The organism is Pseudomonas simiae (assembly GCF_000934565.1).
GTDB lineage: Bacteria > Pseudomonadota > Gammaproteobacteria > Pseudomonadales > Pseudomonadaceae > Aquipseudomonas > Aquipseudomonas simiae.
This window is the reverse complement of record NZ_CP010896.1, coordinates 2,644,656-2,702,326: the sequence shown is the minus strand read 5'-3', so window position 1 is coordinate 2,702,326 and position 57,671 is coordinate 2,644,656. Positions and strand designations below refer to the sequence as shown.

46 protein-coding genes and 2 pseudogenes (1 of these 48 only partly in view) are annotated in these 57,671 nt (G+C 60.1%); 33 read left to right on the top strand and 15 right to left on the bottom strand.

The window, feature by feature from the left end:
* From PF1751_RS12155 to PF1751_RS12110, 10 genes and pseudogenes are all read left to right on the top strand, one after another.
* Positions 1 to 6,045, top strand: the 3' portion of a protein-coding gene (locus PF1751_RS12155) for a hypothetical protein (RefSeq protein WP_226994545.1). It extends 357 nt beyond the left edge of the window; 6,045 of the gene's 6,402 nt are visible here — the last part of the coding sequence; its start codon lies off the left edge, out of view; its stop codon occupies positions 6,043 to 6,045.
* Between the two features lie 271 nt (positions 6,046 to 6,316).
* Entirely contained in the window at positions 6,317 to 7,639 is a 1,323-nt protein-coding gene (locus PF1751_RS12150; RefSeq protein ID WP_044287060.1) for an ABC transporter substrate-binding protein, read from the top strand.
* Positions 7,640 to 7,816: 177 nt separating this feature from the next.
* Entirely contained in the window at positions 7,817 to 8,710 is an 894-nt protein-coding gene (locus tag PF1751_RS12145) for a carbohydrate ABC transporter permease (protein WP_029529156.1), read from the top strand.
* A 10-nt stretch (positions 8,711 to 8,720) separates the two neighbouring features.
* Positions 8,721 to 9,551 (top strand): carbohydrate ABC transporter permease, encoded by an 831-nt coding sequence (locus PF1751_RS12140; RefSeq protein ID WP_010210759.1) that lies wholly within the window; start codon positions 8,721 to 8,723, stop codon positions 9,549 to 9,551.
* A 22-nt stretch (positions 9,552 to 9,573) separates the two neighbouring features.
* Entirely contained in the window at positions 9,574 to 10,677 is a 1,104-nt protein-coding gene (locus PF1751_RS12135) for an ABC transporter ATP-binding protein (protein WP_010210760.1), read from the top strand.
* Between the two features lie 18 nt (positions 10,678 to 10,695).
* On the top strand, positions 10,696 to 12,177 hold the full coding sequence (locus PF1751_RS12130) for a mannitol dehydrogenase family protein (RefSeq protein WP_038453210.1): 1,482 nt from the start codon (positions 10,696 to 10,698) through the stop codon (positions 12,175 to 12,177).
* A 141-nt stretch (positions 12,178 to 12,318) separates the two neighbouring features.
* Positions 12,319 to 13,800, top strand: coding sequence for a xylulokinase (gene xylB, locus PF1751_RS12125; RefSeq protein WP_044287059.1), 1,482 nt, complete (start codon positions 12,319 to 12,321; stop codon positions 13,798 to 13,800).
* Between the two features lie 12 nt (positions 13,801 to 13,812).
* A complete protein-coding gene (locus PF1751_RS12120; protein ID WP_010210764.1) occupies positions 13,813 to 14,751 on the top strand; it encodes a carbohydrate kinase family protein in 939 nt (312 codons plus the stop codon).
* A 143-nt stretch (positions 14,752 to 14,894) separates the two neighbouring features.
* Positions 14,895 to 15,131, top strand: a pseudogene (locus PF1751_RS28320) (hypothetical protein); the annotation flags it as partial.
* 169 nt (positions 15,132 to 15,300) lie between these two features.
* Positions 15,301 to 15,570, top strand: a complete 270-nt coding sequence (locus tag PF1751_RS12110) for a DUF2790 domain-containing protein (RefSeq protein ID WP_010210772.1) — start codon at positions 15,301 to 15,303, stop codon at positions 15,568 to 15,570.
* A gap of 107 nt (positions 15,571 to 15,677) precedes the next feature.
* Here PF1751_RS12110 and PF1751_RS12105 read toward each other — a convergent pair whose 3' ends face one another.
* Positions 15,678 to 15,947 (bottom strand): DUF1652 domain-containing protein, encoded by a 270-nt coding sequence (locus PF1751_RS12105; protein WP_044287058.1) that lies wholly within the window; start codon positions 15,945 to 15,947, stop codon positions 15,678 to 15,680.
* 234 nt (positions 15,948 to 16,181) lie between these two features.
* A complete protein-coding gene (gene ilvA, locus PF1751_RS12100; RefSeq protein ID WP_010210775.1) occupies positions 16,182 to 17,204 on the bottom strand; it encodes a threonine ammonia-lyase, biosynthetic in 1,023 nt (340 codons plus the stop codon).
* A gap of 273 nt (positions 17,205 to 17,477) precedes the next feature.
* Between ilvA and PF1751_RS12095 the strand changes: the two genes are divergently transcribed.
* Both PF1751_RS12095 and map read left to right on the top strand, forming a co-directional pair.
* A complete protein-coding gene (locus PF1751_RS12095; RefSeq protein WP_010210776.1) occupies positions 17,478 to 17,678 on the top strand; it encodes a ParD-like family protein in 201 nt (66 codons plus the stop codon).
* The gene (gene map, locus PF1751_RS12090; RefSeq protein ID WP_010210778.1) at positions 17,678 to 18,427 is read left to right on the top strand and encodes a type I methionyl aminopeptidase; all 750 of its coding nucleotides are present in this window, start codon (positions 17,678 to 17,680) and stop codon (positions 18,425 to 18,427) included. The genes PF1751_RS12095 and map overlap by 1 nt, the downstream gene beginning before the upstream one ends.
* A gap of 551 nt (positions 18,428 to 18,978) precedes the next feature.
* Here map and PF1751_RS12085 read toward each other — a convergent pair.
* Positions 18,979 to 19,917 carry a magnesium transporter CorA family protein gene (locus PF1751_RS12085; protein WP_010210779.1) on the bottom strand — a complete coding sequence of 313 codons (939 nt, stop codon included), beginning with the start codon at positions 19,915 to 19,917 and terminating at the stop codon, positions 18,979 to 18,981.
* 7 nt (positions 19,918 to 19,924) lie between these two features.
* Positions 19,925 to 21,511 (bottom strand): RimK family protein, encoded by a 1,587-nt coding sequence (locus PF1751_RS12080; protein WP_042571568.1) that lies wholly within the window; start codon positions 21,509 to 21,511, stop codon positions 19,925 to 19,927.
* 94 nt (positions 21,512 to 21,605) lie between these two features.
* Between PF1751_RS12080 and PF1751_RS12075 the strand changes: the two genes are divergently transcribed.
* On the top strand, positions 21,606 to 22,706 hold the full coding sequence (locus tag PF1751_RS12075; RefSeq protein ID WP_044287057.1) for a GNAT family N-acetyltransferase/peptidase C39 family protein: 1,101 nt from the start codon (positions 21,606 to 21,608) through the stop codon (positions 22,704 to 22,706).
* Here PF1751_RS12075 and sfnG read toward each other — a convergent pair.
* Entirely contained in the window at positions 22,690 to 23,775 is a 1,086-nt protein-coding gene (gene sfnG, locus PF1751_RS12070; protein WP_021491776.1) for a dimethylsulfone monooxygenase SfnG, read from the bottom strand. The genes PF1751_RS12075 and sfnG overlap by 17 nt on opposite strands.
* A gap of 253 nt (positions 23,776 to 24,028) precedes the next feature.
* Between sfnG and PF1751_RS12065 the strand changes: the two genes are divergently transcribed.
* Positions 24,029 to 25,267 carry an acyl-CoA dehydrogenase family protein gene (locus tag PF1751_RS12065; RefSeq protein WP_044287056.1) on the top strand — a complete coding sequence of 413 codons (1,239 nt, stop codon included), beginning with the start codon at positions 24,029 to 24,031 and terminating at the stop codon, positions 25,265 to 25,267.
* A gap of 189 nt (positions 25,268 to 25,456) precedes the next feature.
* On the opposite strand, the gene PF1751_RS12060 is transcribed toward PF1751_RS12065, so the two are convergent.
* Both PF1751_RS12060 and PF1751_RS12055 read right to left on the bottom strand, forming a co-directional pair.
* Entirely contained in the window at positions 25,457 to 26,242 is a 786-nt protein-coding gene (locus PF1751_RS12060; RefSeq protein ID WP_010210788.1) for a sulfite exporter TauE/SafE family protein, read from the bottom strand.
* Between the two features lie 91 nt (positions 26,243 to 26,333).
* Complete coding sequence (locus tag PF1751_RS12055) at positions 26,334 to 27,104, bottom strand: class I SAM-dependent methyltransferase (RefSeq protein WP_044287055.1); 771 nt, start codon at positions 27,102 to 27,104, stop codon at positions 26,334 to 26,336.
* Between the two features lie 138 nt (positions 27,105 to 27,242).
* Here PF1751_RS12055 and PF1751_RS12050 point away from each other — a divergent pair, with 138 nt between their 5' ends.
* Positions 27,243 to 27,764, top strand: a complete 522-nt coding sequence (locus tag PF1751_RS12050; protein WP_010210793.1) for a DUF3455 domain-containing protein — start codon at positions 27,243 to 27,245, stop codon at positions 27,762 to 27,764.
* A gap of 40 nt (positions 27,765 to 27,804) precedes the next feature.
* Here PF1751_RS12050 and PF1751_RS29860 read toward each other — a convergent pair.
* A pseudogene (locus PF1751_RS29860) lies at positions 27,805 to 27,891 on the bottom strand (outer membrane lipoprotein carrier protein LolA); the annotation flags it as partial.
* Between the two features lie 43 nt (positions 27,892 to 27,934).
* Here PF1751_RS29860 and PF1751_RS12045 point away from each other — a divergent pair.
* Both PF1751_RS12045 and PF1751_RS12040 read left to right on the top strand, forming a co-directional pair.
* Complete coding sequence (locus PF1751_RS12045; protein ID WP_010210797.1) at positions 27,935 to 28,450, top strand: sigma-70 family RNA polymerase sigma factor; 516 nt, start codon at positions 27,935 to 27,937, stop codon at positions 28,448 to 28,450.
* Complete coding sequence (locus tag PF1751_RS12040) at positions 28,447 to 29,115, top strand: anti-sigma factor (protein ID WP_044287054.1); 669 nt, start codon at positions 28,447 to 28,449, stop codon at positions 29,113 to 29,115. The genes PF1751_RS12045 and PF1751_RS12040 overlap by 4 nt, the downstream gene beginning before the upstream one ends.
* On the opposite strand, the gene PF1751_RS12035 is transcribed toward PF1751_RS12040, so the two are convergent.
* Complete coding sequence (locus tag PF1751_RS12035; RefSeq protein WP_010210799.1) at positions 29,116 to 30,417, bottom strand: ATP-binding protein; 1,302 nt, start codon at positions 30,415 to 30,417, stop codon at positions 29,116 to 29,118.
* Positions 30,418 to 30,420: 3 nt separating this feature from the next.
* Positions 30,421 to 31,122, bottom strand: a complete 702-nt coding sequence (locus PF1751_RS12030; protein ID WP_010210801.1) for a response regulator — start codon at positions 31,120 to 31,122, stop codon at positions 30,421 to 30,423.
* Between the two features lie 287 nt (positions 31,123 to 31,409).
* On the opposite strand from PF1751_RS12030, the gene PF1751_RS12025 reads away from it, so the two are divergent.
* The 8 genes from PF1751_RS12025 to PF1751_RS11990 all read left to right on the top strand — a co-directional run bounded on the left by PF1751_RS12025 (position 31,410) and on the right by PF1751_RS11990 (position 41,903).
* Positions 31,410 to 32,552: an efflux RND transporter periplasmic adaptor subunit gene (locus PF1751_RS12025; protein ID WP_021491781.1), complete on the top strand. Its 1,143-nt coding sequence runs from the start codon at positions 31,410 to 31,412 to the stop codon at positions 32,550 to 32,552.
* A 6-nt stretch (positions 32,553 to 32,558) separates the two neighbouring features.
* Complete coding sequence (locus PF1751_RS12020) at positions 32,559 to 35,651, top strand: efflux RND transporter permease subunit (RefSeq protein ID WP_021491782.1); 3,093 nt, start codon at positions 32,559 to 32,561, stop codon at positions 35,649 to 35,651.
* A gap of 151 nt (positions 35,652 to 35,802) precedes the next feature.
* On the top strand, positions 35,803 to 36,444 hold the full coding sequence (locus PF1751_RS12015; RefSeq protein ID WP_010210806.1) for a DUF1345 domain-containing protein: 642 nt from the start codon (positions 35,803 to 35,805) through the stop codon (positions 36,442 to 36,444).
* 272 nt (positions 36,445 to 36,716) lie between these two features.
* The gene (locus PF1751_RS12010) at positions 36,717 to 37,748 is read left to right on the top strand and encodes a LacI family DNA-binding transcriptional regulator (protein WP_085989256.1); all 1,032 of its coding nucleotides are present in this window, start codon (positions 36,717 to 36,719) and stop codon (positions 37,746 to 37,748) included.
* Between the two features lie 126 nt (positions 37,749 to 37,874).
* Entirely contained in the window at positions 37,875 to 38,657 is a 783-nt protein-coding gene (locus tag PF1751_RS12005; RefSeq protein WP_042571572.1) for a sugar phosphate isomerase/epimerase family protein, read from the top strand.
* Positions 38,650 to 39,591: a sugar kinase gene (locus PF1751_RS12000; protein WP_042571573.1), complete on the top strand. Its 942-nt coding sequence runs from the start codon at positions 38,650 to 38,652 to the stop codon at positions 39,589 to 39,591. The genes PF1751_RS12005 and PF1751_RS12000 overlap by 8 nt, the downstream gene beginning before the upstream one ends.
* Positions 39,592 to 39,636: 45 nt before the next feature.
* Positions 39,637 to 40,929: an MFS transporter gene (locus PF1751_RS11995; protein ID WP_010210812.1), complete on the top strand. Its 1,293-nt coding sequence runs from the start codon at positions 39,637 to 39,639 to the stop codon at positions 40,927 to 40,929.
* Positions 40,926 to 41,903: a 2-hydroxyacid dehydrogenase gene (locus PF1751_RS11990; RefSeq protein WP_021491786.1), complete on the top strand. Its 978-nt coding sequence runs from the start codon at positions 40,926 to 40,928 to the stop codon at positions 41,901 to 41,903. The genes PF1751_RS11995 and PF1751_RS11990 overlap by 4 nt, the downstream gene beginning before the upstream one ends.
* Before the next feature lie 131 nt (positions 41,904 to 42,034).
* On the opposite strand, the gene PF1751_RS11985 is transcribed toward PF1751_RS11990, so the two are convergent.
* Positions 42,035 to 43,660, bottom strand: coding sequence for a methyl-accepting chemotaxis protein (locus PF1751_RS11985; protein WP_010210815.1), 1,626 nt, complete (start codon positions 43,658 to 43,660; stop codon positions 42,035 to 42,037).
* A gap of 235 nt (positions 43,661 to 43,895) precedes the next feature.
* On the opposite strand from PF1751_RS11985, the gene PF1751_RS11980 reads away from it, so the two are divergent.
* Positions 43,896 to 45,323 (top strand): nucleobase:cation symporter-2 family protein, encoded by a 1,428-nt coding sequence (locus PF1751_RS11980; RefSeq protein ID WP_010210816.1) that lies wholly within the window; start codon positions 43,896 to 43,898, stop codon positions 45,321 to 45,323.
* A 12-nt stretch (positions 45,324 to 45,335) separates the two neighbouring features.
* Positions 45,336 to 45,797 carry an LEA/WHy family protein gene (locus PF1751_RS11975; protein WP_010210817.1) on the top strand — a complete coding sequence of 154 codons (462 nt, stop codon included), beginning with the start codon at positions 45,336 to 45,338 and terminating at the stop codon, positions 45,795 to 45,797.
* Between the two features lie 39 nt (positions 45,798 to 45,836).
* Here the strand turns inward: PF1751_RS11975 and PF1751_RS11970 are convergent, their stop codons facing one another.
* The gene (locus PF1751_RS11970) at positions 45,837 to 46,763 is read right to left on the bottom strand and encodes a carbon-nitrogen hydrolase family protein (protein WP_044287053.1); all 927 of its coding nucleotides are present in this window, start codon (positions 46,761 to 46,763) and stop codon (positions 45,837 to 45,839) included.
* A gap of 81 nt (positions 46,764 to 46,844) precedes the next feature.
* Between PF1751_RS11970 and PF1751_RS11965 the strand changes: the two genes are divergently transcribed.
* Positions 46,845 to 47,738: a LysR family transcriptional regulator gene (locus tag PF1751_RS11965; RefSeq protein WP_021491789.1), complete on the top strand. Its 894-nt coding sequence runs from the start codon at positions 46,845 to 46,847 to the stop codon at positions 47,736 to 47,738.
* Here PF1751_RS11965 and PF1751_RS11960 read toward each other — a convergent pair.
* Positions 47,731 to 47,985, bottom strand: a complete 255-nt coding sequence (locus tag PF1751_RS11960) for a hypothetical protein (protein ID WP_003190904.1) — start codon at positions 47,983 to 47,985, stop codon at positions 47,731 to 47,733. The genes PF1751_RS11965 and PF1751_RS11960 overlap by 8 nt on opposite strands.
* Positions 47,986 to 48,148: 163 nt before the next feature.
* On the opposite strand from PF1751_RS11960, the gene PF1751_RS11955 reads away from it, so the two are divergent.
* The gene (locus PF1751_RS11955) at positions 48,149 to 48,469 is read left to right on the top strand and encodes an ElaB/YgaM/YqjD family protein (protein WP_003217958.1); all 321 of its coding nucleotides are present in this window, start codon (positions 48,149 to 48,151) and stop codon (positions 48,467 to 48,469) included.
* A 33-nt stretch (positions 48,470 to 48,502) separates the two neighbouring features.
* Here the strand turns inward: PF1751_RS11955 and PF1751_RS11950 are convergent, their stop codons facing one another.
* The gene (locus PF1751_RS11950) at positions 48,503 to 49,540 is read right to left on the bottom strand and encodes an Ldh family oxidoreductase (RefSeq protein ID WP_042571576.1); all 1,038 of its coding nucleotides are present in this window, start codon (positions 49,538 to 49,540) and stop codon (positions 48,503 to 48,505) included.
* 210 nt (positions 49,541 to 49,750) lie between these two features.
* Between PF1751_RS11950 and PF1751_RS11945 the strand changes: the two genes are divergently transcribed.
* Positions 49,751 to 54,868, top strand: a complete 5,118-nt coding sequence (locus PF1751_RS11945) for a dermonecrotic toxin domain-containing protein (RefSeq protein ID WP_044287052.1) — start codon at positions 49,751 to 49,753, stop codon at positions 54,866 to 54,868.
* Between the two features lie 55 nt (positions 54,869 to 54,923).
* On the opposite strand, the gene PF1751_RS11940 is transcribed toward PF1751_RS11945, so the two are convergent.
* Entirely contained in the window at positions 54,924 to 55,193 is a 270-nt protein-coding gene (locus PF1751_RS11940; protein WP_010210833.1) for a PepSY domain-containing protein, read from the bottom strand.
* Between the two features lie 142 nt (positions 55,194 to 55,335).
* Here PF1751_RS11940 and PF1751_RS11935 point away from each other — a divergent pair, with 142 nt between their 5' ends.
* The 3 genes from PF1751_RS11935 to PF1751_RS11925 all read left to right on the top strand — a co-directional run bounded on the left by PF1751_RS11935 (position 55,336) and on the right by PF1751_RS11925 (position 57,661).
* Positions 55,336 to 56,331 carry a FecR family protein gene (locus PF1751_RS11935; RefSeq protein WP_044287051.1) on the top strand — a complete coding sequence of 332 codons (996 nt, stop codon included), beginning with the start codon at positions 55,336 to 55,338 and terminating at the stop codon, positions 56,329 to 56,331.
* Between the two features lie 329 nt (positions 56,332 to 56,660).
* Positions 56,661 to 57,110, top strand: coding sequence for a hypothetical protein (locus tag PF1751_RS11930; RefSeq protein ID WP_021491793.1), 450 nt, complete (start codon positions 56,661 to 56,663; stop codon positions 57,108 to 57,110).
* Complete coding sequence (locus PF1751_RS11925; RefSeq protein ID WP_044287050.1) at positions 57,110 to 57,661, top strand: hypothetical protein; 552 nt, start codon at positions 57,110 to 57,112, stop codon at positions 57,659 to 57,661. Before PF1751_RS11930 ends, PF1751_RS11925 begins: the two co-directional genes overlap by 1 nt.
* Positions 57,662 to 57,671: the final 10 nt, after the last annotated feature.

Below are 57,671 nucleotides of genomic sequence, written 5' to 3'. Positions count from 1 at the left end.
AAAACCTACACCCAACTGATTGACGACATACTCCAAAGCCCGGCGCGTGCCATGCCCAACAACGGCATTGGTTTTTCTCGAGTTCGCCGAGAACTGCAAAACGCCCACCCTGCGCAAAACGCGGGTAACACCTCGATCCAGCAGTTCGCCAATGCTCTGGTTGAAGACAGCGACAGCCAACTGGCGATTAATTTTGCCAATTATTTGATCCGCATTCGGGTGGATGCAATCCCATACAACCCTGCTCGTGCAGTCCCAATTGCTGTACCGCCCAGCTCAACGTTCGGCCTCGCCTGGAACGAACTGGCTGACGCGCTCGACGCGGAGCCTTTCAAAACCTTTGCCCAAACCAAAGGCATTGATATTTCCAGTCTTGTCATTAAGGCCAATGGAGACCTGACCGGCCAGAGGAACAATCAAACCTTCAGCTTCTCTTTGGCACAAAATCCTGAATGGGCCGCCGCTTCATCTGCGGTTTTGACTGCGGCAAGAAAAATGCGCGGGGACATCACGTTCCACGACCGCGAGCATGCACCCGCGGAGGATGTCGCAAGCTTTTATCTGGAGCGCGCGCCCCGCTACAACAGCGACGACACGCTGATAGCGATCGACTGGCTGATGAAAGAGAGAAACTTCCATTCGATAAGTAACACCGATACCTACTACGCGGCTCAATACGCCCCAGTCCAACAGCGCCAAAGAGAGGCAAAACAACAGGTCGCAAACCTGCCACCGCCTCAGTTGAACCGACTACTGGCCGGTTTCGAGCCCGCATCGGTGGCACAAAAGATCAAGGACGCCGATCAGACCCTGGCCCGCCTGAGCAGCCAAGCGATGGGCAAGTTGTTTGGGATCAAGATTGAAGAACTGCCCGAATATTCGACCTTCAACCTGGTACGTAACAACCTTAAGGATGTGCTGAACGGCGTTGCTTTTACAGCGTTCGCACAGGAAAAAAATCTTGAAGTGTCGAGCGTCCGGATCAATGCGGCGGACGGGGCCTTAAAAGGCACAGTCAATGGCGTCGAAACCACATTCGTGTTGAACGACCTCTCCGGTTGGTCCGAGGTCTGGCCGCAAGTACAACTGGCGGTAGAACGTATGGCGACAGGCTCAGGCGATTACGTCTTCTACCCGAGTGCACACTCTGCAGAGGTTTCAGAGGTGCTGCGTTTTTACGCGGAAGAAGGACCGCCTCAAAATGACGCTCCTAACCCTGGCTGGGCGCGAAGAGCGCGCGAAGGGAGTCTGCGCAGAAGTGCCGAAATCACCCAAGTCGACGGCTTCAAGGCATTGGTGGGTACACCCACTGACGATGCCCGCTCGCTCAGCGTGCGCGAGGTGCAGCAGGCCGTCATCTCACAGCTCACTGGGAAGCCAATGAACCTTTCGCCGCTTGAAACCCTGGCGGCGGCAGCCAAGGTCAATGTGCCACAGAGCGACCCCGCACCGCCCGTAAACGCGGCACCAGACCTCGACACCCCAGAAGACATCCTGGCACGCGCCGAAGGCGAACTGGTCGGCACTGCGCATCGCGTGATGCTTGAGCTCAAGAGCGACCCGACGCCCCCTGCCTCAAAAAAGTTTGAGCCGGTCCCGGCCAACAGCCTGTTCGGACAATGGCGCGCTTACTTGGACAAAGCCCTGAAAAGCAGCGGCTTTACCGAGTGGGCCGCGAAACAGGGCATCGACCTAAGTACCTTGCGCTTTGACCCAACGGACCGCGCACTGATCGGTAAGGTCAACGGCGTTGAGCAACGCTTTACAGCCACTGATTTTACGAAAAGATACCCGGAACAGCATTTTGACGTACTCACCCCAGTGTTGACCGCTGCCGAGGCATTCACCGCACATGGAAAACCGATCACGCTGGCTCAGGCCAACGACAGCAGCGCATCCTTTGAATGGTTGGCCAATTTTTATTCCATCAGTACCGACTACGACAGCGAGGCGTTCACACGCCATACGGAGCTGATGGGCCGAACATTGGCATTTCCAACGCCACCTGAAAACCCAGGGAAAATCGTGAGCTGGTTGAACCAGCGCAAAATCGCGTTAGGCGACAGCAATGACAGGCATGCGCTGATTCATCAGCTTAAATTCGGGAATGTTGATAACGACGCCACAACCCGCTTTACGGTGGATCCGGACTCTAGCCACCAGCCCAAGGGCACCACGACACTCCAGAAGTTTCTGTCAGACCACGGCTGGTATGGCGCCACGTCGGCCGCACAGGTCGATAATTTGTTACAGGCGTTGCAAACCCAGATCCCGCAGGCACCTGCCCTGGGCAACCAATGGGGCTTCTTGTCCACTGACTTACCGTTGAGCGCTGAGCAACGTAGCGCGGTGGGTGAGTTCGTCAAAACGTCTATTGGAAACCACAGCACCCTTCTCAGCTTCTTGAGTTCCGGGGTTTCCAACCTGAGCAGCGACCCTGATCAGGCACTGCAACAACTTCTCTCCAGTGACATCGCCCTGGAGCTCGCCACACACTTGCAAACCGCAATGAAGGGCGCTGCTACCCCAACCAGCCTAAAGCAATGGCTATTGACCGCGCTTGTGCTAGCGCTTGATCCAACGGCCGGCACCCAGCGCAATCGCGTTGCAGGTTTCGACTTCATGTGGCCTGCGAACTGGGGCTTAGGCGCTGGCAAGCTCAGTGAGCTTTTAAGCCAACATTTGGCTGATACCCAACAGGTCCCGACCCACCTTCGTCCGGCAGTCACCCGCCTATTGATGTCCGGTGCAGCGCCACATTTGCTGGTCAAAGACCTACCGTCGACGTTGAAGCTTGGTTCCCCAGAATGGGTCAACTTTTCAAGTGCGGTAAATCGAATCGAACTGATAGCCGCCGGTGCCAGCGCGAACATGACTTACCAGCAAGTCATGGACTTTCATAACATCAAGCCCATTTCAGCAGAGGAAAACCGCCTGCAGGCCGTCGCCCAACTGAACCCAGTGATTGATTGGGCCGTCATCAATAACCATCTTGGGAAAAACAACAACGACGAATATAGCCTCGAGCAGCTGAACGACAGCCAGGAAAAACTCAATATTCAGCTCAATGAGACCTCGCAAGCCAAACGTTACCTGCGAACCGTCGCCCCCCCAAGCAGAAGGGCCATGGCCCTGGCGGCATTGAAAGAAAAGTTTGGCGCAAGCATCGATTTTGAGAGGCCGGTTCTATGGGAAAAGGTGGCGGGCGGGATCTTTTCCGGTATTAACGCAAGCATCGTCGAGGTCTATGAGGCTGGCCGCCTGGGTGAAAGTTGGAGTACACAACAACCAGGCCTGAACGTCGAAGACCTGCGCAAAAAAGCACACGAGTTGCCAGATATCAACGCGCAATTCGACAACGCCATCCAGGAAGACTTCACCCCGCGCAGGCGCCATACGATTTCCCTGTTCAAAGACATGCTCAGCAAGTTGCCGTTGGAGGAGCGCAATAGCCTTAACTTTGGAACGGTGGAACTTCTGCAAGTGGAAGGGACCGCCAGTGGCATCATCATCACGTCCGTCTACGAAGGCGTGAGGCGGGATTTCGCGGTCTATCCGGCAACCGGGCAAATAGTCAGAATTCCCGACATTGATCCATCAACGCCGCTAGACAAAAAAGTCAGCGTGGCTCTCGACATGGATGCGCTCAAAAACGGCACGGAGCCCAAACAGGGCGTCACCTGCGATGTTGTATTAAGGGAAAGCGAACAATTTATCCTCAACGAGACCACAGACGGTGACAAACGCCCTGAGTTACGTGAAAGGCGCTTCCTTGAACGCAGTGCAAGTGACGCATCTTCCGTTTACGACAGCAACAGAATGGAGGACCTCGCCAAGGTGCTGGTTGACACGGTCTACCTGCGCAAAAGTACGTTTGTCGGTAGCCACCGTGGATTGCACAATGCAGTTGAACATGGCGTAGAACCCAGCGACTTCTTCAAAGGCCTCTTACGCGCCATTCCAGGCAGCAGCAGCCTTGAAGATCTTTATCACGGTGAATACGCCAAAGCAGCAGGTGACCTGCTCGTTGATATCGCGCTCTATGTGGCTACCGAAGGCGCTGGGAAAATATGGACGCTAGCAAAAACAGGTGCTGCGTGGGCGACGGCCAAGGTCTCTGCCAAGTTTGTCGAAAAGTTTGGCGCAGATGAAGCCGAGGACATTGCTCTCAAGGATATAACTGCCGCCAGCACCTCGAATTCGATCAACACATTGAGCCGAATGCAGGAAAGCCACCTTGCAGTGCAAACGGCAGATATGGCCGAGGGCAGGGTCATACGCTCCGGCACCCACAACCAAGTCAAGGTCAGCACGGTATTCCAAGACGGTAATTGGTACGCCTACGACGCCAGGACACAGGCGGCTTATGGCCCCGCCCTGGAAGGGTTTATCTCGGATACATCAGCCCCCCTGCATAAAGAGACTTTCTCCAGTGGCACTCAAGCCCTGGTCACTGAAAAGCCCCTGGCCGCCGATGCGTACACCCTCCCCCGCGCCAAGGGCTTCGACCTGGTCAATGAGGGCAAGGTATACCGTTACGACGCCAAAAATCCCAATGTGCTCACGGACTTGGAGTCGGCCGACCACTTTAGGCCCTTGGATAATTTCGAGGCGATCTGTGAGGCACCGTCCGTCGGCGGCAGAGCCAAACGCGGCACCAATGACACCTGCTTCTCCAAAATCGTTGAGAACACGCCCAACGAATTGACCCAGGAGTTGCAAGCGCTCGAGCATGTTCGCTTGTTCCCCTCGCCGTCGAAATTTCTGAGAAAGGATCAATTTGTCGTCTTCGAACGACGCCGCTACAAAGTAATTGATAGCGAGACAGGGCCACACCTTCACCCGACCCTGAACAACCAGCCCATCACCTACAAATCGCTGATTACCGGCAGCATCAAACAGGATCCACAGTTTGGCTTTTACGTTGGCCAAACCAACGAAGCACTGAACCAGGAAACGCGTGTTATCAAGCTCAACAGCATCAGCGATATAAGTGACGACAAGCGCGAAGTTCGTGCGGTCATTGTTAACGGTCGAACGCCTGGGGACTCCCAAAAATACCTGGTGATCGAGGCGGACACCGCACAGTTTTATTACGCAAAGCTGAATACAGCGTCATCCGGCGAACTCAAATTCTTTAAAACCACACCCAACGACATATCGCTCGTCAATGGTTATCGGAATAAATTCAGCATCCGCCAAGGCGTGTCCAGAACACCACTGGATGCCGAATTCATCGCCCTGCCCAAACTGGACTCGGCGCTGGCAGAACTCAAGCGGTCGGGTTACCAGAAAAAAGATGTCGATGAGTTAGGGGCCTTCGTTAAAAACATGACGAAGGAGCAACAGCGCGAGGTGCTCTATCAATTGCAACGTAGCGAAGCGATTGGCAAGACGAATATCGCCCTGAAGCCAAATCGAGTAACCGCTTTGACAACTCCCGCGAACTACTCGACTTTAACAGCCGAGCAGCAGAACAAATTCCTGGCGCAGCAGGTAAAAGACACGGTGACCCGTTCCATGACGGCCACCGGGCTAGGCCCAGGCAATAAGATACGCTCAGCATCGGATATTGCGCGCGCAGACGCCGCCAACCAGACCGTCGAATGGTTGCGTCGAAGCATTCCCAGCAGTGCGCGGAATCGCTCTGACATAATTTTGAAAGCCGGCGCCGGCAATTGCGGAGAAATGGCCCTGCTGTCGAGGGACATCATCAAAAAGAGCGGTGGCAATGCCTACGAATGGAAAGCCTCAGACGCTCATGCATTTACCGTGGTAGGCGGCCCGTCCGCGATACCTGCAGGAACAGTCGACTTCTCGGAACCGGAATGGGCGGATGCCTGGATTGTCGACCCGTGGGCCGGTATTGCCAGCCCCGCTCGGGAGTACACGCAAAAACTGAAAGAGGTCATGACTCAGTGGGAGCGTGATGGCATAAAAATAGTCGAGGGCAACAAGCCTATAAGCCCACTGGAAAAGAACTGGATGGATGCCCTTATCGTGAAACCGAAGACCCCCTATCCTCACGGCTATATCAACCCCTGACCCCTCGCCGGGCGAAAAGTGCACGCAATCCGATAGCAGCGCTTTTTGCCCAGGCCCGCCGGGCCTATGCCTTCGCCTGAACAATCACTGAAACGTTTTACCCAAGCCCGAGGGAAGTGCAAAAAAGTATCAGTACCAGTGTTCCCAAGGATTTGTCACATCGTCTTGAGAAGGCTGTAATCAACGCACACTCTTCCTGACAACCCGTAGGAAGACACAACAACAATAACTGTCCTTCTGTAGCCCCCTGGGCGCGGAAATGGAGTGCGCGATGAAGTTCACAGCAAAAGCACTGCTTGCCTCTACCTGCATGATGACCTGCATGACCCTCAGCGCCGTCAGCTTTGGCGCGCAGACCCTGACCATTGCCACCGTCAACAACAGCGACATGATCCGCATGCAAAAGCTCTCGAAAACCTTCGAGGCCGAGCACCCGGAGATCAAGCTGAACTGGGTGGTGCTCGAAGAAAACGTGCTGCGTCAGCGCCTCACCACCGACATCGCCACCCAGGGCGGGCAGTTCGATGTGTTGACCATCGGCATGTACGAAGCTGCACTCTGGGGCGCCAAGGGCTGGCTGGAGCCGATGAAGGATCTGCCGGCGTCCTACGACCTCGATGATGTGTTCCCTTCGGTGCGTGACGGTTTGTCCGTCAAGGGCTCGCTGTATGCCCTGCCGTTCTACGCCGAAAGCTCGATCACCTACTACCGCACCGACCTGTTCAAGGACGCCGGGCTGACCATGCCTGAGCATCCGACCTGGACGCAGATCGGCGAATTCGCCAGCAAACTCACCGACAAGACCAAAGAGCAATACGGCCTGTGCCTGCGCGGCAAAGCCGGTTGGGGCGAGAACATGGCGCTGATCACCACCCTGGCCAACGGCTACGGTGCGCGCTGGTTTGACGAGAAGTGGCAACCGGAATTCAACGGTCCTGAATGGAAAGACGCGCTGAACTTCTACGTCGACAATATGAAGAAATCCGGCCCGCCGGGTGCTTCCAGCAACGGTTTCAATGAAAACCTGGCGCTGTTCAACAGCGGCAAGTGCGCGATCTGGGTCGATGCCAGCGTGGCCGGCTCATTCGTCACCGACAAGACCCAAAGCAAAGTGGCTGACCATGTCGGCTTTACCTTTGCCCCCCACGAGAAGACCGACAAAGGCACTTCGTGGCTGTACTCCTGGAGCCTGGCCATTCCGACCAGCTCCAAGGCCAAGGATGCCGCCAAGGTGTTCACCAGTTGGGCAACCTCCAAGGAATATGGCGAGCTGGTGGCCAAGACCGACGGCATTGCCAACGTACCGCCAGGCACGCGCAAATCCACCTACAGCGACGAGTACATGAAGGCCGCGCCGTTTGCCAAGGTGACCCTCGAATCGCTGAAAGTCGCAGACCCGACCAAGCCGACACTCAAGCCGGTGCCGTATATCGGTATCCAGTTGGTGACCATTCCTGAGTTCCAGGCGATTGGTACCCAGGTCGGCAAGTTCTTCTCGGGCGCACTGACCGGTCAGCAGACGGTGGATGCAGCATTGACCGCCGCACAGACCACCACCGAGCGTGAAATGAAGCGGGCGGGTTATCCCAAATAGTCCAGGCTCACCACCATAAATGTGGGAGCAGGGCTTTTGTGGGAGCTGGCCTGCCTGCGATGCAGACAACTCGGTCTGTCAGTTACACCGAGATGATGCCATCGCAGGCAAGCCAGCTCCCACATTTGATCGCGCTCCGACTCTGGTTCTGCATGTAATCGACTGGCTTTGATCACCATGAATACAACCACACCCAAAAACCGCCTGGCCAACCCCGGCTGGTTCCTCGTCAGCCCCTCGGTGGCCTTGCTGCTGCTGTGGATGATCGTGCCGCTGGGCATGACCCTGTACTTTTCGTTGATCCGCTACAACCTGCTCTATCCCGGCGAAAACGAGTTCGTGGGGCTGGAAAACTTCACCTATTTCATCACCGATTCGGGGTTCCTGCCCGGCGCCACCAATACCTTACTGCTGGTGGGCAGCGTGCTGCTGATCAGCGTGGTGTTTGGCGTGTTGATCAGTGCCCTGCTGGAGGCCAGTGAGTTCCTCGGCCGCGGCCTGGTGCGGGTATTGCTGATTTCGCCGTTCTTCATCATGCCCACCGTCGGTGCGTTGATCTGGAAGAACCTGATTTTCCACCCGGTCTCGGGGATTCTCGCCGCCGTCTGGAAGTTCTTCGGCGCCGAGCCGGTGGACTGGCTGGCGCACTACCCATTGCTGTCGATCATCATCATTGTGTCGTGGCAGTGGCTCCCCTTCGCGATCCTGTTGTTGATGACCGCCATGCAGTCCCTCGACCAGGAACAAAAGGAAGCCGCGCGCCTGGACGGTGCCGGCGCCATCGCGATCTTCTGGCACCTGACCCTGCCGCACCTGGCCCGCCCGATTGCCGTGGTGGTGATGATCGAGACGATCTTCCTGCTCTCGGTGTTCGCTGAAATCTTCACCACCACCAACGGCGGCCCCGGCTACGCCTCGACCAACCTCGCCTACCTGATCTACAACCAGGCGCTGGTGCAGTTCGACGTGGGCATGGCTTCGGCCGGCGGCTTGATTGCCGTGGTCATCGCCAATATCGCGGCGATCATCCTGGTGCGGATGATCGGCAAAAACCTGACTGACAAGCCTTGAGGGCCGCGCCATGACGCTTCAACAATCCCGCCGCCTGCAAAGCCTGTTGCTCGGCACCCTGGCCTGGGCCATCGCGATCCTGATTTTCTTCCCGATCTTCTGGATGGTGCTGACCAGCTTCAAGACCGAAATCGACGCGTTCGCCACGCCGCCGCAGTTCATCTTCACGCCGACGCTGGAGAATTACCTGCACATCAACGAGCGCAGCAACTACTTCAGCTATGCGTGGAACTCGGTGCTGATTTCCTTCAGTGCCACCGCGTTGTGCCTACTGATCTCGGTGCCGGCCGCCTACTCCATGGCGTTCTACGAGACCCAGCGCACCAAAGGCACGTTGCTGTGGATGCTGTCCACCAAGATGCTGCCGCCGGTGGGCGTGCTGATGCCGATCTACCTGCTGGCCAAGAGCTTTGGCCTGCTCGACACGCGTATTGCGCTGATCATTATCTACACCTTGATCAACCTGCCGATTGTGGTGTGGATGGTTTACACCTACTTCAAGGACATTCCCAAGGACATCCTCGAAGCCGCCCGCCTGGATGGCGCGACCCTGTGGCAAGAGATGGTCCGCGTACTGTTGCCGATTGCCAAAGGCGGCCTGGCGTCCACCGTATTGCTGTCGCTGATCCTGTGCTGGAACGAGGCGTTCTGGTCGCTGAACCTGACCTCCTCCAGCGCCGCGCCGTTGACCGCATTGATCGCCTCCTACTCCAGCCCCGAAGGCTTGTTCTGGGCCAAATTGTCCGCCGTCTCGACCCTGGCCTGCGCGCCGATCCTGATCTTTGGCTGGATCAGCCAGAAACAGCTGGTGCGCGGTTTGTCCTTTGGCGCCGTTAAATAATAATTCCTAGCGGAGGCTCATCATGGCCAACCTGAAAATCAAGAATCTACAAAAAGGCTTCGAAGGCTTCTCGATCATCAAAGGCATCGACCTGGAAGTGAACGACAAGGAATTCGTGGTGTTCGTCGGCCCGTCGGGCTGCGGTAAATCCACCCTGCTGCGCCTGATCGCCGGCCTGGAAGAAGTCAGCGAAGGCACCATCGAACTGGATGGCCGCGACATCACTGAAGTGACCCCGGCCAAGCGTGACCTGGCGATGGTGTTCCAGACCTACGCGCTGTACCCGCACATGAGCGTGCGCAAGAACATGTCGTTTGCCCTGGACCTGGCCGGTGTCGACAAGAAGCTGGTGGAGAGCAAGGTCAGCGAGGCGGCACGCATCCTGGAACTGGGACCGTTGCTGGAGCGCAAGCCCAAGCAGTTGTCCGGTGGCCAGCGCCAGCGTGTGGCCATCGGTCGCGCGATTGTGCGTAACCCAAAGATCTTCCTGTTCGACGAACCGCTGTCCAACCTCGACGCCGCCCTGCGCGTACAGATGCGCCTGGAACTGGCGCGCCTGCATAAAGAGCTGCAAGCGACCATGATCTACGTGACCCACGATCAGGTTGAAGCCATGACCCTGGCCGACAAGGTGGTGGTGCTGAACAGTGGCCGTATCGAGCAAGTCGGCTCGCCGCTGGAGTTGTACCACCAGCCAGCCAACCTGTTTGTGGCGGGTTTCCTCGGCACGCCGAAGATGGGTTTCCTCAAGGGCAAAGTCACCCGTGTTGAAAGCCAAAGCTGCGAAGTGCAGTTGGACGCTGGCACGTTGATCAACCTGCCGCTGAGTGGCGCCACCTTGAGCGTGGGCAGTGCAGTGACCCTGGGCATTCGTCCGGAACATCTGGAAATTGCCTCCCCGGGCCAAACCACCCTGACCGTCACCGCCGACGTCGGCGAACGCCTGGGCAGCGACACCTTCTGCCATGTCATCACCGCCAATGGCGAACCGCTGACCATGCGGATTCGCGGCGACATGGCCAGCCAGTACGGCGAGACGCTGCACCTGCACCTGGACCCGGCGCACTGCCATCTGTTCGACACCGACGGTGTTGCCGTGGCCCGCCCACTGCGCGCTGCCGCCTGATTTCGCGAGACTTTGCTGATGAAACTGAATAAACAGAACCTCGCCCAGTTGGCACTGCAAGTGAAGCTGCCCACCTATGAGATCGCCAGTACCACGCAGGGCATCGCCCATATCGGCGTCGGTGGCTTCCATCGCGCACATCAGGCGTATTACACCGACGCCCTGATGAACACCGGCGTTGGCCTGGACTGGAGCATCTGCGGCGTCGGCCTGCGGGCCGAAGACCGCAAGGCCCGCGACGACCTGGCCGGCCAGGACTACCTGTTCACCCTGTATGAACTGGGCGATACCGACGACACCGAAGTGCGTGTGATCGGCTCGATCAGCGACATGCTGCTGGCCGAAGATGGCGCCCAGGCGTTGATCGACAAGCTGGCTGACCCGGCAATCCGTATCGTCTCGCTGACCATCACCGAAGGCGGCTACTGCATCGACGACAGCAACGGTGAGTTCATGGCCCACCTGCCGCAGATCCAGCATGATTTGGCGCACCCGAGCGCACCGAAAACCGTGTTCGGCTTTATCTGTGCCGCGTTGACCAAACGCCGCGCCGCCGGCACTCCGGCATTTACCGTGATGTCCTGCGATAACCTGCCGCACAACGGCGCCGTGACGCGCAAGGCGCTGCTGGCCTTCGCCGCCCTGCACAATGCCGAACTGCACGACTGGATCAAGGCCAACGTGAGTTTCCCGAATGCCATGGTCGACCGCATCACGCCGATGACCAGCACCGCGCACCGCCTGCAATTGCATGATGATCACGGCATCGACGATGCCTGGCCGGTGGTGTGCGAACCCTTTGTGCAATGGGTGCTGGAGGACAAGTTCGTCAACGGTCGCCCGGCCTGGGAAACGGTCGGCGTGCAGTTCACCGATGACGTCACCCCCTATGAAGAAATGAAGATCGGCCTGCTCAACGGCAGCCACCTGGCGCTGACCTACCTGGGGTTTCTCAAGGGTTATCGGTTTGTGCACGAGACAATGAACGATCCGGTGTTTGTCGCCTACATGCGCGCCTACATGGACCTGGACGTCACGCCTAACCTGGCACCGGTGCCGGGCATCGACCTGACGGACTACAAGCAGACGCTGGTGGATCGCTTCTCCAACCAGGCGATTGCCGATCAGTTGGAGCGCGTGTGTTCGGATGGCTCGTCGAAGTTTCCCAAGTTCACCGTACCGACCATTAACCGGTTGATCGCCGATGGCCGCGAGACTGAGCGCGCCGCGCTGGTGGTGGCGGCCTGGGCGTTGTATTTGAAAGGTGTGGATGAAAACGGGGTGAGCTACAAGATCCCGGATCCGCGGGCTGAGTTTTGCCAGGGGCTGGTGAGTGATGACGCGCTGATCAGCCAACGCCTGTTGGCGGTGGAAGAGATTTTTGGTACGGCTATTCCCAACTCGCCTGGGTTTGTGGCAGCTTTCGAGCGCTGCTTTGTCAGCTTGCGTGACAACGGCGTCACCGCAACACTGCAACATCTACTGAAGAAACCGAATTAAATAGGTGGGAGCTGGCTTGCCTGCGATAACGATCTATCAGTCACATCATGGCTAACTGGACCACCGCCATCGCAGGCAAGCCAGCTCCCACCGTTGATAGGGTTTCCACTTCAAAAAAACAATACTGCTGAGCAAATCCTCATGACCCAGCAAAACCTGTTTCTCGGCATCGACTGCGGCACCCAAGGCACCAAGGCCATCGTCCTCGACGCTTCCAGCGGCAAGGTACTCGGCCTGGGCGCTGCGGCGCACACGCTGATCAGCGGCGCCAATGGCCGTCGCGAGCAGCACACCCAGGAATGGCTGGACGCCTTTACCGAAGCCACCCACCGCGCCCTGCAACAGGCGGGCGTGGATGGCCAGGACATCCTCGGCATCGGCGTTTCCGGCCAGCAACATGGTTTGGTGCTGCTGGATGACCAGGGCCGCGTACTGCGCCCGGCCAAGCTGTGGTGCGATACCGAGACTGCGCCGGAAAACGAGCGACTCTTGCAGCACCTGGGCGGCGAAAGCGGCTCTCTGGAACGCCTCGGTGTGGCGATTGCCCCGGGCTACACAGTGTCCAAGCTGCTGTGGACCCGCGAACAGCACCCGGACATTTTTGCGCGTATCGCGCATATCCTGCTGCCCCACGACTACCTCAATTACTGGCTCACCGGTCGCGCCGTCGCGGAATACGGCGATGCGTCAGGCACCGGCTACTTCAACGTGCGCACCCGTGAATGGGATGTGGCGCTGCTCAAGCACATCGACCCGAGTGGGCGCCTTGAAAACGCCTTGCCGCAACTGATCGAGGCCGATCAAAGCGTCGGCACGATTCTTCCGGCAATTGCCGAACGCCTGGGCATCAACCCCAATGCCATCGTTTCCAGTGGTGGTGGTGACAACATGATGGGCGCCATCGGCACTGGCAACATTGCGCCTGGCGTGATCACCATGAGCTTGGGTTCATCGGGCACTGTGTATGCGTTTGCCGACCAGCCGAGCGTAAGCCCGCAGGCGTCGGTCGCCACGTTCTGCTCATCCAGCGGTGGCTGGCTGCCGCTGATCTGCACCATGAACCTGACCAACGCCACCGGGGTGATCCGCGAACTCTTCGATCTGGACCTGACCGCGTTCAATGCCTTGGTCGAGCAAGCGCCGATTGGCGCGGACGGCGTCAGCATGCTGCCGTTTCTCAACGGCGAACGCGTGCCCGCCCTGCCCCACGCCACCGGCAGCCTGCACGGCCTGACCATGACTAACCTGACCCGCGCCAACCTGTGTCGCGCGGTGGTCGAAGGCACGACCTTCGGCCTGCGCTACGGCCTGGATTTGCTGCGTCAGACAGGGTTGCAAAGCCAGAGCATCCGTTTGATCGGTGGCGGCTCGAAAAGCCCGGTCTGGCGGCAGATGGTCGCCGATATCATGAACACCGAAGTGGTCTGCACCGAACAAAGTGAAGCCGCCGCGCTGGGCGCCGCGATTCAGGCGGCCTGGAGCCAGTCCGGCGAGTCACTGGCCAGCCTGTGCGACAAATGCGTGAGCGTCGACCCGGCCAGCCGCACGCTGCCGGTAGCGGCCAGTGTCAGCGCATATCAACAAGCCTACGAGCGCTACCAGCAGCTTGTGGCAACCCTATAAGAGCGAACGACTATGTATCTGGTGTGTGGTGAAGCGCTGTTTGATTTTTTCAGCGAGGAAGATGCCAGCGGGCAGGCGTCCAAGGTCAATTACAAGGCGATTGCCGGCGGTTCGCCGTTCAACGTCGCGGTAGGCTTGCGCCGCCTGGGTATCGAGGCGGGCTTGTTCGGCGGTTTGTCCACTGACTTCCTTGGTCGCCGCTTACTGCAGGTGCTCAAGGATGAGGGCGTGAGCGAGCAGTTCCTGGTGGAATTCGCCGCGCCGACCACCTTGTCGATGGTCGCCGTGGGCGCCAATGGCTCACCGCAGTACAACTTCCGTGGTGAAGGCTGCGCCGACCGACTGCTGGAAGTCGCCCATCTGCCTGAGCTGGGTGATGACATTCGCGGCCTGCATATCGGCTCGTTCTCCCTGGTGGTGCAACCCATCGGCGACACCCTGCTGAGCCTGGTCAAGCGCGAAAGCGGCAAGCGCCTGATCAGCCTCGACCCCAACGTGCGCCTCAACCCGCAGCCGGATATCCAGCTGTGGCGCGACCGCGTGGCAGAGCTGGTCAAGCATGCCGACCTGATCAAGGTCAGCGACGAAGACCTGCACCTGCTCTACCCCGAACAGTCCCCTGAAAGCGTGTTGCAGGGTTGGCTGCAGCACCGTTGCCAGTTGGTGTTCCTGACCCAAGGCGGCGATGGCGCCAGTGTGTTCAGTCGCCAGCACGGCCACTGGTCACAACCGGCCGTCAAGGTGGTGATGGCCGATACGGTGGGGGCCGGCGATACCTTCCAGGCCGCGTTGATTGCCTGGTTGACCGAGCAACAATTTGACTCGATTGACGGCCTGCAGCAGCTCAGCCGCGACCAGATCGACGCCATGCTGGGCTTTGCGATTCGCGCCGCGGCATTGACCTGCACCAAGACCGGTCCAGACCTGCCTTACCGCCGCCAGGTGAGTTGAACCCAGCAGCAACATGAGCAATGTGCCACCACGCAGGCCACGTATTCCGTGGCCTGCGCGCGTTTATACACACATTGCCAAGCGGGAAAACTGTGCTAAACCCAAAACAGGAGCAGTAATTACAACAAATGCAGGAAAGACCCATGCAAAAAAGCAACGGTTTATCAACCCGCGCCGTTTTAGCTGTCGGCCTTCTCTCACTGCAGTACACCACACCACAACAGTCCTACGCTGCCTGCGCACTCACTCCCGGCCCGGGCAACGACACCTTCATCTGCGACAGCGGCAGCAGTGCCGGCCTGACCGATCTCCTGGGCAATAACAGCCTGACGCTGCCCGCAGGTGGCACCGGCACCATCAACGGTAAGCGTCTACTTGGCGGCAGACTACAACACCCACCTGGACAGCAACGCGATGGAGGGGGTCAGCGGCACCGCCGGCGTGCGCATGAGCTGGTGAAGATGAAGGTTTTGTCAGCCAGGCAAACATTAATCGATGGTTAATCCCGCAAGTCGAGAGTGACGCTGTACCCACTTGCGGAGAACCACCATGAAACTGCGCACATTGATGCTCGGTGCCACCTTTTCACTGGCGGCTGTGTCAGGCCTGGCCCAGGCCGACGATCAAACAGCCGCCGTGAAACCCGTGCCTTACCACTATGGCCTGCCGATGAACATCGACAAGGTCCTGGCCATGAACGAAGCCCAGACCGACGAATGCAAAGTCATCAAGGCCGATATCAAGTTTCTGGACAAGGCAGGCAAGGTGGAAGACGTGAGCTATCGGAAGATGTCCGATGCCTGCGATTTCCAGAATTGAAGCGAACCACCGTAGGACCGAGCTTGCTCACGAAGCACTTAAAACGCCACTGAGTAGTAGGCTACCCGCGTTATCGTTGCCGATTTTCGCGAGCAAGCTCGCCCCGGCTAATAGTAGACGCGCCCTCCCACTCGTTGCAGTGTAGGTGCGTGGGTGTGCTTGAGGTCTTCGCGCAACCCGGTGATCAGGTTGCAAATGGCTCGACTGCTGTCGAGTTTGTCTGCATCGATTCCTTTGACTTCCAAATCCACCCGGTCGCGGTCACGGTCATCGTAGACCTTGATCGTCAGCGAGGCATCTTCGGCTTTGGTGCATTCGCACCGTCTGGGCAGGAAACTTCCTTCAATAATGCTGCGAAGTTCTAATTCCGAAAGCATGGTCAACCTCTCCTTTTCTGAGACTGCCAACAGATTGTTATGAATCTGGCGGACGCTCGCCCGCCGCGTCTTGCCGGCCCTGGAAGACGCTTGTAACACCCAAGCGTACTCGGCTAAGTCAGCGCTCGTTGTAACTTTTCCTCATAAGCACTGTGCCTGGTTATAGAGGTTGAACAGCGTCAATGGGATCGTCGTCGAACGGCTACGATTAAACGTTTAACCCTGGACTTAAGGTCAAACGACACTTTGCGCAGCGACCCTTTCGGCAACATGTCGCAAACTATCGAAGTTGATGTTCGCTCCGGAATTGATCGCCACCAGCGTCTGCCCGCGCAGGTTGTGAGTGGCGACGTATTGGCGAATGCCCGCCACCGCCAACGCCCCGGAAGGCTCGGTGATAGAGCGCGTGTCGTCGTAGATCAACTTGATTGCGCTGCACAACGCGTCATTGCTGACGGTGATGACTTCATCCACCCAGTCCCGGCAGATCTCGAACCCGTGGGCGCCGACCTGGGCCACCGCCGTACCGTCGGCAAACCCGTCAACGCTGGGCAGCACCACGCGCTCACCGGCACGCAACGCCGCCAACAGGCAACTGGAGCCCTCGGGTTCGACGCCGATGATGCGCACGTCCGGGCGCAGGTATTTGACGTAGGCGGCGACGCCGGCGATCAGGCCACCACCGCCCACCGGCACGAAGATCGCGTCCAGCGGCCCCTGCTGTTGGCGCAGGATCTCCATAGCCACGGTGCCTTGGCCGGCGATCACGTCTGGGTCGTCGAAGGGCGACACGAAGGTGCACCCGGACGACTCGGCCAACTGCAGCGCATAGGCCAGGGCAAAAGGAAAACTCGCGCCGTGCAGCACGGCTTGCGCACCGCGTGAACGTACGCCCAACACCTTGAGTTCCGGGGTACTGGCGGGCATCACGATACGCGCCTTGATCCCCAACTCCCGCGCTGCCAGGGCCACACCCTGGGCATGGTTACCCGCCGACGCGGTGACCACGCCACGGGCCCTTTGCTCAGGCGTGAGCTGCACCAGCTTGTTATAGGCGCCGCGGATCTTGAATGAAAAGGTGGGCTGCAAGTCTTCGCGCTTGAGCAACACCTGGTTGCCCAGCAATGCCGACAAGGCCGGGGCCGCTTGCAAGGGCGTACGCACCGCCAGGTCGTACACCGGGGCAGCAAGAATCTTCTTCACGTAATGCTCAAGCAGTCCCGGGTCGGCGGTGTGAGGCGCGGTGCAGCTACTCATGGATGTCTCCTGGCTTTTTGTCAAAGACCCTGGAGACGGAAAAACAAAACCCGCCTCTAGGGCGGGTCTGGGTACAGCCGTGCGCTATCCCGCCAAATGAGGAATGGCGGTAATAATGCTTGGCTGGCTGCGGAAGGCTTGAAAAGTCATGTGACGAAACTAACCGGCGGCCCGCGATCAAGTCAATGGCCAAGCGCCATTTAGCGGCTGGGGGTTTACGTTCTATATACGAAACGTATACGCTTTGTATATTCCCACTGCACAGTGATGACCATGGGCATCGTCAAGATCACCGACCACCTGCACGAACAATTACGCCTGGCCAGCGCAGCGATGGACCGCTCCATCAACGCCCAGGCCGAGTTCTGGATCAAGATCGGCCTGCTCGCCGAACTCAACCCTCACCTGCCCTACAACGAGCTGATCAACAAACTGCTGCTGGACAAACCTGACCTGATCCGAGGGCGCAGTTGATGATCAAGACTGCCGCACAATTGGCCGTGATGCGTGAAGCCGGGCGCCTGCTGGCCCAGGTCTTCACCATGCTCGACGGTTTTGTCGCCGCCGGCCGCTCTACCCTGGAACTGGATGCCGCCGTCGAAGCCTTTATCCGCAACGACCTCAAGGCGCGCCCTGCCAGCCTGGGCCAGTACGACTACCCCTTCTCCATCAACACCTCGATCAACGAGGTGGTGTGCCATGGCATGCCCAGCGCCAAGGCAATCCTCAAGGACGGCGACATCATCAACATCGACATCACCCTGGAAAAAGGTGGCTTCATTGCCGACTCCAGCAAGATGTACATGATCGGCAGCGTTACGCCCAAGGCCCAGCGCCTGGTCGAGAAGACCTTCGAAGCGATGTGGGCCGGTATCCGCCAGGTCAAGCCCGGCGCCCGCCTGGGTGATATCGGCCATGCCATCCAGAGCCATGCGCAGGCCAACGGCTACAGCGTGGTGCGCGAGTATTGCGGCCACGGCATCGGCCGGCAGATGCATGAAGAACCACAGGTCCTGCACTTTGGCCGCCCCGGCACCGGACTTGAACTGCGTGAAGGCATGGTGTTTACCGTGGAGCCGATGCTCAACCAGGGCAGCTCGAAAGTGCGCAGCCTCAAGGATGGCTGGACGGTGGTCACCAAGGACAACAGCCTGTCGGCGCAGTGGGAGCACACGGTGGCAGTGACCGCGGATGGCTTTGAAGTCCTGACCCTGCAGACTTAGACGGTTGCCCATACGGCGGCTCACTTTCGAACAGCCGGAATGCCGGCCCAGTCAAAAAGTAAGAAAAATGCTCTCGCCGCAACCCTCGGCACTTCGCTAGAGCTGACCCGTTTCTTACTCTCGATTTCAGTCAAATGTGAGAGCTGGCTTGCCTGCGATGGCCTCAACTGAATGTGCCTGATGTACCGAGGTGTCTGCATCGCTGGCAAGCCAGCTCCCACAGAAAAGCAGGTAGGTGACTGATCTCTCAGCCAAGCGCGGCGGCCTTAGAGCTGACCCGTTTCCTACTCTCTATCTCGGTCGAATGTGGGAGTTGGCTTGCCTGCGATGGCCTCAACTGAATGTGCCTGATGTAACGAGGCGTCTGCATCGCTGGCAAGCCAGCTCCCACAGAAAAGCAGGTAGGTGACTGATCTCTCAGCCAAGCGCGGCGGCCTTAGAACTGACCCGTTTCCTACTCTCTATCTCGGTCGAATGTGGGAGCTGGCTTGCCTGCGATAGCCTCAACTGGATATGCCTGATGTACAGAGGTGTTTGCATCGCTGGCATGTTCACACGACATTGGCGCCCCCCGCTATCCGCTTCAGCCCCACCACCATCAAGCCCGCCCCAAGCCCCATCGCCAGCAGGAACAACGGGTACGACACCCACCAGGGCGTGCCCGCGGTCATCATGCTGAACTCCGACATGCCGCCAATGCTCGCAATCAGGTTGAGCGGCAGGAACACCACGTTGATCAGGGTGAGCTTGCGCAACAGGTTGTTCATGCTGTTGTTCATCAGGTTGCCGCGCGCATCGATCAGCCCGGAAAACACGTTGGAATAAATCTCCGCCTGTTTGTAGCACTGATGGTTCTCAATGATCAGGTCATCGATCAGCGCCAGGATTTCCGCGTCGAAGTGCTCCTTCTCGGCATGGTTGCGCAGCCGCGACAACACCGCGCCGTTGCTGTGCAGCGCGTTGATGTAATAGATCAGGCTTTCGCTGAGGCTGAACATCTGCATCAGATGATGGTTGCTCATGGACGCGTTGAACTGCTGCTGCAATTCCCGGGCGACCAGCTTGATCACCTTGAGATGGCCCAGATAGTGGTGGATGTTGTTGAGCAAAAGGTCCAGCAACACATCCAGCGGTGTGTGCAGTGGGCGGCGCTTGCCGAGACCGGTCAGCGGGGTTTCGTCGGTGGCAATCACCAGCAGGCGGCTGGGCGAAAACAGCAGGCCGCAGGACGACACCTCGAACACCAGGTTGCCGCCGCCGGAGTAGTTTTCCGGGCGCTTCCAGATCAGGAACAGATTGTCCGGATGAAACTCGATGCGTGAGACTTCGTCGGGGTCCAGCGCCGAAGCCAGGGCGTGCTCGTCGAGCTTATGGTGGTCGCGCAGCCACTCGCGCTCGGCCAGGTCAGGGTTGTTGAACAACAGGATCGGGGCATCGTCACTTTCCCCACCGTACAGCTTGCCGTCGGCCAGTTGAAAACGCTGAATCATCGCCGGGTCACCAAACCTGGCCCTGACGTTTCAACTCCAGGCGTCGCACGAACTCCTCCAACACCAGCCCATACAGGTCGTCCTGCAAGTAGGCATCCTCAATGCCCGCGTCCAGGTTGGGGTTGTCGTTGACTTCGATCACCACCACTTTGTCGCCGGACTGCTTGAGGTCGACACCGTAGAGGCCATCGCCGATCAGGTTGGCGGTCTTCACCGCCAGTTCCACCACCGCCTTGGGCGCTTCGTGGACCGCCAGCGTACGGCACTCACCGTTGATGTCCTGGCCGATGGCCTTGTGGTTGTAGATCTGCCAATGGCCCTTGGACATAAAGTACTGGCAGGCAAAAATCGGCTTGCGATTGAGTACGCCGATGCGCCAGTCGTACTCGGTGTAGAAGAATTCCTGGGCCAGTAACAGCACCGAATGCTCGAACAACTCGGCGGTGGCCTTGAGCAAGGCGTCCTGGCTTTCTACCTTGATCACGCCTCGCGAGAAGCAGCCGTCGGGGATCTTCAACACCAGCGGGAACCCCAGGCGCTCGCCGACCCGTTCGAAGTCTTCCGGTCGCTCCTTGTACAGGATCTCGGTGGCGGGCATGCCCAGTTGGTGGCTGTTGAGCAAGTCGGTAAGGTAGACCTTGTTGGTGCAGCGCAATATCGACGCCGGGTCGTCCATCACCACCAGGCCTTCGCTTTCGGCTTTCTTGGCGAAGCGATAGGTGTGGTTGTCGACGCTGGTGGTTTCGCGGATCAGCAAGGCATCGTATTCAGCCAGGCGCGAGTAGTCCTTGCGCTCGATCAACTCGACATCGATGCCCAGGCCCTTGCCCACGCGGATGAAATTATCCAGCGCCTTGGCATTCGACGGCGGCAATTGCTCCTGGGGATCGTGCAGGATCGCCAGGTCATAACGCGCCAGTCTCCGTGAGCGCGGCTGGCGCCAGATCTTGCGGCTGAAGTTGTCCAGGGCGTGGGCAAATTGATCTTCCTGATCATCGCGCAACTTGTGCAACACGCCGGACTTGACCCCTTCTATGTGCCAACCGTTATTCTTTTTGAAATCAACTAGCAGAATCGGGCAAGGGAAGGCTTCAAACAATTGACGGGCCAAATCCTGCAACGGCTCTATATTGGTTCGACCAAAATAAAGTGTCAGGGTAAAGCCTTCGGTATTGCTATAAAGGTGATGATTCAGGGCTTTATCAAGGGTCTTGTCCAGGTCGTCCAGGGCCAGGCCGTACAGCGACTTCCTGGTCAGTTCACTGATGGTGCGCACCGAGGGAATTACCTTGTGCCCACGGGCTTCGGCGAGCAGCGAGCAGTAATAACCGTGCCCCAGGTACTTGTAGCCGCGGCACAGGTTGATCACCTGCACACGCTTGCCGGTCTCGCTTTCCCGGGTCTGCTCCAGGTATTCCTGCGCGGTGACGATGTCTTCGCTGGGGAAGTAGGAGGCCCAATCTTCCTTGCGCTCGACAATGATCACTACTTGACGGGTTCCTTTGAGGGGGACGGGAAAATAACCTGTATTAGTTATTGTCGCCGCGACTGTTTGCTCGGATACTTCACGCCAATGACCTTGTACCGCCGACATAATATTTGATCCGCTTTAGAGAACTCGACCTTTTCTATTAAGCACGATCTTTTAGAGAAGTCCCGTTTCGTTACGCAACTTTTACGGCGGTCATATGGCTCTTTGCTTTCGCGTTGCAACCCCCTGCGATGTGCCTGAACTGGTGGCACTGGAACAGCACTGTTTCACCACCGACCGGCTGTCATCGCGCAGTTTCCAGTGGATGGTCAGCCGCGCCCATGGCCAGTTGCTGGTGGCGGACAATGACGGGCAACTGCTCGGCTATGGGCTGGTGTTGTTCCACCGCGGTACCTCGTTGGCGCGCCTGTATTCCATCGCCATTGCCGAGCACGCGCGCGGCCTGGGGCTGGGTAAACAGTTGCTCGCCCGTATCGAAACCATCGCGGTGGAACACGACTGCGCCTACCTGCGCCTGGAGGTGCGCACCGACAACCCCGGCGCCCTCGCCCTGTATGAACGCAATGGCTACCGGCGTTTCGCCCTGATCAACGATTACTACGAAGACCACACCGCTGCCCTGCGCCTGGAGAAACGCATCGTCCAGCATCAGGATGCGCGCCCGCAAAGCGTGCCGTATTACCAGCAGACCACTGACTTCACCTGTGGCGCTGCCTGCCTGCTGATGGCTATGGGCGCGCTGGTGCCGAAACGCGTGGCACAACGCCGCGAAGAGCTGCAGATCTGGCGCGAAGCGACCACCGTGTTCATGACCGCCGGCCACGGCGGATGCAGCCCCCAAGGGTTGGCCCTGGCCGCCTGGCGCCGGGGCTTTGCGGTGCGCATGCAGGTGAATGTGCGCGGGCCGCTGTTTTTGGATGGCGTGCGTGATGCGCATAAAAAGGACGTCATGCGCCTGGTGCATGAGGCTTTCGAAGAGGAATTAGCGAGTAGTGACGTCGAGCAAGTGTTCGGCGGCGCGCTGGACTTGCCCCAGGTATTACGCGACGGCGGCCAGCCGCTGGTGCTGATCAGCAGCTACCGCCTCACCCGATCCAAGTCACCGCACTGGGTAATAGTCACCGACTGCGACGATGACTTCGTCTACCTTCACGACCCGGACGTTGACCACAGCCAGCACCGTCAGCCCCTGGACTGCCAGCACTTGCCGGTCAGCCATGGGGAGTTCGAACGCATGTGCCGGTTCGGCAATAACAAATTGCGCGCGGCGGTGGTGGTCTTCACGCCACGTTCTTGATCGCAGCCTTGGCCTCCAGCTCACGCACCAGCGGCAACACGCGCTTGCCGAAGTACTCGACTTCTTCCTGGAAGTGCAGGAAACCGGCGAGCACCAGGTCCACCCCCACCGCCTTGAGCGCGATGATGCGCTCGGCGACCTGCTGCGGCGTGCCGATCAGGTTGGTCTTGAAGCCATCGTTGTACTGCACCAGGTCTTCGAAGCTGGACTTAGCCCAGTTGCCCTCACCTTCCGGTGAAGCCTTGCCGGCCTGCTTGGCTGCATCACCAAAGGCATTCACGGCCTCCGGATCGGCCTTGTCGATGATCTCCGCCAACACGGCACGGGCTTCTTCCTCGGTGTCGCGGGCAATCACGAACGCGTTGACGCCGACCTTGACCGAATGGTTATTCGCCGCCGCCTTGGCTCGAATGTCGTCGACTTGAGCCTTGATGCCTTCTGGGGTGTTGCCGTTGGTGAAGTACCAGTCCGACACCCGTGCGGCCATGTCCCGCGCCGCCCGCGAGCTGCCGCCCTGGAACACTTCCGGCTGGCCCAGTGGCTTGGGCTTGAGGGTGTACTCGTTGAAACGGTAGAAGTCGCCCTTGAAGGTGAAGTCGTCCTGGGTCCAGATGCCTTTGAGGGCACGGATGAACTCTTCGGAACGACGATAGCGCTCGTCGTGCTCCAGCCAATGTTCGCCGATGGCCTGGAACTCGCCCTTGAACCAGCCGCTGACGATATTCACCGCGATACGGCCGTTGGTGAGCTGGTCGATGGTCGCCAGTTGCTTGGCCGCCAGCGCCGGTTGCCACGGACCGGGCAGGATGGCGGCGATCACCTTGAGCGTGGTGGTCGCGGCCAGCAGCGCATGGCTGAACGCTACGGACTCATGCTGGTTTTCGGCGCCGTAGCCGGCGGTGAAACGGATCTGGGTGAGGCCGTACTCGAAACCGGCGGCTTCGGCGAGCTGCGCCAGTTTGCGGTTGTAATCAATGCCCCAGTGGGTGCGTTGCTCGATCTTGCTGACCACCAGCCCACCGCTGACGTTGGGCACCCAATAGGCAAATTTCACGGCTTGCTGACTCATCGAACGTACCTCGCACAAAGGGATGTACCCAGGGCTTGAGCAGCAAGCGTGCCAGGCCGGTGAAACGCCCATGCCAGGGGCTCTGGGCGGACTTCGAGGTGTCGGCGACGATGTCGCAGAGTGTGCTGGTTTGTCGATCAGCTGTTGCCAGGGCAACAGTTGCCGAAGGGTCTACCCTTGCAAATACGGGCGCTGGCACCCGGCACGGACTGTGCAATCCCCCTGTACCGATCACTGCCCAGGAACCTTGCCCATGACCGAACAACACGTCATCAACCCGCTGTCTACCGGCGTCGACTACCCGACCCTGGCGGCACGCTTCCGCCCGATTTTTCAGCGCATCGCCGAGGGCGCCCTAGAGCGCGAACAGCGCCGCACCCTGCCCCACGAGCCGATCCAGTGGCTGAAAGCCGCCGGCTTTGGCGCGGTGCGCGTGCCGGTGGAGTACGGCGGTGGGGGCGCTTCCCTGCCGCAGTTGTTCGAACTGCTGATCGAACTGGCCGAAGCCGACTCCAACGTGCCCCAGGCCCTGCGCGGGCACTTTGCCTTTGCCGAAGACCGCCTGAATGCACCGCCCAGTGCCGGTCGCGACCTGTGGTTCAAGCGCTTCGTAGAGGGCGATATCGTCGGCTGCGCCTGGACCGAAATCGGTAACGTGGCCATTGGCGATGTGGTCACCCAGGTCAGCCCCGACGGTGACCATTGGAAGCTCAATGGAGAAAAGTTCTACAGCACCGGCAGCATCTTCGCCGACTGGATCGACGTGTATGCCCAACGCAGCGACACCGGCGCCGATGTGATTGCCGCCACCCGCGCCCGCCAGCCTGGGGTGGTGCACAGTGATGATTGGGACGGCTTTGGCCAGCGCACCACGGGCAGCGGCACGTCGCGCTTTACCGACGCGGTGGTGGAGGCGGACAACGTTATCGACTTTGCTACGCGGTTCAGATACCAGACGGCGTTCTATCAGTTGGTGCTGCTCGCCAGCCTGGCGGGTATTGGCCGCGCGGCGCTGCGCGACGTGGCGCACCAGGTGCGCAGCCGTAAGCGCATCTACAGCCATGGCAATGCGGCCCATGTCAGCCAGGACGCGCAGGTTCAACAGGTAGTGGGCGAAGTAGCGGCGCTGGTTTATGCCGCCGAGGCAAGCGCGTTGAAAGCCACGCTGCCGGCGCAACGGGCGTACCTGGCGCGGTTTGGGGGGGATGATATTGTTGAGCGTGAAGCCAATGTAGCGGCCGAGATTGAGTCGGCCACGGCGCAGGTGGTGGTGTCGGGGTTGATTCAGCGTGCCACCAGTGAGTTGTTCAATGCTCTGGGGGCGTCGGATGTGCGTCAGGGTAAGGCGCTGGACCGGCATTGGCGGAATGCGCGGACGGTGTCGTCGCATAATCCGGTGATCTATAAGGCGCGGATTGTGGGGGATTGGGTGGTTAATGGGGTTGAGCCGCCGTTTGTCTGGCAGATTGGGAATGGGCCGGGCCGGGGCTGAGTCACTCGGCACATCGCTTAAGCTCGGTGTGCCCGTAATCCAACATTGATTTGGAGGGCTTGCCAGCAATGCAGGCAACTCGGTATATCAGTTACACCGAGGTGATGCCATCGCAGGCAAGCCAGCTCCCACATGTTGACCGAGTTCGGCGTTGAATACCGGACGGCTTTAAGGCCGTCCCAGCCAACATCAGAACGCGAGCTTGTAACCAATCGCCATCAACATAACCGCCAAACAAGGCCGCAACACCCCATCCGGAAGCTTGCCCGTCATATGGCTGCCGACATAGATTCCCGGCAACGACCCCATCAACAAAAACCCCAACAAATGCCAGTCCATATTCCCCATGCTGGCATGCCCCAACCCCGCCACCAGGGTCAGCGGCACAGCATGCGCGATTTCAGTCCCCACCAATCGCCGCGTAGCCAGGAACGGATACAGAATAAACAACGCCACCGTTCCCAGCGCACCAGCACCGATGGACGTCAGCGCCACCATGGTTCCGAGGACCGCGCCAGTCACCACTGTCAGCGCATTCAGGTTCCGCGGGCTCATGTGATAGCTATCACCCGCATGCCGCTGGGCAAACGCCAACAGACTTTTCTTGAACAGAATCGCCAAGGCCGTCAGCAGCAACACCACACCGAGCGCCTGCTTGATCACCGCATTCATCACACTGGGGTCGGTATGCAGACTGGCCAGGAACCACAGCGTCAACAACACCGCCGGCACGCTACCCAGGGTCAGCCAGCCGGTGATGGCCCAATCGATATTCTTGTTCTTGCTGTGCACCAACACCCCACCCGACTTGGTGATGGCGGCATACAGCAGGTCAGTGCCCACGGCGGTGGCCGGGTTGATGCCGAACCACAGCAGGATCGGGGTCATCAACGAGCCCCCACCCACACCGGTCATGCCCACGATAAAACCAACGATCAGGCCAGCAATTACAAAACCAAAATTACCCACATCCATCACAGCTACCTGCGGCCTTATAAATTTCTGGCCGCAGGATAGCGATTTTTCTTATAACGACTTATATCAATGTGATCTGACTTTATGCCTTTTAGCTCAGACGGTGACAGACATAAGCCTGGGTCTGATACGGAAAGGCCACCGTGTCGCGCCCCTTCAACGCCGGATGCGTATCAATCAAGGCCTGCAATTGCGCAGTCACTACCGCCTTGGGTGCATCCGGCAGCGCGGCAATAAAGCTCACGGAAAGGAAGCGGTCCATGATCACTTCCTGAGGGCTGCCGACATGACTGTAGGGAAAACAGGTTACTTCGGGGTCGGAAAAATACTCGCCGGTGAAGGCCTCACGCCAACGCCCCGTATGAAAGCGCGGCGTATCACCCTCGTACGGGGTGATAATCTCGGTGATGGCGGCGACCCAATCCACCGACTCATCGCGGACATTCCACACCAGGCCAAGCCGACCGTCAGGTTTGAGTACGCGATGGATTTCTGCGAGCGCGGCTTCAGTGGAAAACCAGTGGAACGCCTGGGCACACACCACTGCGTCGGTGCTGGCAGAAGGCAGTGGGATGGACTCAGCAGTGCCATTGACCAGGCGCACATCCGGCAACAGTTTGGTCAACTGCGCGCCCATGGCCGCGACCGGCTCGACGGCGGTCAATGTCGGTGCCAGGGTGCTGAGCAGGCGGGTGAATTTGCCAGTGCCGGCGCCCAGGTCGATCACGCTCGATTGTGCATCGATGCGCAGAGTGTCGGCGAGCCAGCCCGTGAGTTGCCTGGGGTAGTCCGGCCGGCCTTGGGCGTAGGTGACGGCCTGGGTAGAGAAACCTTGTTGAGCAGACGTGTGTACACCAGTCATTGCCAATCTCTCCTCGGGTGAAGCGGGGGCACAGTGTGCGCCCTCTCACCTTTATTTTCTAATCGCTGCATCCAATCGTACGCGCCATGGGTAGTCCTTTCAGAAACCCCGCTGTTTTACTGAAATGGAGAAGTACCCATGAACGCTAAAGCACTGTTCTGCCTGACTACACTGCTGGCCGCCGCGCCGGCCGCATTCGCCCAGACTGGCTTGCCTGACAGCATCAAGGTGCCGGACGGCCACAAGGTGGCGCTGGAAACCACCGGCGTCGGCGAAATCACCTACGAGTGCCGCGACAAGGCCAACGCTGCCGGCCAGACCGAGTGGACGTTTGTCGGGCCAAAAGCGGTGTTGAATGACCGCAGCGGCAAGCAAGTCGGCACCTACTTTGGCCCACCGGCCACCTGGCAGGCCAAGGACGGTTCGACAATCACCGGCACCCAATTGGCCGTGGCGCCATCGGGCGCGGGCAACTTGCCGTATCAATTGGTCAAGGCCAACCCCGCTGAAGGCAAAGGCGTGATGAGCGGCGTGAGTTACATCCAGCGCGTGGCCCTCAAGGGCGGCGTGGCACCGAACACAGAGTGCACGGCAGCCAACAAAGGCAAGCAGGAAGTGGTGAAATACCAGGCCGATTACATCTTCTGGGCGGCCAACTGAGCAAACTGAGCTACGCTGCCCCGAAACTGCCTACATACCTTGTAGGAGCGAGCTTGCTCGCGAAGAACCTGAGAGCGCCACGGACAGCCTGAATGCCCACGTTTTCGTTAACGTTTTTCGCGAGCAATCTCGCTCCTACAGGGGTTCAGCAATTGAGGGGACGGTGATACGTGTTTGATTACGAAGCCTGTCTGCAGGCCTGCGCCCGTGGCGATCAACGCGCCTTGCGCCAACTCTACGAGCAGGAAAGCAGCCATCTGCTCGGCGTAGCGATGCGCATCGCCAGGAACAGATCCTTGGCCGAAGATATCGTGCACGATGCGTTTATCAAGATCTGGCGCGGTGCCGGCAGTTTTGACCCCAGTCGCGGCTCGGCGCGTGGCTGGGTGTTCAGTGTGACCCGGCACCTGGCGCTCAACTTCGTACGAAACCAATACCGCGAAGTCCCGTTGAGCGATGAACACGAACAGGTCGCTGCAACCGACACGTTTGAATTCACTGCACGCTCAGGGCAAGTGCACACCTGCCTTGAGCAACTCGACCCGGTCCGTCGCACGTGCATCCTGCATGCCTATGTCGACGGTTATTCCCACAGCGAAATCGCCCAGAAACTCGACACCCCGCTGGGGACCGTCAAGGCCTGGATCAAACGTAGCCTCGCCGCGCTGCGGGAGTGCATGGCATGAGCAACCCACTGGACGAACTGGCCAGCGAATACGTGCTGGGCACCCTACCCGGCGAACAGCGCGCTGAAGTCGAACAACGCCTCAAACACGATGCCGAACTACGCGCTGCCGTGGACGCCTGGGAGCAACGCCTGTTGCCGCTGACGGCCTTGGCGGAGCCCGTGCCGCCCTCCTCTGAGCTGTGGCGGCGTATCGAACGCAATATTGCCAGTGCCGGTACACGCTGGTGGGACCTGCTGGCAGTGTGGCGCGGCCTGGCCGGTGCTGGGCTGTTGACCACGCTGGTGCTGGCCGGGTTGCTGCTGACCCGCCCGCCCACTGCTGCCCCAAGCTTCGTGGTGGTGCTGGTGGCGCCGCAAAGCCAGGCGCCGGGCTGGGTGATCCAGGCCAGCAATGATCAGCAGATTCAGTTGATCCCGTTGGGCGTCATGGAAGTGCCGGCCGACAAGGCTCTGCAGTTCTGGACCAAGGGCGACGGCTGGCAGGGACCGGTATCCCTGGGCCTGGTCACGCCGGGGCAGACGCTGTCGGTGCCATTGGACAAGCTGCCACCGCTGACTCAGAACCAATTGTTCGAACTGACCCTGGAAGACCCGCGCGGTTCGCCGACCGGCAAACCCACTGGGCCGATCCAGGCGATCGGCCGCGCGGTCAAAGTGCTCTGATCAGGCGACGGTGGGCAACCACACGCGAAACCGCGCACCGCCCAGCGGTGAAGCCAATGCCGTCAAGGTGCCGCCCTGGGCTTCCAGGGCGCGCCGGCTGATGGCCAGGCCCAGGCCAAACCCGCCGGTAGCGCGGTCGCGGCTGCGGTCGAGCCGGTAGAACGGCTCGAAGATGCGCTCGCGCTGGTCCACGGGGATGCCGATACCGTCGTCGTCCACCCAGATTTCACAGCCCTTGGCACACACCTTCACCCCAACCTGGATGCGCTTGTCGCAGTAACGCGTGGCATTGCGCAGCAGGTTCTGCAAGGCACGAGCAGTGAGGCGCGGATCGAGGCTGAAGCGCTCTACGGCGCAGTCGAGCGCGACGTCGATGACGATCTCGGGGTTTTCCAGTTCGTCATCGACGCTGCCCAGCACGCTGTCGATGAACTCATCGAGCACCACCTCGACCCGCTCCGGCAGCTGCGCCGGGTTTTGCAGGCGGCTGTAGGACAACAACTCCAGTACCAACTCATCCAGTTCGCGGATATGCGCCACCAGGCTTTGCAGGCGTTCGCGGCTGGCCTCGGGCAAGTCCTCGGAAAGCGCCAGGGCGAGGCCGAAATCCAGGCGCGTGAGCGGCGTGCGCAGCTCATGGGAGACCGCGTTGAGCAGGTCGCGCTGCTGGTTGAGCAGGTGCTCGATGTCGTCGGCCATGGTGTCGAACACCGAGGCCAGGCTGCCGATGCTGGAACTGGCCGGAATACCCGTGCGCTCGGCCAGGTTGCCTTGGCCCAATTGCGCGGCGGTGCTTTTCAGGCGTTCCAGATCGCGCCAGTGCGGGCGCAACCACACCAGCAGGCAGGCCAGCAGTGCAGCGACGATCAGCACGTTGATCGCCCAGTACAGCACATTCATGTCCATCGGATCGGGCGGTACAGTCAGCTTGACCACGAACTGCTCATTGATCGGCGAGCTGATTTCCTCCATCCAACCCCATTCCCCCAGCCGGACCACCGACTTGCCGCGTTCCAGCAGCGTCTCTTCGGCCGGGGTGTAGCTGGCGTCCTGGCGCAGCAACAACTGCACTTTCAGCGGCGCGAAATCACGACCGAGTTGCTCGGTGACCTGGGACCAGCGCTCCACCGGCGCCCGCAGGTATTGCTTGACGATCAGCTTCTGCTGGCCGCGGGTCTGCTCGATGTTGTAGTTCATGTAGCGGTGTTCGAACAGCTGGATCACCAGCGACGGGATCAAGTAGATCGCCAGGCTGTAGGTGACGATGGTGATCAGGTAGAGGCGCAGCAATACACGGAACATGGCTCAGCATTCCCACTCGGAACGGCTGAACAGGTAGCCCTTGCCCCACACCGTCTTGATTTTGCGCGCCTCACCGGCGTTGTCGTCGAACTTGCGGCGCAGCTTGGAGATGGCCACGTCCACCGAACGGTCAGTGCCATTGAATTCGATGCCCCGCAGGCGTTGCAGGATCTGGTCGCGGCTCAGCACTTCGCCTGCATGCCGCGCCAGCACCACCAGCAGGTTGTACTCGCCGCTGGACAGCTCCACCGGCTGCTCACGCCAGGTCACCGTGCGCTCCGACAGGTCGATGCACAGGTTGCCCATGATGATCTGATCGTTGGCCACCTGGGGCTCGGACAAACTGCTGCGCCGTAATAACGTGCGCACCCGCGCCAGCAATACCCGTGGCTCGCAAGGCTTGGTCACGTAGTCGTCGGCGCCCATTTCCAGGCCCAACACCTGGTCGTGGCTGTCGTCGCGGGCGGTGAGCATCAAGATCGGCAGGCCCGCCGAGTCAGCGCGCAACAGGCGGCAGACTTGCAGGCCGTCGAGGCCGGGCAGCATCAGGTCGAGGATCACCAGGTCCGGCGGGTTGAGGCGCGCGCGTTCGCGGACGTGGTCGCCACGGCTGAGCACGCTGACGTGGTAGCCATTGCGTTCCAGATAGCTGGCAATCAGCTCGGAGAGTGCGGCGTCGTCTTCCACCAGGAGGATGTTGGGCATGGTGTTTCCAAATAATGCGGTTCGTCGGCTGTGCACAGACCCTTGTGGGAGCGGGCTTGCTCGCGAAAGCAGTGGTTCAGTGAGCAGATTTTTTGGCTGATATACCGCTTTCACGGGCAAGCCCGCCCCCCACATTGATCGTTGCTGTTTGCAGGATTGTGCAAGGATATACGCCCTCTGCCGACTATGGGTCGCACCTTACATTTCTTCACAGACGAGCTACACAGCTTCACAGCACCAAGGCGCAGGTGACTTTAGGATGCGCCAGTCAATATTGGGATAAAAGCATGTCGAAGAATCTGTTTGCGCCATTTTGCCTGCTGGCCCTCACCCTGGCCCTGAGCGCATGTGGCGACTCCGCCGCCGAGGCGCCGGAAATGCCCCTGGCCAAAGTGCGCGTCGAAACCCTTGAAGCCAAGCCCCTGGCCATCACCAGCGAACTCAGCGGGCGCATTGCCGCGCCGCGTATCGCCGAAGTGCGCGCACGGGTCGCAGGCGTGGTGATGCAACGGGTGTTCAAGGAAGGCCATGATGTCAAACAGGGCGACGTGCTGTTTCGCATTGACCCCGCACCGTTCAAGGCCGACCTCGACAGCGCCCAGGCCAACCTGAGCAAGGCCGAGGCCGATGCCTTCAAGGCGCGCCTGCAGGAACAGCGCTACAGCCAGTTGGTGGAAGGCAATGCCATCAGCGGCCAGGACTACGACAACGCCCGCGCCGCCGTGCGCCAGACCAACGCCGAGGTCGCCGCCAACAAAGCCGCCGTCGAACGCGCGCGCTTGAACCTGGGCTACGCCACCGTGACCGCCCCGATTTCCGGGCGCATTGGCCGGGCGCTGGTCACCGAAGGCGCGCTGGTCGGCCAGAACGAGGCCACACCGCTGGCGCTCATCCAGCAACTGGATCCGATCCACGCCGACCTCACCCAGTCCACCCGCGAACTGAACGACCTGCGCCGCGCCTTCCGCGCCGGCAGCTTGAAGCAGGTCGGCCAGGACCAGGCCAAGGCTACGCTGATCGAGGACGACGGCAGCCTCTACCCATTGCCGGGCAAGTTGCTGTTTGCCGAGATCAGTGTCGACCCTGGCACCGGGCAAATCATCCTGCGCAGCGAGTTCCCCAACCCCGACCTCGACCTGCTGCCCGGCAGCTTTGTGCGGGTGCGCCTGGAACAAGCGGTCGACAAACAAGGCATCAGCGTGCCGCAACGCGCCATCACCCGTGACAGCGCCGGTATCCCGATGGTGTTGCTGCTGGACGCCGAGCAGACCGTGAGCCAACAGCCGGTCGAGCTGGGGGCGGTGATCAACGATCGCTGGATCGTCAGCAGCGGCCTCAAGCCCGGTGACCGCATCATCGTCGAAGGCCTGCAACACGCGCGCCCCGGTGAAAAAGTTGAAGTGGACGACAGCCCGCTCGTAAAGGAATAACCCGTCATGCCGCAGTTCTTTATTGACCGCCCGATCTTCGCCTGGGTGGTCGCCCTGTTTATCCTGCTGGCCGGTTTGCTGGCGATCCCGCAACTGCCGGTGGCGCAGTACCCCAACGTCGCGCCGCCGAAAGTGGAGATCTACGCGGTATACCCCGGTGCATCGGCGCAGACCCTGGATGAAAGCGTGGTGAGCCTGATCGAGCAGGAGCTCAACGGCGCCGATCACCTGCTGTATTTCGAGTCCCAGAGCAGCCTCGGTTCGGCCACCATCACCGCCACCTTCCAACCGGGCACCAACCCGGAAATGGCTCAGGTGGACGTGCAGAACCGCCTCAAGGCGGTCGAGCCGCGCCTGCCGCAGGCGGTGACCCAGCAAGGCTTGCAGGTGGAGAAAGTCTCCGCCGGCTTCCTGCTGCTGGTGACGCTCACCTCCAACGACGGCAAGCTCGATGACGTGGCGCTGAGTGACTACCTGGCGCGCAACGTGATGAACGAACTCAAGCGCCTCGACGGTGTGGGCAAGGCCCAGCTGTATGGTGCCGAGCGCGCCATGCGCGTCTGGATCGACCCGCAGAAATTGATCGGCTTCAACCTGACGCCGGCCGACGTGAACGCTGCGATCAGCGCGCAGAACGCCCAGGTCTCGGCCGGCAGCATCGGGGATTTGCCCGGCACCAACACCCAGGAAATCACCGCTGCAATCCTGGTCAAGGGCCAGCTTTCGACGCCCGCCGAGTTTGCCGATATCGTGCTAAAAGCCAACCCGGACGGTTCGACCGTGCGCATCGGCGATGTGGCGCGGGTTGAAGTGGGCAGCCAGGAATACCAGTTCTCCACACGCCTGAACGGCAAGCCGTCCACCGCCGTCAGCGTACAGCTGTCGCCGGGCGCCAACGCCCTGAACACCGCGACGTTGGTGCGGGCGAAAATGGACGAGCTGTCGCGCTACTTCCCGGCCAATGTGGAGTACAAGATCCCGTACGACACCTCGCCATTCGTCAAGGTCTCGATCACCAAGGTGGTCTATACCCTGCTCGAAGCGATGGCGCTGGTGTTTGCGGTGATGTTCCTGTTCCTGCAGAACGTGCGCTATACCTTGATCCCGACGCTGGTGGTGCCGATAGCCCTGATGGGCACCTTTGCCACCATGCTGTTGCTGGGCTTCTCGATCAACGTACTGACCATGTTCGGCATGGTATTGGCCATCGGTATCCTGGTGGACGACGCCATTGTGGTGGTGGAGAACGTCGAGCGCATCATGGCCACCGAGGGCCTGTCGCCCAAGGAAGCGACGAAAAAGGCCATGGGCCAGATCACCGGGGCCATCATCGGCATCACCCTGGTGCTGGTGGCGGTGTTTCTGCCGATGGCGTTCATGGCCGGTTCGGTGGGGGTTATCTACCAGCAGTTCTCGTTGTCGATGGCCACCTCGATCCTGTTCTCGGCGTTCCTCGCCCTGACCTTGACCCCGGCGCTGTGCGCCACCTTGCTCAAGCCGATCGCCAAGGGCGAGCACCATGCCAAGGGCGGTTTCTTCGGCTGGTTCAACACGCGCTTTGAACAGCTCACCGACCGCTATGAAGGCTGGGTAGCCTATGCCCTCAAGCGTAGCGGCCGTTACCTGCTGATCTACCTGGTGCTGCTGGTAGGCCTGGGCTGGATGTTCAGCCGCCTGCCCTCCTCCTTCCTGCCGGTGGAAGACCAGGGTTACACCATCACCGACATCCAGCTACCGCCGGGCGCGAGCAAGAACCGCACGGTGCAGGTGGCCGAGCAGATCGAAGCGCACAACGCCGAGGAACCTGGGGTGGGCGACACCACCATGATCATGGGCTTCAGCTTCTCCGGTTCGGGGCAGAACGCGGCGCTGGCGTTTACCACGCTCAAGGATTGGTCTGAGCGCAGCAGCGATGATTCGGCTTCGTCGATTGCCGACCGCGCCAACATGGCCTTCAGCGAGCTCAAGGATGCGATTGCCTACGCGGTCCTGCCGCCGCCGGTGGACGGCCTGGGCACGTCCAGTGGTTTCGAGTTCCGCCTGCAGGACCGGGGGGGCGTCGGCCATGCCGCGTTGATGGCGGCGCGTACCGAATTGCTGGCTGCCGCTGAGAAAAGCCCGATCCTGGCCAACGTCCGCGAAAGCGCCCTGGCCGAAGCCCCGCAAGTGCAGTTGGAGGTGGACCGCAAGCAGGCCAACGCGCTGGGCGTGTCCTTCGCCGACGTGGGCAATGTGCTGTCCTCGGCCATCGGCTCGGCCTACATCAACGACTTTCCCAACCAGGGCCGCATGCAGCGGGTGGTGGTACAGGCCGAAGGCGACCAGCGCAGCCAGGTGGCGGATTTGATGAAAATCAACGTGCGCAACAACGCTGGCAAGATGGTGCCGCTGTCGGCCTTTGTCGAAGCCAAATGGACCCAGGGCCCGACGCAGCTGACCCGCTACAACGGCTACCCGGCCATCGCGATTTCCGGCGAAGCGGCACCGGGCCACAGTACCGGTGAAGCGATGGACGAGATCCAGCGCCTGGTCAGCCAGTTGCCGGCAGGCCTGGGCCAGGAATGGACCGGTTTGTCGTTGCAGGAACGTCTGTCCGGCGCTCAAGCGCCCTTGCTGTTGGGCTTGTCGCTGTTGATCGTGTTCCTGTGCCTGGCGGCGCTGTATGAAAGCTGGTCGATCCCCACCTCGGTATTGCTGGTGGTGCCGCTCGGTGTTCTCGGCGCCGTTATCGCGGTGGGCTTGCGCGGCATGCCCAACGATGTGTTTTTCAAGGTTGGCCTGATCACCATCATCGGCCTGTCGGCGAAGAACGCGATCCTGATCATCGAGTTCGCCAAGGACCTGTATGACCAGGGTGAAGACCTGGTCACCGCTACCTTGAAAGCTGCGCGCTTGCGCCTGCGGCCGATCATCATGACGTCCCTGGCGTTCATCCTCGGCGTGGTGCCGCTGGCGATTGCAACCGGCGCCAGCTCGGCCAGTCAACAAGCGATTGGTACGGGGGTGATTGGCGGGATGATTACGGCGACGCTGGCAGTGGTGTTTGTGCCAGTGTTCTTTGTGGTGGTGATGAAGTTGGTGAAGAAAAAAAGCCGCTAGCACAATTTTCCCTTTCCCCTGTGGGAGCTGGCTTGCCTGCGATGGCATCAACTCGGTATGCCTGATGTACCGAGGTGGCTGCATCGCAGGCAAGCCAGCTCCCACAAGGATCGGGTACAGTCTGCTCACATACCGTGATTTGTGAGCCCTCATGCCCTTCCTCGCCCGCACCCACCCTCGCCTCTCCGCCGCCGCCGTGTTCGGGATTGCCGTGGGCATCCTGGTGCCGGCCGACACGCTGGTCAGCAAAGTCCTCATCGGCTGGAACGCCGGCGTCTGGACCTACCTGGTGCTGATGCTGTGGCTGACCCGCCGCGCCAAGGCCGAGGACGTAAAGCGCATCGCCGAGATCGAAGATGAAAATGCCGGCCTGGTGCTGTTCACGGTATGCATCGCCGCCATTGCCAGCCTGGCGACCATCACGTTCGAGCTGGTGGGCAGCAAGGATCTGGCCAATGCCGAGCGCCTGCTGCACTACGGGTTCACCGGGTTGACGGTGATCGGATCGTGGTTGCTGATCGGGGTGATTTTCAGCGTGCACTACGCCCGCCTTTACTACACCTGGGACGGCAAGGAACCGGCGTTGCGCTTTGCCGAGGGCCTGACTACGCCCAATTACTGGGACTTCCTGTACTTTTCCTTCACCATCGGTGTAGCGGTGCAGACCTCCGATGTGGGCGTCGCCACCCGGGCCATGCGCAAAGTGGTGCTGGGCCAATCGTTGATCGGTTTTTTGTTCAACACGGCGATCCTGGGGTTTTCGATCAATATTGCCGCCGGACTGTTCGGCTGACACGGCACACACCTGCTAGACGCCCCACACACGCTGGGCGCTAATCGCTTCACTTAGTCCGTCTCGGTGCCTTATGGGCACGCACAACTGAATCGACTTATCCGAGGAAGCCAACACCGGCCCTGTTGCTGCTGATAGCGACCTGGCTGCATGTGGCAGTTTGACGCACCGGTCATCTGACTTTGTCCTACAACAGCTTGACGACTTTCCTCATTTGATGGTTTCCTGAAACCGGTTTCAGTCATTCCAATAAAAACAGAAGGTCGATGACCGTGAACAATTTCTCTGCCGCCCAGCGCAGCCGTGTGACCATGCTTGATGTGGCCGAGCGCGCCGGTGTGTCCAAGGCCAGCGTGTCACGCTTTATCGGCGACGACCGCGCCCTGCTCTCCGATGCCATTGCACTGCGCATCGAGCAAGCCATCGAACACCTCGGCTACCGCCCCAACCAGATGGCCCGTGGTCTCAAACGTGGCCGCACCCGCCTGATCGGCATGCTGGTGGCCGATATCCGCAACCCCTATTCCATTGCCGTGATGCACGGTGTCGAAACCGCTTGCCGCCAGCACGGTTATAGCCTGGTGGTGTGCAACACCGACCGCGATGACGCACAAGAGCGCCAGCACCTGGCGGCCCTGCGTTCTTACAACATCGAAGGGCTGATCGTGAACACCCTCGGCCATCACCTCGACCAGTTGCTGGAACTGCAACGGGAAATGCCCCTGGTGCTGGTGGACCGTAAGGTCGAGCCGCTGCACAGCGACCTGGTTGGTCTGGACAACCCGGCGGCAGTGCGTATGGCGGTAGAACACCTGGAGCAGCAGGGTTATCGCGATGTGCTGATGGTGAGCGAACCCACCGATGGCACCAGTTCACGCTTGGAACGCCTGGAGAGTTTCAAGGCTGAGATTGCCAGCCGCCCGGCATTGACCGGCGCCGTGCTAGAACTGGATGACGCGCTGCAACAACACCTGCAGACCTTTCTCGCAAAACCTGGCCCCAAGGCGCTGTTCTGTGCCAACGGCGTCGCAGCACTGGCCTGCACCCGCGCCCTGAAGAACCTGGGTTGCAACCTGTTCGACGACATCGGCCTGATCGCCCTGGATGACCTCGACTGGTATCCGCTGGTAGGCACCGGTATTACCGCCCTCGCCCAGCCGACCGAAGCGATTGGTGCCAGCGCCTTCGACTGTTTGCTCAAACGTCTGCGCGGTGACACAACGCCGACCCGCACCCTGGACTTCATGCCCCAACTGATCATCCGAGGCTCCACAACCCCTTGCAGGAGCGAGCTTGCTCGCTAAAAACACCAACGATAGCGCAGCGATCCTGGTTTAACGCGGCGCTCTCAGGTTTTTCGCGAGCAAGCTCGCGCCTACGGAAAGTATTTTTTTCAGAAAAAATGAAACCGGTTTCAGAGGTAACCAACAATGCATAAATACCCCGTTTCAATCAGCCTCTCCAGCTACGGCGCCGACCTCGTCCGCCAGCAGGGCCAGTTGAGTTTTGTCGAGCTGCTGAGGGCCGCCGGCGCCCAACGTATCGAATGGCGTGAAGAATTGCTGACCGTCGAGCAACCCAAAGCCTTGGCCCAGGCCACTGCCGAGCATGGCCTGGAATCGGTGTTTTCATCGCCGCTGGAACTGTGGGTCGCCGGCCGCGCCCAACCGAATGCAGAACTCGCGGCCACCCTCGATCGAGCGCAGGCGTTCGGCTCACGCTGGCTGAAAGTCTCCCTTGGCTACTTCACCGACACCAACGACCTGGAAAGCCTGCACGCCCTGCTCAACCGCCACCCGGTTCAACTGCTGGTAGAGAACGACCAGACCTTGCACGGCGGCCGCATCGAACCCATGCAGCGCTTTTTCACCGAGGTGGAACGCCTGGGCCTGCCGGTGAAGATGACCTTCGATATCGGCAACTGGCAGTGGCAAGACCAATCCGCCCTCACCGCTGCACGCCTGCTGGGCCGGCATGTGGATTACCTGCACTGCAAGGCCGTGGCCCGCCGCGCCGACGGCAAGCTGGTGGCCATGCCGCCTGGCGCCACCGACCTGCATCTGTGGGAACAACTGCTCAAGCACATGACTCCAGGTATTAGCCGGGCCGTGGAATTCCCGCTGCAAGGCGATGACCTGGTCGCGGTCACCGCGCGGCAGGTCGCCACCCTCACCCTGCTGGGCCAACCTCGTGCGGAGCGTGCTTATGTCTGAGATCGATATCCTGTCGTTTGGTGAAACCATGGCGATGTTTGTCGCCGAGCAAACCGGCGATCTGGCCCACGTGGCTCAATTTCATAAACGGATCGCGGGTGCCGACAGCAACGTCGCCATCGGCCTGTCACGCCTGGGTTTCAAGGTGGCCTGGCTGAGCCGGGTCGGTAACGATTCGCTCGGGCGCTTTGTGGTCGACACCTTGACCCAGGAAGGCCTGGATTGCCGCCACGTGGCGGTCGATCCGGCACACCCCACCGGTTTTCAACTCAAATCCCGTGAAGAAACCGGCGATGATCCTCAGGTGGAGTACTTCCGCAAGGGCTCGGCGGCCAGCCATTTGTCGATCGCAGCCATCAGTCCTGCCTTGCTGCAAGCCCGCCATCTGCATGCCACCGGCATTCCGCCCGCACTGTCTGAGGCGACACGTGAGTTGTCCGTGGAGCTGATGACGCAGATGCGCAAAGCCGGACGCAGCGTGTCGTTCGACCCCAACCTGCGCCCGTCCTTGTGGGCCAACCAACAGACGATGATCCGTGAAATCAACGCCCTCGCCGGCCTGGCCGATTGGGTCTTGCCGGGCCTGGGCGAAGGCCGCCTGCTCACCGGTTTCGATGACCCGGCCGACATCGCCGCGTTCTACCTCGACCAAGGCGCCGAAGCCGTGGCCATCAAGCTTGGCCCGGACGGTGCCTACTACCGCACTCATTTGGACCAGGGCTTTGTCGCCGCCGTGCGCGTGGACAAGGTCGTGGACACGGTCGGCGCCGGCGACGGTTTTGCCGTGGGCATGATCAGCGCCCTGCTGGAAAACCTCAGCTTCCCCGAGGCGGTACAGCGCGGCAACTGGATCGGCAGCCGCGCCGTGCAAAGCCGTGGCGATATGGAAGGCCTGCCAGCCCGTTCAGAGTTACCGATTCGATCCGTTGCCTAACCCACTACCTGTTGCCACAACTACAACAAGCTCAGGAGCAACCCCATGGAAACCGTGAAACTCGCCACCCGCCGCTGGTGGTACATCATGCCCATCGTTTTTATCACCTACAGCCTGGCGTACCTGGACCGCGCCAACTACGGCTTCGCCGCCGCCTCCGGCATGGCCGAAGACCTGATGATCACCCCCGGCATGTCGTCACTGCTGGGCGCGCTGTTTTTCCTCGGCTACTTTTTCTTCCAGGTGCCAGGAGCGATCTACGCGCAGAAGCGCAGCGTCAAGAAGCTGATCTTCGTCAGCCTGATCCTGTGGGGCGGCCTCGCCACCCTGACCGGCGTGGTGTCCAACGCCTACATGCTGATCGTGATCCGCTTCATGCTCGGCGTGGTCGAAGCCGCGGTGATGCCGGCGATGCTGGTGTACCTGTGCCATTGGTTCACCCGGGCAGAACGCTCACGCGCCAACACGTTCCTGATCCTCGGCAACCCGGTGACCATGCTGTGGATGTCGGTGGTATCAGGCTACCTGGTGCAGCATTTCAGCTGGCGCTGGATGTTTATCATCGAAGGCCTGCCGGCCGTGCTGTGGGCGTTTATCTGGTGGAAGCTGGCCGATGAGCGTCCAAAGGATGCCAAGTGGCTGAGCGACTCTGAGAAACAGGACCTGGAAACCGCGCTGGCCGCCGAGCAAGTCGGGATCAAGGCGGTGAAGAACTACGCCGAAGCCTTCCGCTCGCCCAAGGTGATCATCCTGGCCCTGCAATTCTTCTGCTGGAGCATTGGTGTGTACGGCTTCGTGTTGTGGCTGCCGTCGATCCTCAAGCAAGGCTTGCAGATGGACATGGTCGAGGCCGGCTGGCTGTCGGCGCTGCCCTACCTGGCGGCCGTGATTGGCATGCTGGCGGTGTCGTGGGGCTCGGACAAGCTGCAAAAGCGCAAGCGTTTCGTATGGCCACCGTTGCTGATTGCCTCCATTGCTTTCTACGCGTCCTACGTGCTCGGTGCCGAACACTTCTGGTGGTCCTACACCTTGCTGGTGATTGCCGGCGCCTGCATGTACGCGCCCTACGGTCCTTTTTTTGCGATTGTCCCGGAAATCCTGCCGGCCAACGTCGCCGGGGGCGCCATGGCGCTGATCAACAGCATGGGCGCCCTGGGCTCCTTTGGCGGCTCGTATCTGGTGGGCTACCTCAATAGCAGCACCGGTTCGCCCGGTACTTCGTACCTGCTGATGAGCGGCGCCTTGCTGCTGTCGGTGGTACTGACGATTTTTCTCAAGCCCGGCGCCAGTGATCGCACGCCGGCGCCCAACCTGGAATTAAAGGTAAAGACCGCATGAAAAAGTCTGTCGTGTTGTACAAGAAACTCTCTGCGCCACTGATGGCCCGCCTGCATGAGCAGACCGATGTCACGCTGATCGAAGCACTGGACGACACCGGCCTGGCCAAATTGCGCGATGCCCTGCCCGGCGCCCACGGTCTGCTAGGTGCCAGCCTACGGCTGGATGCCAAGTTGCTCGACCTGGCGCCACAGCTGGAGGCCGTGGCCAGCGTATCGGTCGGCGTCGACAACTACGATATCGACTACCTCACCGCGCGCGGCATCTTGCTCAGCAACACACCCGACGTGCTCACCGAAACCACCGCCGACACCGGTTTTGCATTGATCCTGGCCACCGCCCGGCGCGTGGTCGAACTGGCCGACATGGTCCGCGCCGGCCAATGGAACAAAAACATCGGCCCAGCGCATTTCGGCAGCGATGTGCATGGCAAGACCCTGGGCATCATCGGCATGGGCCGCATCGGCGAAGCGCTGGCCCAGCGTGGGCATTTTGGTTTTGGCATGCCGGTGATCTACCACAGCCATTCGCCCAAGCCGGCGGTGGAGGCGCGTTTTGGTGCGCAGTACCGCAGCTTGAACGACTTGCTGCAACAGGCCGACTTTGTCTGCCTGACGTTGCCGCTCACCGCCGAAACCGAGAAATTGATAGGCGCAGAACAGTTTGCGCGGATGGGCCCGGAGACGATCTTCATCAATATTTCGCGGGGCAAGGTGGTCGACGAGGCCGCGCTGGTGGAGGCGTTGCAACAGCGCACCATTCGGGCAGCGGGGCTGGATGTGTTTGAGAAGGAACCGCTGGATCACAGCTCGCCGTTGTTGCGCTTGAACAACGTGGTGGCCACGCCGCATATCGGCTCGGCCACCCATGAGACGCGGGAGGCCATGGCCAAATGTGCGGTGGATAATTTGCTGCAGGCGTTGGCCGGTGAGAAGCCGAAGAACCTGGTCAACGCCAACGCCTGGAACCGCTGATTTCTGACACCACAAACCCCATGTGGGAGCGGGCTTGCTCGCGAATGCGGTGTGTCAGTCGAGAGACGTCTTGACTGATCCACTGCATTCGCGAGCACGCCCCCGCTCCCCCATTTTGAGCGCATTTCAGGTCAGATAACGAAACGCGCCACCATTCCATTCAAATCCACCGCCAGGCGCGACAGTTCGTGGCTGGCTGCGCTGGTCTGATTGGCACCGGCCGCCGACTGGGTCGCCAGGTCACGGATGTTCACCAGGTTGCGGTCCACTTCGCGGGACACCTGGGCCTGTTCTTCCGAGGCGCTGGCGATCACCAGGTTGCGTTCGTTGATCAGGCTGATGGATTGGGTGATCTGCTCCAGGGCCACGCCGGCGGCGCGGGCCATTTCCAGGGTGGTCTGGGTGCGCTGGTTGCTCTGCTGCATCGATTGCACGGCCTCACCGGTGCCGTTCTGGATGCCGGCGACCATTTTCTCGATTTCCTGGGTCGACTGCGCGGTGCGATGGGCCAACGCTCGCACTTCGTCGGCCACCACCGCAAAGCCACGCCCGGCCTCACCGGCGCGAGCCGCTTCAATGGCGGCGTTGAGCGCCAGCAGGTTGGTCTGCTCAGCAATCGCACGGATCACGTCCAGTACCTTACCGATGTCGCGGCCCTGGGTGGCCAGGCCTTCAATCATCGCCGCAGTGTTTTGTACGTCCTGGGTCATGGTCTGGATGGCGCCGACGGTTTCCACCACACGGTCGCGGCCTTCACGGGCGGCCTGGTTGGACTGGCTGGACGCCTCGGAGGTGGACACCGCATTGCGCGCCACTTCTTCTACCGCCGCCGTCATCTCGTTGACTGCCGTGGCGGCCTGGTCGATTTCGTTGTTCTGTTGCTGCAAACCTTTGGAGGCTTCTTCGGTGACTGCGCTCAACTCTTCCGCTGCCGAGGCAAGCTGGGTGGCCGAGCCGGCGATGTGCTGGATGGTCTGGCGCAGGTTGGCCTGCATGGTGGCCAGGGCGCCGAGCAAGCGCGCCGGTTCGTCCTTGCCGTCGTCTTCGATCGCTTTGCTCAGGTTGCCGCCTGCGATGGTTTCAGCGACTTCTACGGCTTTGCGCAGTGGCGTGACAATGCTGCGGGTCAACAACCAGGCCAACAGCACGGTGAGCAATGCGGCAGCGACGGAAACCGCAATCACGCCGGTGATCGCGCCGTCGTAACTCTGCCCGGCATCAGTGTCGGCGGTCTTGGCATCGGCCACGTTGATGGCGATGAGCTTATTCAATTGCTCGCCCATCTGGTCGGTGCCGTCCTTGATGCGGCTGTTGATCAGCGCACGCATTTCATCCACTTTGCCCTGCTTGGACAACGCGAGCATGTCGGCCTGGGCCTTGAGGTAGTTGTCCAGCGTGACCATAAACGTTTTGTACAGCGCGGCTTCTTCCGGGCCGGCGGGCAGCGCAGCGTAACTGGCCTGGGCGGTCTTGACCTTGTCAACGAGCACACCTATGCGCGTTTCGGCCTCTTGCAGGCTGGCAGGCTCGCGGTTGACCAGCACGCGGAACGACAGGATGCGCAGGCGCAGCACGTTTTCCGTGATCACCCCCAGCGACGTCACGCTGGGCAGTTGGGTCGCGGTCATTTCCACTGAGGATTGCCGAATCTGTGCCATGCGGTTGACCGCAAACACCCCCAGTAAAATCACTAACAACGCAATGAAGGCGAAACCGAGAAACGCTCGAGGGGCAATGTTCAATTGGCGAAGGGACATAGGGGGGGCTCTCAGAAGTAGTGTTTGCGAGCGTCCCTGCTGCGAAACGATCAGTCGGCGTCAACGCGCCGTTCCGACCTGTGGTCACCACTGTTGTCGTTGGTATGTGGGCCTATCCTCGATATCGGCAGGGCCTGGGGTTTCCCGCAGGTCATTCATAAATATTTTTTTACACTTCTGACGACCGGCGCTTTCTGGCATCCTGCGCCTCCATTTTCTGACCCGAGCCCGTATTTTGTCTGACGCTCAAGCCCCCCGCCCGCGCTATAAATCCGACCTGATCTACGGCCTGGAAGACCGCCCGCACTTCACCGCGGCGATTTTTGCCGCGTTGCAGCACGTGCTGGCGAGTTTCGTCGGAATCATCACCCCCACGCTGATCGTCGGTGGCGTGCTGGGCCTGGAAAGCGAAGTGCCGTACCTGGTGAGCATGGCGCTGTTTGTGTCGGGGCTCGGCACCTTTGTGCAGGCGCGCACGTTCGGCCCGATCGGCTCGGGGCTGTTGTGCCTGCAGGGCACCAGTTTTTCCTTCATCAGCGTAATTCTCAGCGCGGGCTTCATGGTCAAGGCCCGGGGCGGCGGCACCGATGAGATCCTCTCGACGATCTTTGGCATCTGCTTCTTCGCCGCGTTTATCGAGGTGGTGCTGAGCCAGTTCATCGGCAAGCTGCGCAAGCTGATCACCCCGGTGGTCACCGGCACCATCATTACCTTGATGGGCTTGTCGCTGATCAAAGTCGCAGTCACTGACATGGCTGGCGGTTTCGGCGCCAGCGACCTCGGCGCGGCCAGTAATATGGGCCTGGCTGCGCTGGTACTGCTGACTATCGTGGTGCTCAACCGTTTCAACAACCCGTTCCTGCGCCTGGGCTCCATCGTGATCGGCCTGACCCTGGGCTTTGTGGTGGCCTGGCTGATGGGGCGTGTGGACATGGCGGCACTGCCTCAGGTGCCGTTGATCAGTGTGCCGGTGCCGTTCAAATACGGTTTCTCGTTCGACTGGGTGGCGTTTATCCCGGTGGCGGTGATCTTCCTGATATCGCCCTTGGAAGCGGCCGGTGACCTGACCGCCAATTCGATGATTTCCCAGCAGCCGGTCAAGGGCCCGCTGTATATCAAGCGCATCAAGTCCGGCCTGCTGGCCGACGGCCTCAACTCGGCGATGGCGGCCACCTTCAACAGCCTGCCGATGGTGACCTTCGCCCAGAACAACGGGGTGATTCAGTTGACCGGCGTGGCCAGCCGCTACGTGGCGTACTTCATCGCCGGGCTGCTGGTGCTGCTGGGGCTGTTCCCGATGATCGGCGCGGTGCTGCAATTGATGCCCAAGCCGGTGTTGGGCGGCGCCACGCTGATCATGTTCGGCACCGTGGCCGTGGCCGGCATCAAGATCCTCGCCGAAGCCGGGCTGCACCGCCGCAATGTGCTGATCGTGGCGATTTCCCTGGGCATGGGCCTGGGCGTGGCCGCCGTGCCGGAAGTGCTGCGTGACTTGCCCAAGGCGCTGCACAACATCTTCGAATCGCCGATCACCGTGGGGGCTTTCTGTGCAATCCTGCTGAACATTTTCCTGCCGGAAGAGTTCATAGAGCTGGAAGAAGATGAATTTGATCCGGAGTCTTCGACCCTTAAAGTGATGCAGGACCCGGACGTCACGAAATAGGAGCACTTATCAATGCGCAAGCTCATGGTTCTATCGCTGTTGCTACTGACCCTGAGCGCCTGCGCGCTGTTCCCCAACCGCGACCCGGTGAACATCAACGTGGTGGGTATCGAGCCCCTGCAAAGCCAGGACCTGGAAGTGCGATTCGCCGTGAAACTGCGGGTGCAGAACCCTAATGATACGGCGATCGACTACAACGGCGTGGCCCTGGACCTGGAGGTCAATGGCCGGCCGCTGGCGTCAGGGGTGAGTGATCAAAGCGGATCCATCCCACGCTTTTCCGAGACGGTTCTGACGGTGCCGGTCAGTGTTTCGGCGTTTTCTGTCTTGCGCCAGACCCTGGGCCTGAGCCAGACCCAGAGTTTGAACAACCTGCCCTACGTGTTGCGCGGCAAACTGGCGGGTGGACTGTTCGGCACGATGCGCTTTGTCGACCGTGGTACGTTGGACATGCCCAACACGGCCACCTGGTGACCGCCATGCAACCGACGCTGCACACCGAACGATTGCGTTTTAGTCGGTGATGTAGCGCACGCCTGGCTTGGCGCGCTCATCCACCACAAGTTCGAAAACATCCGGCCGGGCGTAGTGCCCCACCACGTCATAGTCATACCGCGCACGCACCAAATCATCCGTGTTGATTTGCGCCGTCAGCAGCCCGGCTTCTCCAAGCAGCGGCCCTGCCAGAATGTCACCCATGGGCCCGACAATCACACTGCCACCTGCAATCAACGCACGCTCGGCCGGCCAGTTCGCCACCTGAATCCCCAGCGCCTCGGGCGACGCCTGCACCTGGCACGCGCTCACCACAAAGCAACGTCCCTCATGGGCCACATGGCGCATGCTCACCTGCCACATCTCGCGCTCGTCCACCGTCGGCGCGCACCAGACCTCCACACCCTTGGCGTACATCGCCGTACGCAGCAGCGGCATCATGTTTTCCCAGCACACCGCGCCGCCGACACGTCCCACTGCCGTATCGATCACCGGCAGGGTAGAGCCGTCGCCCTTGCCCCAGATAAGCCGCTCGGTGCCGGTAGGCATCAACTTGCGGTGCTTGGCCACCAGACCGCCCGCCGGTTCGAAATACAGCACCGTGCAATACAGCGTGCTACCGCTGCGCTCGATCACACCGAGAACGAGGCTGGCGCCAGTGCGCGCCGACAGGCCTGCCAGCGCCTGCGTTTCAGGGCCTGGCACATCGATCGCATTATCAAAATAACGCGCGAAGGCTTCGCGACCTTCCGGCAGCCGATAACCCAACTGCGTGCCGAATGCCTCACCTTTGGGATAGCCACCCAGCAGCGCCTCGGGCATTACCACCAATTGCGCACCGCTGCGCAGGATCTCGTCCTCATAACTGAGGATCTGCGCCAGGGTTTCGCCCTTGCCGCCAGGCAGGGATCCGATTTGCAGGGCCGCCACAGTAGAAACAGGCATCGCATTCACTCCAGATAAAGGGGTTGCCCATTCTCCCGTCAGCCTCGATCATGAATAAAGCCCACTTCAGTGCTGAATGATATGAGCCAAATCAATATCGCCCAGGTCGATCTGAACCTACTGAAAACCTTCGAAGCCCTGCATGACGAGTCCAGCGCCAGCCGCGCCGCCTTGCGCCTGGGCGTGACGCAATCGGCCGTCAGCGCAGGCTTGCGGCGCTTGCGCGAGGTGTATGGTGATCAATTGTTCGTGCGCACCGGGCGTGGCCTGGCGCCGACCTTGCGGGCCAATCAACTGAAACCGGTAATCAGTGAAGCACTGGAACGCTGCCGGCAGAGCCTGGCCATGGTTGATCCGGACAATCAGCACTATCAGGGTCGGTCAGTGGTGTTGGGTTTATCCGATGATTTCGAAATTGCGTACGGCCGCCGGCTGATCGAGGCCATCGCACAACGGGCGCCCAGGCTGCGGGTGATTTTCCGTCAGACACATAGCCAGATCGTCGCGGGCGCCCTCCTCGACCGCACCCTGGATCTTGCTATCACAGCCGGTGGCTTTGCTCAGGGCCGGCTGAGTCGCCAAGTACTGGGAGAAGGCGATTACCGCTGTCTGGTGGATTCGGACCAAGCCAGCATCAGCCTGGAGGAATTCGTCACACGCGAGCATGTGCTGGTGTCATCCGGCGGGTTTATCGGGATTACTGACGAGGGCTTGGCGGCGCTGGGGCTGAGCCGCCAGGTATGTGCGTCCACCAGCCACTTCGCCGCGCTGCCCTTTCTGCTCAAGGGCAGTCAGGCGGTGGCGACCATTCCTGGGCATGCGGCACAGGCCATCGCGCAGATGACCGGCCTGCGCGTGCTGCCCTGCCCGCTGGCCTTGCCGCGCTACCCGGTGGAACTGGGCTGGCGTACCCAGGCGCAGCTTGATCCGCTGTTGCTGAAAGTGCGTGAAGCGATTGTGGCGAGTTTTACTTAGCCGCGGCCATCAGCTTGTTGACTTCGCTGCGCACCATGTTCGAAAACTCCGGCGGCGACATGCCGTCGAGTTCGGCGCGCACCCACTCGGCCCACTTGCCCTTACGCTTGGCGCGCTCGCCGAACAAACGCGCGGCCTCGCCCTTGGCCTTGCCCAGATTGGTTTGCCACAGGTCGTAGAGACGCGACTTTTCATCTTCCAGCTCGGCGCGTTCGGCGAGGGTCTTGTTGGCGAGATTGAAGCTCATGTTGAATTACCTGCTGCACAAATAGGCGACATCTTACACTGTAGGTCGAATATTCCAGATTCGGATTTTGCTCAAGGCCGGGCCTAAGCAAAAAAACTGCAACTTTTGCCATCGCCCGGCACTCCATTGATCACTGTCCCATTCACCCGCAAGGAGTCACACAATGGCCCGCAAATCCGCTGCCCAAGCTGTCGAAGACCAAATCAAGGATCAAGCCTTCAGCGAACTGACCGCGTTGATCGAAGAATCGGACAAACTGCTCAAAAGCAGCGCCTCCCTGGTAGGCGAAGAAGGTGAAACCCTGCGTGAGCAGGTCGCCATCAAGCTCAAACAAGCCCTGGACTCGGTGTCCAATGTGCGCGAGCGCAGCAAGCCGGTGGTCGATGCCACCGAGACCTACATCGGTGGCCACCCATGGCAGACCGTGGCGATCAGCGCCGGTTTCGGCCTGGTGGTGGGCCTGCTGCTCGGTCGCCGTAACTGAGCAACGGGGGCTGCGCTGCTGGCGCAGCCCCCGTCAATCTTCGGCCAATTCCTGCAACTGCTTTAAATCCTGCGCGTTAATCTCTATACCGATTTCCTGCGACTTCGCCCGCGAGCGATGACGCCGGTCCCCCGGCAAGCGCCGCAACCCCGCCGCATGCATCTGCCGCACCAGCTCCTGGCTGCGCTCGGCAAAGTTTTGCCCGGTGGTTTTACTCGGGTCGATCAAAATCACCAGCTGGCCCGTCCATGGCGTGCGCGCACCTGGATGATCCGACCAATTGAACTCGAACGAGAAGTTACCGCCCGTCAACGCGGCGGCCAGCAACTCGACCATCATCGACAGCGCCGAGCCCTTGTGCCCGCCAAACGGCAACAGCGCACCGCCTTCAAGAATGGCCTTGGGGTCCTGGGTCGGCTGACCCAGGCTGTCGACGCCCATGCCCGGCGGCAGGCGCTCACCTTTGCGCGCGGCAATTTGCACGTCGCCGTGGGCGATGGCGCTGGTGGCCAGGTCAAACACAATGGGAGGGCCGTCCGCCCGTGGTGCAGCGAACGCAATCGGGTTGGTGCCGAACAACGGCCGGTCGGCGCCATGGGGCACCACACAGGTCATGCTGTTGACCACACTCAGCGCCACCAGCCCTTCTTCGGCAAAGGGTTCGACGTCGGGCCACAGCGCCGCAAAGTGGTGGGAGTTGTGAATGGCCAGCAGCGCAATGCCGGCACTGCGGGCCTTGTCCACCAACAGTGAGCGGGCAGCTGCCAGCGCCGGCTGGGCAAAACCATTCACCGCATCCACCCGCACAAAGCCGCTGGCGACGTCTTCAACGATGGGCACCGCCTTGCCGTCAACCCAGCCGCTGTTCAACGTCGAGACGTAGCCGGGCACGCGAAACACCCCGTGGCTATGGGCCCCGTCGCGTTCGGCACTGGCGCAGTTTTCGGCCAGTACCTGAGCCACCGATTCAGACGTGCCCTGCCGGGTAAAGATGCGCTGCAACAGCAGCGTCAAGGCCTCATAGCTCAGGTGCGTGGTTGAAGGGGCGTGATCCAAAGGCGATGCAGACATCGGTAGCTCCCGTTTAATTATTGGAAGGGGCACTGCGTACGAACAATCGGCAGTCACGATTAAACAGTGTTTCGCGCGTGACTGTCGACCACGACAAGCAGCCCGGCGCATCAGACATATCTACTGCCGAACCCGCGTACCACGACTCTAGGCTCACGACGTCCCGGACGGGCTATTCGCACCGCCTCCGCACCTTTGAGGGTCCACCCTATGAGTCAGGTACAACCGCCTTACTTTTTTCCTGAAGTCCTGCGTTCGGTCTGGAAGGAACGCGATCGCGAACGACACTTTGGCATTGATGCCAACGACAGGGGGTTCTTGCGCAATCTGCCTTTGAGCAGCCATGAGGTACGGGGCAAGCAGGTGCCCCCCATGATCGCCCAGACGCTTTGGCTGAACAAAAACAGCCCGACCGAGCAGGAACTGGTGGGCAGTTTCATGATGAGTTCAACAGGCACCTACACCCGCGCCTTTCTGTACACGCCCTATGGCGGGCTGGAAAAATTCGACAGTCGGACTCTGTTGCTAAGTGAGTTGACTGAACGCCTCAAGACGCCGGCCAAAGCCGATGAGCTCTTGCAGTTCATTGCGCTGGGCACGCGTTCGGGATTGAAGCTGTCATCCCCTCTGGTGCTGACACCAGTGGATATTGAGGGCGATGTATTTGACCAGCAGAGAAAAGCCGTGGAGCAGCAGCAAACGCTCAACCTGCAAGCCGTGCTCGCCGAGCTGGTGAAATTGCCCAGCCTCGACATGATGCTCCAGTCGCTGCTCAGGTCGGTCTTCCACCCACTCTTCCCCGGGCTTGAGCCCAGCCAAACCCGAATCAACTTGTTCAAATTGCTATCCACCGAAGGGAAGCCACGGCAGTGGGTCAATTCGCTGTCGATCAGCGAGGCGCTCCTGATGCTTTACCGTCAGCAAGCCTGGCCGGCGGGGCAGACCCGCGAGTACTCCCATCCCTACGCCATCACCGCCGCCAACAACGCAACCCGCTGGGAAGATGGCCTGAAGCAGGCATCAGAACAATTGTCGTCGTTCTTGCAGAATACCCTTGAGACGTTTTGGAACACAGAGTCGCCAAACGGCACCTCACGCCGTGAATTCCTGGCACACACCATGGCGCACAAGGCTCGGATCGACCTACTGTTCAAACGCCAGAGTGAAATCATTACGCCTGAACACGCCGATAAACTGGCCGCGCTTTACCTTCCGGACGGCGCGCCGCGCTCCCAAGCCAGTGACGGATTACGTGTCGAGACGGTGAGGTTCTGGGAGCGCGCGTCTCACTTCGTCGAACTGACCAATTCGGTGATGATCAGCGATGTGCAGACCTGGTTTTATTCGCCGCCCAAGGGGCTGCAGGTACTGGCCGATCACGACGATCTGATTCATACCCTGAAGGCAATGGTTAAGGCCCCGGCCTATGAAGATGATGTCTACAACGCTCTGTCCCTGGAGGAGCGCCTGTGGTTTATCGGTTTCAACCAACCGTCGGTCAGCGGCAACCTCATCGTCGGCAACGTGTTTGAACACCTGATGGAGGGCATCATCGACAAACAGAAACAGAACCTGATCTACGTGCTCGGCCAATTCCGACGCGAACGCGGCGATATCAACCTCTCGGCGTTGCTGGATCATGCCATGGACGTGCGCTTCATGATCGATGACAAGCTCTTGACGCTGGACACTGCGCACCGCTGGACCACCCACTCAGTGTTGGCCGACCCGCTTCGGCCCATTTCGGTCGCCGCTAAACGAGCGGAGCAGGCGCATAAACAGTTGATTGATATCCCCGACGCGCTGGAGAACCTGGTCAAACCACTGCCGTCGATCACCGCCCCGCTGGCCGAAGCCTTGTCGAGCCGCGAGCGGCAGGCAGTCGACCCTGAACGGGTGTACATCAATCGCTACACCGACGATGCGCCCCCCTACCCCCTTGTGCTGCCACTGGACAGCCAAAGCCTGGCGGACCATTTCGCCGCACGTCTGGCCGAAGGGGCTGGCCCGGTCCCTGAAACCCGCCATTACGGCGTTTACAAGCCAGACCACACCGCTTATGGGCAACAACTGACTCATGTGGACGTGAGGTCGCTCAATCGGATCGTCAATCAGGTGTTGGCCCACTACAAAGAGCAGGGCATCCACGACGCCCCCCGTAAACACCTTCAGGACCTGCTACCGCAGATGGGGGTCATGATGTCCAACGCGATACGCCACCAGGCCTATCTGCGACGTCTTAACAAGACCCTGGACGCCAGGGATGAGGCCATCATTCAAGCCGTGTTTGACCCGTTCAACCCTGACCGTCGTCGACGGGAAGACCTGGAAGGGTTTATCCCCGATGTCTATCGCATCACCGTCCAACGCGATGAAGAAGCACTGCGGCACAGCCTGGCCAATTGCCTGATGATCACCGAGCGCGGTGGACTTGATCACCAGCATTCGGGTCGCGCCATTCTCTGGACACCGGCCTGGGGCCTGGAAAGTTTCGTTTCTCCCTCCGTGGCAAAACAGCAGCTTGAGGTGCGCCTGAGCGACCCCTGCGCGTGCTTGGCACTGTTGGAAAACCTGGACCCGCGCCAACGCCAGCCGCATGCCAACTACAGCTTGGGGGCATTCTGGCTGATCACCGAACCGATCAGCGAAAATCGCCAGCAGTCCTGGATCGACCACTACATCGCACAAAGGGCCCATTGGTTGGCACAGAAGCCAAATGGCAAAGCACTGTTAAATCTTATGGCGGTACTGCCTACCCCTGTCCTTGGGGGGGCTGCACAGCTCGCCCATCATTTTATGGCACAACGCTCACTACCCGCTTGGCTCGGCATGGCGAGCCCTGCTGAACAGCAGCACCATGCTGAGTTACTTGAGCAATATCGGCTCAACACCCTGGATCAAAAAGACTATCTGTATGAGTGTTCCTCGCTACGCCAGCGGGTTCACGACACGCTGAACGAGATGCTGGTGGACTATTCTGTTGACCCGGAAGACGTGTTTATCACGCCACGGCTTGCCATGGGTGGTCAACGACAGAACCTCACCGATTACGCCTTGGCCCACATCAATGAGCAGGCGAGTGCCTTCACTGTGGAGTCGGCGGTAACCCAACTGACCGAATCAACGATCCGGCCACTCCTGCTTAAATTGAACATCGCCCAGGCCACTCAGGACTACCTGAAAGAGAAACTAGCCTCAGGGCAACCAGGTGCACTGGAGCGTGAGCAGCGTTTTATCCGGCAATTACCCTGGCAACTGTTGCAACAGGCCCATGCGCTGAAACTGCAGGAGCGGTTATCGGAGGCTGGCTACAACCTGATTCGTCAGGTCTTCGACATGCCGGACGCCGTCGCCCGAGCCACGATTTCGGGCGCCACGGCAAGTATTCGGCCCCTTGAGATGATTGCCACACCTGGCGCCAGAATCGTCAAGGCACTGGGTCTTTACGTGATGGGTGCCGGTGCTACTGGGCCGTTGATTCTCTATGCGCCTTACTACCCAGGGCAGTGCTTCATGGAGTTCGAGCACCAGGCGCAGTTTCTCCTCCACCTGAATGCCCCAGGCATGCTGCAGGACTGGATCATCGCCCACCTGGAAGGCGCAGATAAGACGACGTATAAAAATTTGCTGATCAGCACAGCAGGTGCCACCTCCGACATCACCTTGGCCAATCACCCAATAAGAGGTCACGCCATCAAGCAGCTCTATCAGGACAACCAAGTGGTGATGGGGCGGATGCTGAAACACCAGCAGGACCCCGATGGCGCGGGTTTATGGGGCACCGTCAAAAGCCTCTTGAGCGGCGGCGTGCGGATCGTCGCGCAATTCTTGCCAGGAACGCTGCAGATACCGGTGGTGATCTGGCAGAGCTATAAACTGTTCAAAGACTCTGCCGAGGCACTGCAACAGCATCATTGGCAGGATGCACTGCGCTCATTCATTCTTGGTGTTGCAACAATGGCAAGGCTGGAGCGGCTGATGCGCACGCCAGCTCCCAAAGCAGCTCCCCCTGTCTACAAAGAAGTGAACGAACGCGATTTGAGCCCCTCCGACACAGTCGTCGCGCCGACCGTCAAGGACATCGACGTGACCGACCCCAGGCGCACACGCCTGCAAACCTACGAAACCAGCCAAGTGGCGTTGATAGATTTGAAAAAACAGGCGGAAACCGGCCTCTACGCTGCTGCCGACGGCAGGTCGCTCTACGGTGCCGTGGAGGGCAAGGTTTACTCGATCAAAAATAGCCCACAACTGAGGATCGCCGGCCTGTCCACCAACAGTGACGGCCCGCTGCTATCCCGTACCCCTCGGCAGCAACAGGTGCTGGCCCCGCATTATCACCCGCTGCAATACGGCCAAGCGATCACGCGGCTGGGTAATCATTATGTGACGCGTTTGAACGCCTCGCTTGACATGAATATCGAAGCGACTGGCATGGATGAAATTCGCCGAATCTACCCGATCAAGGCCCAGCAGATTATCGAGGCCCTGGACATCGCACGCCTCTACGCATTGCGCGCGATGCATAACCTGGTTCAACTCCGACGCCTGACGCCAGGCACACGCCTTGATGACTTCCTGAAGCGGCTGTTTGACGTCAAAAACGTTGATGCTGGCCTCCTGAAGAAAGTGCATGATGCCATCACCCCGCTGTGCAAAGCCTTGGTAGACCCGGACCTCGACGGGTGGGACACCTCACGTTTTGTGGTCGGGGCGAACAGAAATCCCTCGCAAAGGGTGATCGCGTTCACTGTCTCCGGCGACAGAAAAAACCAAGTGTTCTTTACCGAGCTGTTTTTTGATCAACAACTCCGGCACAAGTACATCACTCTGTTGACCGAACCCTTCAACATTGACGGCCATGCGCGAGCGGCCACACTGATTCACGAGTTCGCCCATCTCTACGCGCGCGCCGAAGATATCACCTACATAGAGGCGCGTCGGCCCTTCGCGGACCTGATTGACACCACGAATCAAAGAGGCAGGTTCGAACACACACTGTTGCAAGCCTTTCAGCACAACGTTCTGTCACTGCGCACGCCGTTTAATCAGCTGTTCTCGCGTTGGTACCCTAGGTCCGGGAGCTCTGGCACCTCCGGCAACTCCGGTAATTGGGTCACCATGGACGCTTCCAACTCGGAAGATCTAGCCGCCAAGGCAATCCTGGAAACCACAGCCAGCACGAGCATTGATGAGGCACGTAGAGCATTTTTAGATACCGCATCAGCCGACAAACGCATTGACACGATTCTGCGCAACGCCGACTCCGTTGCCAGGCTTATTTGTGAAATGGGGCGCGCACTCGACCCTGAACAGGGTACGCGTTAAATGTTCCGGCGCCCCATTGGAGCTGGGAGCCCGAACGGGCTCCCGGCGGGCAGCGTCAGTCTTTCTGATCGCGCAGAACATTGCCCGACGCGCCATCAATACGCGCTTCATAGACTGTGCCGTCGGACTTGCGCCCTTTGACTTCCCAATAGCCATTGTCATCGGCTTCGGCCGCGTAAACCTCGACATAACCGGCCTTGGTCTTGGCGACTTCAATAGCCTTTTCAATGGTAATCCAGCCCGCCCCCGGTTTATCCGCCAGGGCTGCGCCAGCACTGAGCAGTGCAGTGGTTGCGCACACAGCGACTAAGGTTTTCTTCAGCATATTCGTTCTCCATTGTGGGAATGTCCTGAATTTTTTAGGCGCTCTCAAACAAGAATAAGTTCCAATTGATGTGCAATCGCCATGACGGCTGTTCTCGCCACCGGCCTGCGGAGGTTAGAATGTGGGAAATCAGGATGAGTCAATGACCGAAAAGTCCCTTTCAGAAGCCGAATACGACGCCATCACCGACGCTGCCGCGCATTGGTGCATGCGCCTGCACGCGGTTGATTGCACCGCGAGTGAACGTCAGGCTTTTGAACAATGGCACGATGCCCACCCGCTGCATGCTTTCGAGTACGCGGCCATGCTGGAAATCTGGGACGTCGCCGACCACCTGCCACGCAATGAACCCACGACAACGGTGGTGCCCTTCAAGCCCCGTCGTCGCCTGCGCACCTATGCGGTAGCGGCCGCGATCTGTCTGGTCGCCCTGCCCCTGGCGGCCTTTACCGGCTGGGAAGCGGGATGGCTGCCCAGTTCCTATGAACGCTTTGATGCCACCCATGGCCTGCGCCAGGTGACGCTCGGGGATGGCAGCCAGGTGGAACTCAACCTGGGCACCCAATTGGTCTATAGCAATTACAAAGACCAGCGCCGCGTAACGCTGAAGAAAGGCGAAGCGTTCTTCAAGGTCAGTCATGACACCGCGCATCCGTTTATCGTGCACGCCGGCGAAGGCCAGGTGCGGGTCACGGGCACTCAGTTCAACGTGTGGAAGTATGAAGACCAGGTGCGCGTGACGCTGCTCGAAGGCTCGGTGCAGATCTCCAGCGACAAAGTGCATGGCAGCGTGCCACTGACCCCCGGCATGCAGGCCAACTACCAACACGGCGATGCCACGCCGCGCGTAAGGACGATGAGTCCCAACGACACGGCGCTGGCCTGGCGCCAGGGCAAGCTGATCCTCGACAACCTGGCCCTGGCCGACGCGCTACCGCTGATCAACCGCTACCTGAGCAAACCGGTGATGCTCGCCGACGCCAACACCGGCACGATCCGCATCGGCGGCATCTACAACATCAACGAGGTCAACAACCTCGTTCCCTCCCTGCCCAAGGTTCTGCCGGTCTACCTGACCCAGAACCAGGACGGCAACCCCGTACTCAATTCCATCCCGCGTAAAGCACCGAAAGGCTGAGCCATTGCCTACAGGCACAGGGTTCTGTGCGCGTGGAGTGTCCGTTTTTTTAACACACTGTCGGCCTGAATCGCCCGTGCGGAGCGGATTCATGGTTTTGTCATGGACAGTGTTTCAACACTGATACAGCGGGATGAAACGTTTGTGCGATGACAGAAGTGCAAGGGTTCCACTTGGCGCTGTCTCACGGATGAAACAGCCGTGACATCACTTTGCCCCACAAAAAACCTAACCCCATGAATAATCAAGACAAATAGAAAGCGGCACGGCTTCTGCTCTATCCCTTACAGCGCTGTTTAGGGTCAGCGCGAAGCATAAGGAAGACCGCCGTGATCACACTCAATCAAGCGTCGCTGAACGTATTGCTGATCAGCTGTTTACTCAGTGCCGGCATCAGTGTTCCGAGCTTTGCGGGTGACGGCGTTATTGTGACGGGCCGCGACGTACAAGGGCACATGTACGGTCGACCTTCATTCGGCAAAGACCCCTACCCAACCACGGCTAACGCAAATCCAAGCCGGGACATCATCAGCGCCACCGGCGAACTCAGTGATTCGGCGATTGGCGGCATCAGCAGCGGCTCAAGCATTGCCCGCTCGATTCAGTCCACCAGCAACCTGAACCACTTGACCGCCACCCAAAACGGCATGTCGACCCTGGGTGCCGGCTCGGCAGCCGGTCATGGTGCGGGCAGCAGCATGGGCGGGCAGATCAGCGACTCGATCCAGCGTGGCATGGCGCCCCTGAACAACATCGGCAGCATGATGGGGGGCAAATAATGAACCGTTCGTTGCTCATTCTGGCCCTGCTGGGCAGCGCCGCGGCCATGGCCGACAACACTGCGGTGATCAACAACAGCGGCAAAGACTATGTCGGCAACGTGATGATCAATCAGGCGGCGGGCAACCAACAGCAATCGGCCAACAATCGCGCCGTAGCGCTCGGGGGCCAGGCCTCCACCCGCACTGTCCAGAATATGGATGGCAAGGTCGACTCCGCCCTGAGCGCCAAGGCGACGATCGAGGGCACTTCTTTTACCAATGGCAACGGCATGCTGGGCATCAACCAGTCGGCCGGGGCCAATAACCAATCAATCAATGCCGTGCGGATCAGCCTCAACCCTGGCCCGCAAAGCATCGACGACAGCGTCCTGTTGCAACAGAACACGACGACGCTGGCAACCGACTCAGGGCTCACCCCCACCACTGGCAGCCGCCAGGTCGTGACAAGCGACCAGGCCTTCACCGGCAGCCGAGGAGTGATTCAGGTGAACCAGAGTGCCGGGGTGGGGAACCGAGTGGCTAACACCTTGGGCATCACTATCAAGTAACAGCTTGGTA

Coding starts and splice junctions, on each gene's coding strand:
- PF1751_RS12025 (WP_021491781.1), top strand. CDS start 31,410: ATGTCGAAGAATCTGTTTGCGCCATTTTGCCTGCTGGCCCTCACCCTG.
- PF1751_RS12150 (WP_044287060.1), top strand. CDS start 6,317: ATGAAGTTCACAGCAAAAGCACTGCTTGCCTCTACCTGCATGATGACC.
- ilvA (WP_010210775.1), bottom strand. CDS start 17,204: ATGAGTAGCTGCACCGCGCCTCACACCGCCGACCCGGGACTGCTTGAG.
- PF1751_RS12030 (WP_010210801.1), bottom strand. CDS start 31,122: ATGCCCAACATCCTCCTGGTGGAAGACGACGCCGCACTCTCCGAGCTG.
- PF1751_RS11940 (WP_010210833.1), bottom strand. CDS start 55,193: ATGCTGAAGAAAACCTTAGTCGCTGTGTGCGCAACCACTGCACTGCTC.
- PF1751_RS11975 (WP_010210817.1), top strand. CDS start 45,336: ATGCGCAAGCTCATGGTTCTATCGCTGTTGCTACTGACCCTGAGCGCC.
- PF1751_RS11955 (WP_003217958.1), top strand. CDS start 48,149: ATGGCCCGCAAATCCGCTGCCCAAGCTGTCGAAGACCAAATCAAGGAT.
- PF1751_RS12000 (WP_042571573.1), top strand. CDS start 38,650: ATGTCTGAGATCGATATCCTGTCGTTTGGTGAAACCATGGCGATGTTT.
- PF1751_RS11990 (WP_021491786.1), top strand. CDS start 40,926: ATGAAAAAGTCTGTCGTGTTGTACAAGAAACTCTCTGCGCCACTGATG.
- PF1751_RS12005 (WP_042571572.1), top strand. CDS start 37,875: ATGCATAAATACCCCGTTTCAATCAGCCTCTCCAGCTACGGCGCCGAC.
- PF1751_RS12060 (WP_010210788.1), bottom strand. CDS start 26,242: ATGGATGTGGGTAATTTTGGTTTTGTAATTGCTGGCCTGATCGTTGGT.
- xylB (WP_044287059.1), top strand. CDS start 12,319: ATGACCCAGCAAAACCTGTTTCTCGGCATCGACTGCGGCACCCAAGGC.
- PF1751_RS12095 (WP_010210776.1), top strand. CDS start 17,478: ATGGGCATCGTCAAGATCACCGACCACCTGCACGAACAATTACGCCTG.
- PF1751_RS12055 (WP_044287055.1), bottom strand. CDS start 27,104: ATGACTGGTGTACACACGTCTGCTCAACAAGGTTTCTCTACCCAGGCC.
- PF1751_RS12065 (WP_044287056.1), top strand. CDS start 24,029: ATGACCGAACAACACGTCATCAACCCGCTGTCTACCGGCGTCGACTAC.
- PF1751_RS12080 (WP_042571568.1), bottom strand. CDS start 21,511: ATGTCGGCGGTACAAGGTCATTGGCGTGAAGTATCCGAGCAAACAGTC.
- PF1751_RS12105 (WP_044287058.1), bottom strand. CDS start 15,947: ATGCTTTCGGAATTAGAACTTCGCAGCATTATTGAAGGAAGTTTCCTG.
- PF1751_RS11950 (WP_042571576.1), bottom strand. CDS start 49,540: ATGTCTGCATCGCCTTTGGATCACGCCCCTTCAACCACGCACCTGAGC.
- PF1751_RS11935 (WP_044287051.1), top strand. CDS start 55,336: ATGACCGAAAAGTCCCTTTCAGAAGCCGAATACGACGCCATCACCGAC.
- sfnG (WP_021491776.1), bottom strand. CDS start 23,775: ATGAGTCAGCAAGCCGTGAAATTTGCCTATTGGGTGCCCAACGTCAGC.
- PF1751_RS12035 (WP_010210799.1), bottom strand. CDS start 30,417: ATGTTCCGTGTATTGCTGCGCCTCTACCTGATCACCATCGTCACCTAC.
- PF1751_RS11945 (WP_044287052.1), top strand. CDS start 49,751: ATGAGTCAGGTACAACCGCCTTACTTTTTTCCTGAAGTCCTGCGTTCG.
- PF1751_RS12040 (WP_044287054.1), top strand. CDS start 28,447: ATGAGCAACCCACTGGACGAACTGGCCAGCGAATACGTGCTGGGCACC.
- PF1751_RS12015 (WP_010210806.1), top strand. CDS start 35,803: ATGCCCTTCCTCGCCCGCACCCACCCTCGCCTCTCCGCCGCCGCCGTG.
- PF1751_RS12140 (WP_010210759.1), top strand. CDS start 8,721: ATGACGCTTCAACAATCCCGCCGCCTGCAAAGCCTGTTGCTCGGCACC.
- PF1751_RS12110 (WP_010210772.1), top strand. CDS start 15,301: ATGAAACTGCGCACATTGATGCTCGGTGCCACCTTTTCACTGGCGGCT.
- PF1751_RS11925 (WP_044287050.1), top strand. CDS start 57,110: ATGAACCGTTCGTTGCTCATTCTGGCCCTGCTGGGCAGCGCCGCGGCC.
- PF1751_RS12145 (WP_029529156.1), top strand. CDS start 7,817: ATGAATACAACCACACCCAAAAACCGCCTGGCCAACCCCGGCTGGTTC.
- PF1751_RS11985 (WP_010210815.1), bottom strand. CDS start 43,660: ATGTCCCTTCGCCAATTGAACATTGCCCCTCGAGCGTTTCTCGGTTTC.
- PF1751_RS11960 (WP_003190904.1), bottom strand. CDS start 47,985: ATGAGCTTCAATCTCGCCAACAAGACCCTCGCCGAACGCGCCGAGCTG.
- PF1751_RS11995 (WP_010210812.1), top strand. CDS start 39,637: ATGGAAACCGTGAAACTCGCCACCCGCCGCTGGTGGTACATCATGCCC.
- map (WP_010210778.1), top strand. CDS start 17,678: ATGATCAAGACTGCCGCACAATTGGCCGTGATGCGTGAAGCCGGGCGC.
- PF1751_RS12020 (WP_021491782.1), top strand. CDS start 32,559: ATGCCGCAGTTCTTTATTGACCGCCCGATCTTCGCCTGGGTGGTCGCC.
- PF1751_RS11965 (WP_021491789.1), top strand. CDS start 46,845: ATGAGCCAAATCAATATCGCCCAGGTCGATCTGAACCTACTGAAAACC.
- PF1751_RS12085 (WP_010210779.1), bottom strand. CDS start 19,917: ATGATTCAGCGTTTTCAACTGGCCGACGGCAAGCTGTACGGTGGGGAA.
- PF1751_RS12050 (WP_010210793.1), top strand. CDS start 27,243: ATGAACGCTAAAGCACTGTTCTGCCTGACTACACTGCTGGCCGCCGCG.
- PF1751_RS12135 (WP_010210760.1), top strand. CDS start 9,574: ATGGCCAACCTGAAAATCAAGAATCTACAAAAAGGCTTCGAAGGCTTC.
- PF1751_RS12075 (WP_044287057.1), top strand. CDS start 21,606: ATGGCTCTTTGCTTTCGCGTTGCAACCCCCTGCGATGTGCCTGAACTG.
- PF1751_RS12120 (WP_010210764.1), top strand. CDS start 13,813: ATGTATCTGGTGTGTGGTGAAGCGCTGTTTGATTTTTTCAGCGAGGAA.
- PF1751_RS11970 (WP_044287053.1), bottom strand. CDS start 46,763: ATGCCTGTTTCTACTGTGGCGGCCCTGCAAATCGGATCCCTGCCTGGC.
- PF1751_RS12130 (WP_038453210.1), top strand. CDS start 10,696: ATGAAACTGAATAAACAGAACCTCGCCCAGTTGGCACTGCAAGTGAAG.